Consider the following 44,073-nt stretch of genomic DNA (forward strand, 5'->3'; position numbering starts at 1 on the left):
TCGGCGAGGGGCACCCGGGCGGCCAGGGTGGCCGGGACGTCTTCCACCTGCCGGGCGGTGCCCCCGGTTATGCCGCCGGAGCCCCGGGCCAGCCGGGCGCCGCGGGCGGCGACGGCACCGGCCGGCGACTCGTCCCGGTCCTCGGTCCACACGTCGCCGAGCAGCGCGGCCCCGGCGTCCTCGGGTGCCCGGTCCCAGCTCAGGCCCACGGTGCTCGGGCCGGGCGCGTCCTCGGGCGGCACCCGAGGTGCGGGTCGGGCTGGCGGCGGCGGAGGCGGCACCGGTGGCTGGCCGATCCGGACGACCGGCCCGTCGTCGTCCTGGCGTGGTCCGACGTCGTCGGCCGGTCGCGGGACACCGGCGACGCCGGTCCGGCTGCGGGCACGCTCACGCCCCGGGCCGGGCGGCTCGGGGCGGTGCGGGTCGGGGGTCACCAGCGATCGTCCGGGTTCGACTCAGACGTCGAGGAGCTCGGTCTCCTTGTTCTTCATCGCCTCGTCGATGCTGGCGACGTGGGTGGCGGTGAGGTCGTCCAGCTCCTTCTCGGCGCGCCGCACCTCGTCCTCGCCGGCCTCGCCGTCCTTGGCGATGCGGTCCAGCTCCTCCTTGGCCCGCCGGCGCACGTTCCGGATCGCGACCTTGGCGTCCTCGCCCTTGGACCGGGCGACCTTGACCAGGTCGCGACGGCGCTCCTCGGTCAGCTGGGGGAACACGACGCGGATCAGCGACCCGTCGTTGGTCGGGTTCACGCCCAGGTCGGAGTTGCGGATCGACTTCTCGATCGCCTGCAGCTGGGTGGCGTCGTAGGGCTTGATGACCGCCATCCGCGCCTCGGGCACGGTGATCGAGGCCATCTGCGGCACGGGGGTGGGTGCGCCGTAGTAGTCGACGACGATCTTGTTGAACATGGACGGCGCGGCGCGGCCGGTGCGCACGGAACCGAGGTCCTCGCGGGCGACCGACAAGGCCTTGTCCATCCGCTCCTCGGCGTCGAGCAGGGTGTCGTCGATCACGGGTTCTCTCCTCCTGCGGCAGCTGCCGCCGTGCTGGCCGGGGTCTGGTGCGGGGGGACGGCGTCCGGCGTGCGCCGCCCGGGTCAGGAGCCGACCGGTCAGGCCCGCTCGCTGATCAGGGTGCCGATCCTCTCACCTGCCACTGCCCGCGCGATGTTGCCGTCACGCAGCAGGTTGAACACGACGATCGGCATCTGGTTGTCCATGCACAGGCTGATCGCCGTGGCGTCGGCGACCTTGAGCTGCTTGGCCAGCACCGTGCCGTAGTCCAGGTCGCGGTACATCGTGGCCGCCGGGTTGGTGCGCGGGTCGTCGTCGTAGACGCCGTCCACCCCGTTCTTGGCCATCAGGAGCACCTGGCACTCGATCTCCAGGGCCCGCTGGGCAGCGACGGTGTCGGTGGAGAAGTACGGCATGCCGGCGCCGGCGCCGAAGATGACCAGCCGGCCCTTCTCCATGTGCCGGATCGCCTTGCGCGGGATGTAGGGCTCGGCGACCTGCCCCATGGTGATCGCGGTCTGCACGCGGGTCTCGAGGCCGGCCTTCTCGCAGAAGTCCTGCAGCGCGAGGCAGTTCATCACCGTGCCGAGCATGCCCATGTAGTCGGCGTGGCTGCGGTCCATGCCGGCCTGGGAGAGCTCGGCGCCGCGGAAGAAGTTGCCACCGCCGACGACCACGGCGACCTGCGTGCCGGCGCCCACGACGGCGGCCAGCTGCTCGGCCATGCTGCGGATGATCTCCGGGTCGACACCGACCTTGCCGCCACCGAACGCCTCCCCGGAGAGCTTGAGGAGCACCCGGCGGTAGCCGGAGCCGTCGAGCGGGGCGAAGGCGGTGGGGGCGGACTTGAGCGCCCCCTGGGTGGCGGGCTGGGTGTCGGTCACGAGCGTCCCTCGGTTCGGTGTCGGGTGGATCGATCCTGCCCCATCCCGGCGCGGGTCTGCCGCGCTGCCGGGCCTGGACAGGCCACCGGCCCCGTCCTCCGGGTGGAGGGAGCGGGGCCGGTGGGTGTCACGGGCGATCAGGCCTGGTCAGGCCTGGCCGACCTCGAAGCGGGCGAACCGGTCGACGGTCAGGCCGGCGTCGGCGATGACCTGCTTGACGGTGCGCTTCGGCTCGGTGATCGAGGGCTGCTCGAGGAGGACGAAGTCCTTGAAGTAGGCGTTGACCCGACCCTCGACGATCTTGCTGATCGCCTGCTCGGGCTTGCCCTCCTCCTTCGCCGTCTGCTCGGCGACCCGGCGCTCGGTCTCGACCGCGTCGGCCGGGACGTCCTCGCGGGTCAGGTAGCGCGGCCGGGCGGCGGCGATGTGCATCGCCAGCGAGCGGGCCGCGTCCTCGTCGCCGCCGGAGTACTGCACCGCGACACCGATGGCCGGGGGCAGGTCGGTGGCGCGCTTGTGCAGGTAGACCGCGGTGGTGCCCTCGAAGGTGACGAACCGGGACAGCACGAGCTTCTCGCCGATGCGGGCCGACTCGGACTCGATCAGCTTCTCGACCGTCTGGCCCTCGACCTCGGTGGCCAGCAGGGCGGCGACGTCGGCCGGCTTCTCGGCCAGGACGACGTCGAGCAGGCGCTCGGCGAGCTTGACGAAGTCGGCGTTCTTGGCGACGAAGTCGGTCTCGCAGTCGAGCTCGAGCAGCGCGCCGTCGCGGCTGACCACGACGCCGTTGGTGGTGGAGCGCTCCAGGCGCTTGCCCACGTCCTTCGCGCCCTTGACGCGGAGGAACTCGATGGCCTTGTCGTAGTCGCCGTCGGCCTCGGTCAGGGCCTTCTTGGAGTCCATCATGCCAGCGCCGGTGGCGTCACGGAGACGCTTCACGTCGGCTGCGGTGAAAGCAGGCATGTCACTTCCTCTGATCTGGTGGTGGTGCGGGGCGCGGACCCCGCGAGGTGAGGTGCCGGCCGGAGCCGGGCATGCGGCGGCGCCGCCCTCCCCGCGGTCAGGCGGGGAGGAGCGGCGCCGACCGGTCAGCCGTTCTGCGCGCCCTGGGTGCCGGTGCTCTGGTCACCGGTGGCGGGGACGCCCTCGACCGGGGCGACCTCGTCGGCCGTGACGGCCGGCGGGGCGGCCGGGGTCTCGGGCAGCTCGGTGGCGGTGGCCGGGGCGGCGGCGTCGGCGGTGCCACCGGTCAGCAGCTCGCGCTCCCAGTCGGCCAGCGGCTCGGCGGCGGCCGGGGCCTCGGCGCCGTCCTCGCCGCGACCGGCGTTGGCCTGCGCGGCCGAGCGGGCCATCAGGCCCTCGGCGACGGCGTCGGCGATCACGCGGGTCAGCAGCGCGGTGCTGCGGATGGCGTCGTCGTTGCCCGGGATCTTGTAGTCGACCTCGTCGGGGTCGCAGTTGGTGTCGAGGATCGCGACGACGGGGATGCCCAGCTTCCGGGCCTCACCGACGGCGATGTGCTCCTTCTTGGTGTCCACGATCCAGACGGCGCTGGGCACCTTCTGCATGTCGCGGATGCCGCCGAGGGAGCGCTCGAGCTTGGCCTTCTCGCGGGAGAGGACCAGCTGCTCCTTCTTGGAGAGGCTGACCAGCGCACCGGTCTGCTCCAGGTCCTCGAGCTCCTTGAGCCGGGCGAGGCGCTTGTAGACGGTCTGGAAGTTGGTGAGCATGCCGCCCAGCCAGCGCTGGTTCACGTAGGGCATGCCGACGCGGGTCGCCTGCTCGGCGATGACCTCCTGCGCCTGGCGCTTCGTGCCGATGAACATGATCGAACCGCCGTGGGCCACGGTCTGCTTGACGAACTCGTAGGCCTGGTCGATGTAACCCAGCGTCTGCTGGATGTCGATGATGTAGATGCCGTTGCGCTCGGTGAAGATGAACCGCTTCATCTTCGGGTTCCAGCGACGGGTCTGGTGCCCGAAGTGGACCCCGCTGTCGAGCAGGTTCTTCATGCTGACGACTGCCACGTGGCGCCGCCTTCCTTCTCGTGCGCGGGCGGCCAGGGGCCGCTGCCGCGCTGCTCGGTTGTCGCGGGCGCACCGGGAGGTGCCCCGCCCTGGTGTCCGACCGCGCCACCGAACCCGCCCGGAGGGGCGGGACCGAGGTGGCGACTGCCCCGCTGGGCTCGCCAGGTGCGCGAGCAGCGGGAAGAGGACACGCGAAGTCGATCCGCCGGAGGCGGACCGCAGGACCAGCATACGCCCTGCCCAGCGGCGGCTCGACCAGGTCGTCCCCAGGTACGCCGGCCGTCCACAGCCGTGCTCCGTGGCGCCCACCGCCGGCATCCGGCCGGCATGGTCCAGCCGTGCTCCTCCCCCGGCCGCTCGTCGTGTGCCTGGTGGTCTGTGCCCTGGTCAGCGGGCAGCCCGCCCCAGCCGGTGCCGCCCCACCGACACCGGAGGCCGCGCCGGCCGCCAACGCCCTCTGGAACTGGCCGCTGGTCGCCGGACCGATGGTCACCCGCCCCTTCCAGGCGCCACCGAGCCCCTATGCCGCCGGGCACCGAGGCGTCGACCTCGCCGGTGCCGCCGGCCAGCCGGTGCTCGCCGCCGGGGCCGGCACGGTCGCCTTCGCCGGCATGGTCGCCGGGCGACCGGTGGTCAGCGTCGACCACCCGAACGGCCTGCGGACGACGTACGAGCCGGTGCGACCGGGGGTGGCCGCCGGCCAGCCGGTGTCCCGCGGCTCGCCGCTGGGGGTGCTCGACGGCGGCCACGGGGGCTGTCCGGTCGAGGCGTGCCTGCACTGGGGGCTGCGGCGGGGCGAGGTCTACCTGGACCCGTTGTCCCTGCTCCGGCCGCCACGGGTCCGGCTGCTGCCCTGGCCCTGATCGACCTGGCCCTGATCGGCCTGTGCCCTGATCGGCCTGTGCCCTGATCGACCTGTGCCCTGATCGACCTGTGCCCTGATCGACCTGTGCCCTGATCGACCTGTGCCCTGATCGACCTGTGCGGAGGCCGTACCGGCCAGGTGTCCCCGGCCAGGTGCCCGGCGTGCACGTGTGCCCGGCGCGACCGGCAGCCACATCGACGGCCGGCCGCCCTCAGCCCTGGTCGAGGCCCGATGGGCACGCCCCGGGCGTCCGCCGCGGAGCACCGCATCGGACGGGTGCGGTGCGGCCGCCGTTGACCGGGGCGCGCCGGCGCTACCGTCCTGCTGTGCGATTCCGACGCAAGCGTGCCCCCAAGCCGGGCGACACCGAGCAGACCGGCGGTGGTCCGGCCGGCGCGGAGCAGGGCACCGCCGGTCCGACCGGCGCGGCCCCGCCCGACACCCCGGCGGACGGCACGACACCAGCCGACGCCGACCCGGGCGGCACCGGTGGCCGGGGCGCCGAGGTGCAGGACGCCTCCCAGGTGCTGGCGGACTTGCGCCGGGTGGTCGACCGGTTCGGCTGGGCCGTGCTGCACGGTGGCGGCACCTCGCCCGCCGACCCGCGCTACTCGTACACGGTCGGGCTGTCGGCCTGGCAGCACCCCGAGGTGGTCGTCGTCGGGCTGCCCTTCCCGGCCGGCGAGAAGTACCTGAACCTGGTCGGCGAGGCCGTCCGCGCGGGCGCCCGGTTCGGTCCGGGTGTCTCCACCACCGCGCTGACCGACCCCGACTCCCCCGTGGTGTTCCTGACCGTCGAGGACACCACCCGCCTGTCGGTGGCCGAGCAGTTCTCCGGCTCGGTCGACGCGCTGCAGCTGATCTGGCCGGACTCCACCGGGCTGCTGCCCTGGCAGGAGGGCCACCGCAACCCCCCGGGCGCCCAGCCGCTGCTCGGCCCGCGCCCCGACGACGACTGACGGCGCCGGCACACCGACGAGCGCAGCTCAGACGACGAACGCGAGGACGGCGAGCGGGTACCAGATCCGCAGTCGGCGACCCGACAGCAGGAAGACCCCGCCGAGAGCGAGCGCGGTGAGCACCGCGAAGGCACCTCCGGCCGGCCCCTGGAGCAGCACGTGGACCGAGCCCCACGTCAGCGCCAGCACCACGCCGCCCCAGGGGACGCCGGGCCGGCCGGAGCGGGCGTCCCCGGCGCGCTGGCCGAAGACCACGATCAGGGCGAGGACCAGCACCTCGGCCAGGTAGTAGAGCAGCTGAGCGGCCATGGCCACCACGGCCGCTGACCCGAAGTCCTCGGTGAAGGCGCGGTGGTCGGCGACCACCTGCAGGCGTCCCGTGCCGGCCCACCGCAGCCCGATGCAGGCGACCACCAACGCGACCATCGCCAGCCAGTCCCGCACGCTCGGTACCGGGCGTGCGACCGGTTCGACCGGAGCGACCTCGGCCGGTACGTCGGCTCGCCGGCCCGGGTGCACGACGCCACGGGCGAGGAGGAGCGCTCCGACCGCCCAGCCCAGCGCGGTCAGCAGCCAGTGCAGCACCGAGGCGCCCAGCCCCCGGTCGCCGGACGGCCCGAGGACGACCGGCTCGACGGCCAGGAGCACCAGTTCCCAGCCGACCAGGGCGAAGGCGTAGAGCGCGCGGTTGAGCCAGCGGCCGGACGTCGTCCGCTCAGGGACCGCGTCGTCAGCAGTGGCCGGGACCTGCCGCACGGCTCAGGCGATGTCGGCGAGCTTGGTGCGCAGGTGCAGCACGGCCTTGGTGTGCAGCTGGCAGATCCGGCTCTCGGTGACGCCGAGGACCCGCCCGATGTCGGCCAGGGTCAGGCCCTCGAAGTAGTAGAGGCTGACGACGACCTTCTCCCGCTCCGGGAGCTGCTCCACCGCCCGGGCCAGCAGCTGCCGGGCCTCGCCGTGCTCGGCCATCGCCTGCGGGTCGAGGGCGGCGGTGTCCTTGAGGGTGTCGCCGAGGCGGGGCGCGGAGCCGTCGTCGTCGACCAGCAGCTCGTCGAGGGCGACCACGTTGACCAGGGAGAGCTGGCCGAGGAACTTGCGCACCTCCTCGACGTCCATCTCCATCTCGTCGGCGACCTCTTCGTCGGTCGGGCTGCGCTGGAGCCTGGCCTCCAACGCGGCGACCGTCCGCTCGTACTGCCGCGCCTTCATCCGCACCGAGCGCGGGATCCAGTCGGTGGAGCGCAGCTCGTCGATGATCGCGCCGCGGATGCGGGCCATCGCGTAGCTCTCGAACTTGATCTCCCGCGAGGGCTCGAAGCGGGTGATCGCGTCGATCAGCCCGAAGGTGCCGTAGGAGACCAGGTCGGCCTGCTCGACGTGCGCGGGCAGGCCGCTGCCCACCCGGCCGGCGACGTACTTGACCAGCGGGGCGTAGTGCAGGATCAGCCGGTCACGCAGGGCGGTGTCCCGGTCGGCCACGTACCGACCCCAGAGATCGGCGACGAAGGAGTCCGGGTCCTCGCTCGCACCGACCTGCTGGACCGTTGCCTCAGACACCCGCACTCCCCCGCTCGACCGTTGCCGTTCCGTTCATCGGCGCACCTCTCACGCTCGGGGATGGGCCTGGGCGTGGACCGCCCGCAGCCGTTCGACCGTCACGTGCGTGTAGACCTGCGTGGTGGCGAGGCTAGCGTGACCCAGCAGCTCCTGGACGCTGCGGAGGTCAGCCCCGCCCTCCAGCACGTGGGTGGCCGCCGAGTGCCGCAGGCCGTGCGGGCCGACGTCGGGGGTGCCCGGCGCCGCAGCCACTGCTGCGTGCACGATGCGGCGGGCCTCCCGGGCGTCCAGCCGGCCACCGCGCACGCCGAGCAACAGCGCCGGCCCACTGCTGGCCGTGGCCAGCACCGGACGACCCCGGGTCAGCCAGTCCTCGAGAGCGGCGGCGGCCGGCGCACCGAAGGGCACGCTGCGCTCCTTGCGGCCCTTGCCGAGCACCCGCAGCAGACGCCTGCCCCGGTCGACGTCGTCGACGTCCAGGCCGACCAGCTCACCGACCCGCACACCACTGGCGTACAGCAGCTCCACCACCAGGGCGTTGCGCAGCCGCAGCGCCGTGTCGGCCGGCTGCTCGTCCTCCACCGCCGGGCGGGCGGCCTCCTCCAGCACCGCCCGCGCCTGGTCGGCGCCCAGGACCCCGGGCAGGGTGCGGTGGGCCCGTGGGCTGGCCAGCCGCAGTCCCACGTCCTCGGCCACCTGGCCGCTGCGGCGCAGGTGGGCGGTGAACGAGCGCGCCGAGGCAGCGCGCCGCGCGGTGGTCGACCGGGCGTCACCGCGGGTGCGCCCCAGGGCCAGCCAGCTGCGCAGGGCGGCCAGGTCGAGGTCGGCCACGGTGCGGCCGCTGCGACGGACAAGGTGGTCCAGCAGCGAGACGACGTCACCGACGTAACCGCGGACGGTGTGCTCGGAGAGGTCCCGCTGCAGCCGCAGGTGCTCCTCCCAGGCCTCCAGCGACTCGGCCAGCGCAGGCGGCAGCCCCGCGCGCAGCTCTGCGGTCCCGGGAGGCATGGGCGCAGCGTCCGTCGGCGGACCCGGCCGGTCAACCCGCCGCGCCGGGCGATGGGTCGTCCACGATCTGCTGGCGCCACGCGGTGACGACGCAGGGCCCTCGTCCACGGCCGCCCGCGGGAGCCGCCGGCGGCCGCGGACGGCCGCTCACGACGCGGACGCCGTCGACGTGACCCGCCAGCCGGTGCCGGTCCACTCGACCAGCTCGGCCAGCTCCAGGGCCGGCAGCACCCGCAGCACGTCGACGACGGTGCAGCCGGCGACCGCGGCCAGCCGCTCCGGCGGCGCCCCGGCGCGCACCGGGCAGGCGTCGAGCACCCGGCGGGCGACGTCGGACAGCGAGTCACGTGCCCTCGCCGGCGGTTCCGCCGGCAGCTCCAGCCCCTCCCCGATCCGGCCGACCGCCGACACGACGTCGCCGGCCGAGGTCACCAGCGCCGCCGCCCGCTCGGTGTCGCGCAGCAGCTGGTGGCACCCGACGCTCATCGCCGAGGTGACCGGGCCCGGCACCGCCATCACCTGCTTGCCCAGGTCCCTGGCCCGCTTGGCGGTCGCCTGCGCGCCGGACCGGGCGGCTGCCTCGACCACCACGGTGCCGCGGGTGAGCGCGGCGATCAGGCGGTTGCGGACCAGGAACCGGTGGCGCAGCGGGGCACAGCCCGGCGGCCACTCGCTGACCAGCAGTCCCGAGTCCTGCACGCGGGCCAGCAGGGCGGAGTGCGCCGCCGGGTAGGCACGGTCGACACCGCAAGCGAGCACCGCGACCGTGGGGGCTCCCGCGGCCAGGGCACCCCGGTGCGCGGCGGCGTCGATGCCGTACGCCCCGCCGGAGACCGTCGTCCAGCCCCGCTCCCCCAGCCCGTGCGCCAGTTCGGCGGCGACGTGCTCGCCGTAGGCGGTCGACGCCCGGGCACCGACCAGCGCCACCGACCGGTCGACCACCTCCGCGAGTGAGCGCTCCCCGCGCACCCACAGGGCCAGCGGCGGCACGAGCGACAGGGTGCGGTTCACGGGTGCGTCCGACGTCTCGCCGGCGGACGCGACGGTGAGGCAGTGCAGGGCCTGCGCCGGCCACTCGCCGTCCTCCGGCACGACCAGCCGGGCGCCGCACCGCGCCGCACGGTCCAGGTCCCGGGTGCTGGCGTCCTCCTCCACCCGCGCACCGGCCAGCGCCTGGACAGCCGGCGGCGCCGCACCGGCGCGCAGCGCAGCGGCGGCCGCCACCGGCCCGGCCTGCTCGACGAACCGCCACAGCGCCACCGACCCCGGCTCCACCGCGCGGGACAGCCACGCCCGGGCCCGGCGCACCTCCGGGCCCGCCCCACCCACCGGCTGCCCGCTCACGCCGCCACCCGCTGCAGCCGCATGCCCAGCGCCTCCGCGACGTCGTCGGCGGTGGGCACCGGGTGACCGGCCAGGTCGGCCACGGTCCAGGCGACCCGCAGCACCCGGTCGAAGCCGCGTACCGACAGCGAACCCCGCTCCAGCGCCCGCTCGGCGAGTGACAGGGCCCTCCACGGCACCGGCCAGCGCTCCCGGAGCAGCCGGCCCGGCACGTCGCTGTTGAGCGCCAGTCCGCTGCCGGCCATCCGCTCGGCCGCGGCGGCCCGCGCCCGGTGCACCCGCTCGGCCACCGTGGCGGTCGGCTCCGGGCTGCCCAGCCCGTCCAGCCAGGCCGCCCGGGTCACCGGCGGCAGGGTGACCCGCAGGTCGATGCGGTCCAGCAGCGGCCCCGACAGCCGGGACTGGTAGCGGCGCCGCTCCAGCGGGCTGCAGGTGCAGGCGGTGTCGCCGGCCGCGCTGGCGCACGGGCAGGGGTTGGCCGCGAGCACCAGCTGCGCCCGGCAGGGGAAGGTGGCCGCACCGCTGGCCCGGTGGATCGTCACCGACCCGCGCTCCAGCGGCTGGCGCAGCGTGTCCAGCACGGTCCGCGGGAACTCGGGCGCCTCGTCCAGGAACAGCACGCCCCGGTGGGCCCGGCACAGTGCGCCCGGACGGATCTGACCGGAACCGCCGCCGACGAGGGCGGCCATCGTCGCCGAGTGGTGCGGCGCCTCGAACGTCGGCCGGGTGACCAGCGGCGCCCCCGGGGGCAGCGTGCCGGCGATGGAGGCGATCGCGGTCACCTCGAGCGCGGCCTGCTCGTCCAGCGCGGGCAGCAGCCCGGGCAGCCGCTCGGCGAGCATCGTCTTCCCGGCACCCGGCGGTCCGCTGAGGAACAGGTGGTGACCACCGGCCGCGGCGACCTCCACCGCGCGCCGTCCGGCCGCCTGGCCGACCACGTCGGCGAGGTCGGGACCGGGCGGCACCGGCGCGGCCGCTGCTCGTGCGTGCGGCGGCAGCGGCGCCTTGCCGGCCAGGTGGGCCACCACCTCGCGCAGGCTCCCGGCGGCGAACACCTCGACGCCCTCGACCAGCCCTGCCTCGTCGGCGTTCTCCTGCGGCACGACGACCTGCCGGTGGCCGGCCCGCGCCGCAGCCAGCACCGCGGGCAGGACCCCGCGGACCGCACGCAGCGAACCGTCCAGCCCGAGCTCCCCCAGCAGCACCAGGTCACCGACGGCGGCCGCCGGCAGCACCCGCGTCCCGGCCAGGACGGCCACGGCCAGGGCCAGGTCGAAGCCGCTGCCCTGCTTGGGCATCGCCGCCGGGGACAGCCCGATCGTCACCCGGCGCAGCGGGAACTCGTGACCGCTGTTGACCACCGCGGCCCGCACCCGGTCGACCGACTGGCGCACGACGGCGTCGGGCAACCCGACGAGCACCACGGTCGGCACGCCGGGCGCCAGGTCCACCTCCACCTCGACCATCGCGCCCTGCACCCCGGCCAGCCCCACCGACCAGGTCCGCGCGAGCGCCATCAGAACGCGTTCCGCAGGTGCGTGACCCGGACCGGGCCGGTGGGCGGCACGTGCACCCCGACGACGTCGAACCGCAGGTCGGGCGCGTGGTGGTCATGGGCGGCCAGCCATGCGCTGGCCAGCACCCGCAGCCGGCGCCGCTTGGCGGGGGTGACCGCCTCGGCCGGAGGCCCGAAGCCGGTGCCGCTGCGGGTCTTGACCTCGCAGAACACCAGCGCGTCGCCGTCGCGGGCGACGACGTCGAGCTCACCGCCGCGGCAGCGCCAGTTGCGGTCGAGGACGAGCAGCCCGGCGTCGGTCAGCGCCCGGACGGCCACCCGCTCGCCGTAGGCGCCGAGGGCGGCGCGGTGGCCGGCGGACTGGGTTCGGGGAGGACTGGACACCCGTCGACCGTGACGGCCGGCACCGGCGTCCCACCAGGGCTCGGACCTCGTTGTGGACGACGGCCCCGGCTGTGGACGGCGACCGGCCGGCCGCGGTCACCGGCGGGGAGGGTGACCGGGTGCGCAGCAGCCGGGTGCGGGGCCGATCAGGGCAGGCGGGGGTTGTCCGGCAGCTCGAGGTCGGGCTTGTCCAGCTCCTCCACGTTGACGTCCTTGAACGTCACCACCCGCACGTTCTTCACGAACCGGGCGGGGCGGTACATGTCCCAGACCCAGGCGTCGGAGAGCCGGAGCTCGAAGAACACCTCTCCCCCGGCGTCGCGGACCTGGAGGTCGACGCTGTTGGCCAGGTAGAAGCGCCGCTCGGTCTCCACCACGTAGGAGAACTGGCGGACGATGTCCTTGTACTCGCGATAGAGCTGCAGCTCCATCTCGGTCTCGTACTTCTCGAGGTCCTCGGTGCTCATCGCGCGTGCTCCATCGGTGCCGGGGACGTCAGTGCCGCGACCGGGGCCCCGGGCGGCACCGGACCATCATCGTGCATGCCGGTCGCAGTCGGCAGCGGCGGCGTCCGGACGGCGTGTGCGTTCCGGGCCCGGGCGACGTTGACGAAGCGCATCCGGTGCTCCGGGCAGGGCCCGTGACGGTCGAGCGCGGCGCTGTGCGCGTCGGTGATGTAGCCCTTGTGCTCGGCGAACCCGTACTGGGGGAACCGGCCGTCCAGCTCCAGCATCACCCGGTCCCGGGTGACCTTGGCCAGCACCGAGGCGGCCGCGACGCACGCGGCGACCCGGTCGCCCTTCCAGACCGCGAGCGAGGGCTGCACCAGGCCGCTGACCGGGAAGCCGTCGGTCAGCACGTACTCGGGCACCGGGTCCAGGGCGCGGACCGCGCGGCGCAGCGCCTCGATGTTGGTCACGTGCATGCCCCGGGCGTCGAGGTCACCGACCGGGATCGCCACCACCGACCAGACCAGCGCCCGGTCGACCACCTCGGCGTAGACGTCCTCGCGGGTGGCGGCGTTGAGCAGCTTGGAGTCGGCCAGGCCCGGCACCCTCCCCCGCCGTCCGGCCGGCAGCACGCACGCGGCGGCGACCAGGGGCCCGGCGCACGCGCCGCGGCCCGCCTCGTCCGCGCCGGCGATGGTGGCGAAGCCGCGCTGCCGCAGCGAGCGCTCCATCGCCCAGAGGTCGTCCGGGACGTCGTCACGGGTGGCCCGGCGCGCCGGCGGACGGGGCGCGGCGGGAGCAGGTCGAGCAGCCATCGCCTGCCGACCCTACGTCGGTGGCACCACCCCGCCCGTGCCGCGGGTCCGAGGACGCAGCGACGTGGGGGCAGGCCCACCGAGGGGCCGGCGCCGGCGCTCGGTCAGCCGGCGTCGGCCTCGCGGGCGGGCCGGGTCTGCGCCGGACGACGGACCCGCCGCCACCCCGTCCGGGGCGGTCGCCGCGACGGGCCGGTGAGCCGGGCGCCACGACGACGCCGCCAGGCGGTGAGCGGCGCGGCACCGGCCAGCCCGAGGGCGTACGGCGCGGCGAGGGCAGCGGTGTCCTGCACCGGGGTCGGCCCGCTGCCGGTCGGGGCGAGCCCCTCGGCCTGCCCCTGCTGGATGTCGGGGCTGTCGAGCACGCCGAACCGGTCCAGCGGCCAGACGATCAGCGCCGCCTTGCCGATCACGTCGTCCACCGCGATGGTGCCGGCGTACTCGTCGTCCATGTGGGCCTTGGAGTCGGCCGAGGCCGAGCGGTGGTCGCCCATCACCCACAGCCGGCCCTCCGGCACGTGCACCTGGCCGAACTCGCGGCCCGTGGAGGTGCCGGTGCCCAGCGGGGAGTCCTGGTAGATGTAGGGCTCGTCCAGCGGTTCGCCGTCGACCAGCACGCGGCCCTGCGGGTCGCAGCACTCCACCGTCTGGCCGCCCACGGCGATGACCCGCTTGACGTAGTCGTCCTCGCTCGGCGGCGCGACCCCGATGGCCCGCCCCAGGGTCAGCAGCGCGCCGGACAGCCAGTTGCCGGGCTCCTCGACGGCGATCTCGGGCGACCAGGTGTCCGGCCCGCGGAAGACGACGATGTCGCCGGGCTCGGGCTCGCCGAACCAGTAGGGCACCTTGTTGACCAGCACCCGGTCGCCGGTGCAGCCGGTGCAGCCGTGCAGCGTCTGCTCCATCGACCCGGAGGGGATGAAGAAGGCCTGCACCAGGAAGGTCTTCACCAGCAGCGCCAGCACGAAGGCGATCACCAGCAGCACGGGCAGCTCGCGCAGCAGCGAGCCCTTCTTGGCCCGCTCCTGCCCGGCCCGGCGGCGACCCGACCCGGTGGGGGCGCCGTCGCCGGTGTCGCGCGCGGTGGACCCGGCGGTCGGCTCGGTCGAAGCGGACTGCCCGGTGGGGCGGGCGTCTGCAGGCTCAGCGGGCCCGTGCGTGCTCATCGCGGCCCAGCGTACGGTCCGCCCGCCGGCCCGGCCGCCGACCCGCCCGCCGGACGCGGTCGCCGCGGACACGCCCCCACGAACGCGAACGGACCGGCTGCGGAGTGCAGCCGGTCCGTTCGAGGAGACGCTGGGGTCAGCGCGAGACGACCTCGCGCTTCTCCTTGATCTTGGCGGCCTTGCCGCGCAGCTCGCGGAGGTAGTACAGCTTGGCCCGGCGGACGTCACCGCGGGTCAGCACCTCGATCTTCTCCACCACCGGGGTGTGCACCGGGAAGGTGCGCTCCACGCCGACGCCGAAGCTGACCTTGCGGACGGTGAAGGTCTCGCGGATGCCGCCGCCCTGGCGCCGGATGATGACGCCCTGGAACACCTGGACGCGCGAGCGGTTGCCCTCGATGACCCGCACGTGCACCTTCACGGTGTCCCCGGGCCGGAAGTCGGGGATGTCGTCGCGCAGCGACGCGGCGTCGAGGGCGTCCAGGGTGTTCATCGCAGCAGTCCTCAGTCCTAGCGGGAAAGTCGTCGTGACTCGGGCAGCGGTTGCCCACTGCAGCCGTGCCGGGTGGCTGCGCTCCACCGCCCGGTGGGGGACGGAGCCACCGTCGGCGTGGAGCCGACGGCCTGCAGCAGCTCTCTACTGTGCCACATCTTCAGTCGACCACGCGTGGCGGCCCCACCCACGGGCCTCGGAGCACCTCCGGGAGCGCCGTCGCGAGGTCCCGCGGCGCGAACCGCTCGGCGCTGCCGGCGATCTCCGCCGGTGACCACCACCGGTGCGGTTCGTCCAGCTCCTGCTCCAGCTCGGTGCGCCCGCTCACGTCGACGTCGTGCAGCACGTCGCGCAGCACGAAGAAGGTCTCCCGGGCGTCGAGCAGGGTCTCGCCCCACCGACCCTGCCAGCGACGGAGCCAGACCGGGCCCTCCAGCTCGGCGGGCGCGACGACCAGCCCGGTCTCCTCGGCCAGCTCGCGCACCGCCGCCGTCCGCAGGTCCTCGCCGTCCTCGACGCCACCGCCGGGGGTGAACCAGTACTCGACGTGGCCCGGGTCGGTGCGCGGCTGCAGGCCGCGCCCGCCGAACAGCAGCACCCGCTGCTGGGGGTCGAGCACCAGCACCCGGGCCGAGGGACGCACCCAGACGCCGGCGTTCACGCCGAGGGGTCCGCGTCCAGCGCGGCGCGGTCGGCGGCGGTGAGCGCGCCGTCGGGCAGGGCCGCCAGCAGGTCGGGACGACGGTCGGCGGTGCGGCGCAGCGACTCGGCCCGCCGCCAGCGGGCGATGGCGGCGTGGTCACCGGAGAGCAGCACCGGCGGGACGTCGTGCCCGCGCCAGGCCGCCGGCCGGGTGTAGGAGGGGCCCTCGAGCAGCCCGTCGGCGTGCGAGTCGAACTCCACGGAGTCGGCGTTGCCGACCACGCCGGGGATCAGCCGGGTGACCGCCTCGACCATGACCAGCACCGCCGACTCACCACCGGCCAGCACGTAGTCACCGATCGAGACCTCCGACACCGGGCCGGCGCCGGCGGCCCAGTCGGCGACCCGCTGGTCGATGCCCTCGTAGCGGCCACACGCGAAGACGAGCCCGGGCTCGGTGGCCCACTGGGCCGCCACCGCCTGGGTGAACGGCCGGCCGGCCGGGGTGGGCACGACGAGTCGGGTGCCGGGCGGGCGGACCGCCTCCAGCGCACGGGCCCAGGGCTCCGGGCGCATGACCATGCCCGGCCCGCCGCCGTACGGGGAGTCGTCGACCGTGCGGTGGACGTCGTCGGTCCACTGCCGCAGGTCGTGCACCCCGACGGAGACCAGGCCCCGGGCGGCGGCCTTGCCCAGCAGCGACTGGCCCAGCGGGGCGAGGTACTCGGGGAAGATCGTGACGACGTCGACGCGGAACGTCACAGGTCGAGCAGCCCCTCGGGCGGGTCGACGACCAGCCGGCCGGCGGCGACGTCGACGGTGGGGACGATCGCGGTCACGAACGGCACCAGCACCTCACCGCCCTCGGGACGCCGCACGACGAGCAGCTCGGTGCCCTCGTGCCGGACGGCGGTGACCTGCCCGACCGGCGTGCCGTCGGGCAGCTCGGCGGCCAGCCCGACCAGCTGGTGGTCGTAGAAGGACTCCGGGTCATCCAGCGGGGGCAGCTCGGCGACCGGCACCAGCAACTGCGTGTTGCGCAGGGCGTCGGCCTCCTCGCGGTCGGCGAGCACCGTGCCGTCGGGGCGCGCCAGGGTGAGCAGCAACGTGCCGCTGTGCCAGCGGGCGGCCTCGACGGTGAGCGGGCCACGCGGGGCCGGCTCGGTGAGCAGCACCGACCCGGGGGCGAACCGCAGGTCGGGGTCGTCGGTGCGCACCTCGACGGTCACCTGACCACGAACACCGTGGGGTCGGCCGATGCGGCCGACCACCACGGTGTCGGTGGAGTGCGGGGTGGCGCCGGAGGCGCCGGGAGTGCTCAGCGCCCGTCGGTGTCGACGACGTCGACCCGCAGGCCACGCCCACCGACACCGGTCATGACCTGGCGCAGCGCCTTGGCGGTGCGCCCGCCGCGGCCGATGACCTTGCCGAGGTCGTCGGGGTGCACCCGGACCTCGAGGGTCTTGCCGCGGCGGCCGTTGACCAGGTCGACCACGACGTCGTCGGGGTTGTCGACGATGCCCTTGACCAGGTGCTCGAGCGCTTCTTCGAGCACGTCTTACTCGGCGGGCGTCTCGGCCGGGGCGCCGGAGGCGGCGGACCCGGAACCGGCGGCGCCGGCGGCCTCGGCCACTGCCTCGGCCGGAGCGGAGGCGGCGTCGGCCTTGGGAGCGGCCTTCTTCTTCGGGGTGGTGGCGTCGGCAGCCGGCTCGCCCATGGCGGCGCGGGCGGCCTCCTCGTAGACGGCCTTCTTGTCGGCCTTCGGCGCCGCGACCTTCATCGGGGCCGGAGCCGGCTCGCCCTTGAACTTCTGCCAGTCACCGGTGACCCGGAGGATGGCGGCGACGGCCTCGGTCGGCTGGGCGCCGACGCCGAGCCAGTACTGCGCGCGCTCGCTGTCGACCTCGATGAAGGACGGGTCCTCCTTCGGGTGGTACTTGCCGATCGTCTCGATCGAACGACCGTCCCGCTTGGTGCGGGCGTCGGCGACGACGATGCGGTAGTACGGCGCGCGCATCTTGCCCAGGCGCATGAGCTTGATCTTGGTGGCCACGGTGTGTGGTGTGCTCCTCGAACGTGTGTGGTTGCTCGCCGGACGGACGCGTGGGGGTACGCCGGGGCGGAGCGATGGACACGGGCGGGGAACGGTGAGAGGGCCGTCACCGCCGTGTTCGACAGACCATGATGCCAGACGTGGCGACTGCTCCTGAACCCCAGCCCGGCGTCCTGCACCACATCGAGCTGTGGGTGCCCGACCTGGGCCGGGCCACCCGGTCGTGGGGCTGGCTGCTGGGGTCGCTCGGCGCACGGCCGTTCCAGGCCTGGGAGCACGGCCGCTCCTGGCGGTGGGCCGACGGCAGCTACGTCGTCGTCGAGCGGTCACCGGCGCTGGCGGGCGACCGGCACGAGCGCCGCGCCCCGGGCATGAACCACGTGGCGTTCTGGGCCGGCTCTCCGGCGGAGCTCGATGCCCTGGTGGCCGAGGCACCGGCACACGGCTGGGCGCTGCTGTTCGGCGACCGGCACCCCTTCGCCGGCGGTCCGGACCACCGGGCGGCCTACCTCGCCGACGCCGACGGCTACGAGGTGGAGCTGGTCGCCCGCCCCTGAGGGCTCACGCCCCGGCGTCGTCCGGGGGCACCAGATCGTCCGGGGGCACCAGGAAGCCGCCCCAGCCGTCGTAGCGGCCACCGTGCCGGTCGACGATGCCGACGACCTCGCGGGTGAAGGCGGCCGCGGTGTCGTGGTCCACCGCGGTCATCGCGCTGAACTCCAACCAGACGGTGAGCAGTCGGCGGTACAGCCCGTCGACCCGGTAGCCGGCCGCGGTGAGCTCCGCACCGGCCGCCGTCGCCGCCGACCGGGTGCGGAACCCGGCCAGGTGGTCGATCGGGCGTGGGGCGTGCACCTGGTCACCGTGGCTCAGGTTGGCCTCCACCGTCTGCGCGGTCAGCCTCAGCTGCTGGTCCAGGTCTGCCGTCACGGCAGCAGTGCACCACGCGAGCTCCGGCCCGCCACGCAGGCGGGCCGGACCTCAGCCGCGGACGGCGGCGAGCACGGCCTCGCGGGCGTCGGCGACCGGCACCTCGGAGCGCTCCCCCGTGGCCCGGTCGCGGACCTCGATCACGCCCTCGGCCAGGCCGCGGCCCACGGTCACGATCGTCGGCATGCCGAGCAGCTCGGCGTCCTTGAACTTCACGCCCGGGGAGACCTTGGGGCGGTCGTCCAGCAGCACGGTCAGCCCGGCGGCGACCAGCTCGCCGGCGAGGGTCTCGGCGTAGGAGAAGACGGCGGCGTCCTTGCCGGTGGCGACCAGGTGGACGTCGGCCGGGGCGACCTCGCGCGGCCAGACCAGTCCGAGCTCGTCGTGCATCGACTCGGCGATCGCGGCGACCGCCCGGGAGACGCCGATGCCGTAGGAGCCCATGGTGACGGTGACGAGCTTGCCGTTCTCGTCGAGCACCTTGAGGTCCAGCGCCTCGGCGTACTTGCGGCCCAGCTGGAAGATGTGGCCCATCTCCACGCCGCGGGCGAGCTCCAGCGGGCCGGAGCCGTCGGGAGCGGGGTCACCGGCCAGCACCTCGGCGGCCTCGATCACCCCGTCCCAGGTGAAGTCGCGGCCGGCGACCAGGTCGAAGACGTGCCGGCCGGCCTCGTTGGCGCCGGTGACCCAACGGGTGCCGGGGACGACGCGGGGGTCGACCAGGTAGCGGATGCCGGCCTTGCCCTCGCTGCCGAGGACCTGCGGGCCGATGTACCCCTTGACCAGGTCGGGGTGGGCGGCGAAGTCGGTGAAGGGCTCGACCTCGGCCGGGGCGACCTGGGCCTCCAGCCGCTTCGTGTCGACCTCCCGGTCACCGGGCAGGCCGATCACCAGCGGCTCGCGGGTGCCGTCGGGGTGCACCAGGGTGACCACGACGTTCTTCAGCGTCTGGGCCGCGGTGTAGCCGGCGTCGGGGAACAGCTCGTTGGCCACCGCGACCAGCGTCTCGATGGTGGGGGTGTCGGGGGTGTCCTCGACGTGCGCCTCGGGCAGCCCGTCGAACGGGACGGACTCGGGGACGACGGTGGAGACCGCCTCCACGTTGGCGGCGTACCCGCCGGGCGAGCGGACGAAGGTGTCCTCCCCGATCGAGGTCGGGTGCAGGAACTCCTCGCTCTTGGAGCCGCCCATCGCCCCGGACATCGCCGAGACGATCACGTACTCCAGACCCAGCCGGTCGAAGATGCGGATGTAGGCCTCGCGGTGCGCGGCGTAGGAGCGGTCGAGCCCGGCGTCGTCCACGTCGAAGGAGTAGCTGTCCTTCATGGTGAACTCGCGGCCGCGGAAGAGCCCGGCCCGGGGCCGCGCCTCGTCCCGGTACTTGGTCTGGATCTGGTAGAGCGAGACCGGCAGGTCCTTGTAGGAGCCGTAGAGGTCCTTCACCAGGAGGGTGAACATCTCCTCGTGGGTGGGGCCCAGGAGGAAGTCGTTGCCCCGGCGGTCCTGGAGCCGGAAGAGGTTGTCGCCGTACTCGGTCCAGCGACCGGTCGCCTCGTAGGGCTCGCGCGGCAGCAGCGCCGGGAAGTGCACCTCCTGCGCGCCCATCGCGTCCATCTCCTCGCGGACGATGCGCTCGACGTTCCGGAACACCCGCCAGCCCAGCGGCAGCCAGGTGAACCCGCCCGGGGCGGCGCGGCGGATGTACCCACCGCGGGCCAGCAGCCGGTGGCTGGGGACCTCTGCGTCGGCGGGGTCGTCGCGCAGGGTGCGCAGGAACAGGGAGGACATCCGAAGGAGCACGTCAGGAGTGTCCCAGGCGTCCACCGGACGCCGTCCATCGGTTTGCTCAGCCGACCACGCGGCCGCGGAGCACGGTTCGCTGCGGTCGCTGTAGCGAGTCGAGGTCGGCCCGCGGGTCGGTGTCGTAGACGACGAGGTCGGCCGGCGCCCCCTCCTCGATGCCCGGCAGGCCCAGCCAGGTGCGGGCGGCCCAGGAGCCGGCGGCCAGGGCCGCCTCGGCGGGCAGCCCGGCAGCGTGCAGCGCGCGGATCTCGTCGGCGATCACCCCGTGGTCGATGCCGCCGCCGGCGTCGGTGCCGGCGAACACCGGCACGCCGGCCTCGAACGCCGCCCGCACCACCGCACCGGAGTTCGCGTACAGCCGCCGCATCGTGGAGGCGTACGCCGGGAACCGCTTCTCCCCCGCCGCCGCGAAGCCGGGGAAGTTCTCCACGTTCACCAGCGTGGGGACGACGGCGGTGCCCCGCCGGGCCATCTCCCCCACCAGCTCCTCGGTCAGCCCGGTGCCGTGCTCGATGCAGTCGATCCCGGCGGCGAGCAGTGCCGGCAGCGCATCGGTGCCGAAGGTGTGCGCGGTGACCCGGGCGCCCTCGGCGTGGGCGGCCTCGATCGCCGCGGTGAGCACCTCGGTCGGCCACTCGGGGGCCAGGTCGCCGATGCCGCGGTCGATCCAGTCACCCACCAGCTTGACCCAGCCGTCGCCGCGCCGGGCCTGCACCCGCACCTCGTCGACGAGGTCGGCCGGCTCCAGCTCGATGGCCAGGCCGGGGATGTAGCGGCGGGGCGCGGCCAGGTGGCGGCCGGCCCGGATCACCCGGGGCAGGTCGAGGTGCTCGTCGAGCACCCGGGTGTCCACCGGCGAGCCGCAGTCGCGCAGCGCGAGCACCCCGGCGTCCCGCTCGGTGAGCGCCTGGGCGCGCAGGTCCTCGACGCCGGGCAGGTGCTCACCACCCCGGCCGAGCCCGACGTGGCAGTGCGCGTCGACCAGGCCGGGCAGCAGCCAGCCACCGCGGCTGACCGTCTCCGCGCCCGGCACCGGCTCGAAGGTGATCCGCCCACCGGTGACCCACAGGTCGCGGTGCTCGCCCTCGGGGAGGACGACGCCGGACAGGTGCAGGTCGGGCGGGGCGGGGGTGGTCACCGGTTCAGCGGCCCTGCTGGTCCTTGAACTGGCTGAAGTCCAGCTTGCTCAGGTCGGGCATCGCCTGCCCGGGCGGCAGACCCGGCAGCCCGCCCGGCGCGCCGCCGGGCAGCTGACCGGGGAAGCCGCCGCCCATGGCACCCGGGGCGCCGATCGGCCGGCGGGCCGGGCCGCCCTTCTTGCCGCCCTTGCCCTTCTTGCCCTTGCCGCGGGCCTGCACCTGGTTCTGCCGGCCGCGCTGCTTCTTCGACATGGGGCCCATGCCCGGCATGCCCATGCTGCCGGCCATCTGGCCCATCATCTTCTGGGCCTGGGCGAACCGCTCCAGCAGCTGGTTGACGTCGGTGACGCTCATCCCGGATCCGTTGGCGATCCGGACCCGCCGCGAGGCGTTGATGATCTTCGGGGTGGCCCGCTCGGCCGGGGTCATCGACCGGATGATCGCCGCGGTGCGGTCGAGGTCGCGCTCGTCGACCTGCTTGAGCTGCTCCTTCATCTGCCCGGCGCCGGGCAGCATGCCGAGCAGGTTGGCGATCGGGCCCATCTTGCGGATGGCCATCATCTGCTCGAGGAAGTCCTCGAGGGTGAAGCCCTCCCGGCTGGCGAGCTTGCCGGCCATCCGCTCGGCCTGGTCGGCGTCGAAGGCCTGCTCGGCCTGCTCGATCAGGGTGAGCACGTCGCCCATGCCGAGGATGCGCGAGGCCATCCGCTCGGGGTGGAAGACGTCGAAGTCGGCGAGCTTCTCACCGGTCGAGGCGAACATGATCGGCTGACCGGTCACGTGCCGGACCGAGAGCGCGGCACCACCGCGGGCGTCGCCGTCGAGCTTGGTCAGCACGACGCCGGAGAAGCCGACGCCCTCCTGGAACGCGGTGGCCGTGGTGACGGCGTCCTGGCCGATCATCGCGTCGACGACGAACAGCGTCTCGTCGGGTGAGACGGCGTCCCGGATGCCGGCGGCCTGGGCCATCAGCTCGGCGTCGATGCCCAGCCGGCCGGCGGTGTCGACCACGACGACGTCGTGCATGGTGCGGCGCGCGTGGTCGATCGAGTCACGAGCGACGGCGATCGGGTCGCCCACGCCGTTGCCCGGCTCGGGGGCGTAGACGTCGACGCCGGCCTGCCCGGCCACCACCGACAGCTGCTGCACGGCGTTGGGCCGCTGGAGGTCGCAGGCGACCAGCAGCGGGGTGTGGCCCTGGGACTTCAGCCAGCGGCCCAGCTTGCCGGCCAGCGTCGTCTTGCCGGCACCCTGCAGGCCGGCGAGCATGATCACCGTCGGCGACTGCTTGGCGTACCGGATCCGGCGGGTCTCACCGCCGAGGATGTCGATCAGCTCGTCGTTGACGATCTTGATGATCTGCTGGGCGGGGTTCAGCGCCTGCGAGACCTCCGAGCCCCGGGCCCGCTCCTTGACCGCGGCGATGAACGCGCGGACGACGGGGAGGGCGACGTCGGCCTCGAGCAGGGCGATCCGGATCTCGCGCGCGGTGGCGTCGATGTCCTCGTCGGAGAGCCGGCCCTTGCCGCGCAGACCGGTGAAGACCTTGTCCAGGCGGTCGGAGAGGGTCTCGAACACAACACGTCCTCAGGCAGTCGGGCGTGCAGCCGGCGGCCGGCCCACGGTGCAGATCAGCGGACCGGACGGTGCGGCTCGGGCACCCGGGGCCACCCCGGGGCCGTCACGCCATCCGGTTCCAGCGTAATGGCCACCCGGCAGGGCGCCGCCGGGAAGCCCGCCGCCCCGTCGGGAGCCGCGAGCCGGCCCGGCCGGCGCACCCCTCAGGCGGCGCTGCGCCAGGCCACGGCCACCGGGCGGTGCGCGTCGCCGACGACCACGGCGGTGCCACAGTCGACGCAGGCCCACTCGGGGCAGTCGCCGCCGTCCTCGGTGTGCCCGTCGACGCAGGTGGGCTGCTCGAAGTCGGTGTCGTGCCCGCAGGTGGGGCAGGGCCACTGCTGGAGGTCGGTCACGGGTGCGTCCCCTCTCGTCTCGGCGCCGGGCGTCGGGAGCGGGCTCCCGTCCGGCCCACCGAACGTCTCACGGGGGTGCGACAGAACCCCGGAGGTCAGCCCGGTGGCGTGTCGCGCTTGACGCCGGGGCCGACGACCGTCGTCCCACTCGCGGCCCCGCCGGCTGCGGAGACCAGGGCGGTCTCGATGTCGCGCCGCCGGTCGGCGTCCATCACCGCGCCGGCCGGGTCGCTGACGTAGAAGGAGTCCAGCGCGTCGGCCCCCAGCGTCTCGATCCGCGCGGAGGTGACGTCCAGCCCCTGGTCGGCCAGCGCGGCGGTCAGCCGGTACAGCAGCCCGGCCCGGTCACCCGCCCGGACCTCGACGATGCTGGCGGCCGCACCGTCGACCTCGTGGTCGTACCAGGAGATCCGCGGCGGGGCCCCGCGGTCGCCGTGCTGGCGGTAGTCGATCTCCCGCTGCCGCAGCCGCTCGGCCAGCGGCAGGGTGCCCTCCAGCGCCGCGCGGACGCCGTCGGCCAGGATCTCCGGCACCGGTGCCCGCCCGAACCTCGGCCGGACGTCGAACACCGAGGTCGCCTGCCCGTCGGCCACCGAGGTCCTGGCGGCCCGGACGTCGAGCTGGTTGAGCGCGAGCACACCGGCGAACCGGCTGAACAGCCCCGGCCGGTCCGGCGCCACGAAGGTCACCTGCTGGCCGTCGGTCACGTCCTGCACGCCGACGGAGACCCGGCCGGCCTCCCCCGGGACACCCGGCACCGCCGCGCTCACCTGCGGGGCGGTCGGGGCGAGCACCGGGCCGGGGGCGGGCGCGGCGACCAGCCGGGCCTGCACCCGGGCCACCAGCGCGGCGACCAGGTGCGCCTTCCACGGCGACCAGGCCGAGCTGCTGGTCGCCGCGCCGTCGGCCTGGGCCAGCGCGTGCAGCAGCTCCAGCAGGGCGGCGTCCCCGCCGATCGTGGCGACCACCCGGTCGATGGTGGCCAGGTCGTCGATGTCGCGCCGGGTCGCGGTGGCCGGGAGCAGCAGGTGGTGGCGCACCATCGCGGCGAGCGTGGCGACGTCGGGCGGCGAGAAGCCCATCCGGGTCGCGACCTCGGCGGCGATGAGCTCGCCGACGACGCTGTGGTCACCCGGCCAGCCCTTGCCGATGTCGTGCAGCAACGCGCCGACCAGCAGCAGGTCGGGCCGGTCGACGTCCCGGGTCAGCTCGGCGGCGGCCGCGGCGGCCTCCACCAGGTGCCGGTCGACGGTGAACCGGTGCCACGGGTGGCGCTGGGGCAGCGACCGCACCCGGTCCCACTCCGGCAGCATGCGGGACAGCAGCCCCTCCTGGTCCAGCTGTTCCAGCACCGGCACCGCGCTGCGGCCGCTGGCCAGCAGCCGGAGGAACGACCAGCGGACCTCCGGTGGCCACGGCTCGGGCAGCGCCGGGGCGTGCGCCGCGAGCACCTTGAGCGTGTACGGGGACAGCAGCAGGTCCGCCCGCGCGGCGGCGGCGGCGCCACGCAGCACCAGGCCCGGATCGGCGGCGGGCCGGGCGTCGCGGGCCAGCACCACCTCGTCGCCCTGCCGCACCAGCCCCTCGGCCAGCGGCTCCCGGCGCACCCGGCGGTAGCGGGCACGGGGCCGGCGCACCAGCGCGGCGTCGACCCGCCGCCAGGTCTCGTCGGCCACGAACGCCAGCCGGCGCCCGGCCAGGCTCACCCGGCGGAGCAGCACGTCGTCGTCGGCCAGCCCCAGCGCCAGGGCGACCGGCCGCTGCTCCTGGCGCACCAGGGCGTCGGTGGGTCGTCCGGTGCTGGCGCGCAGCGCGTCGCGCACGTCCAGCAGGAAGGCGTAGGCCTCCCCCGCGTCGGCCGGTGGTTCGTCGGCCAGCTGGGCGGCGGCCAGCGCGCGCAGCACCTGCCCCTCCCGCAGCCCGCCGTAGGCCTCCTTGAGGTCGGGCTCGAGCAGGAACCCCAGCTCGCCGACCCGCCGGCTGCGGTCGCGGCGCAGGTCGCGCAGCTGCGGCAGCAGGCGGCCGGCGTGCTGCCGCCACGACCCCAGCGTCGCCGTCCGCAGCGCGGCGGTGACCTCGGGGTCGCCGGCGACGTGCCGGGCGTCGAGCAGCCCGAGCCCCGCCTTGACGTCGTCGCCGGCCACCGAGACCGCCTCGGCGACGGTGCGCACCGAGTGGTCCAGCCGCACCCCGGCGTCCCAGACCGGGTACCAGAGCGCGTCGGCGAGGGCGGCGACCTCGGGCCGGCCGTCGTGCACGAGCACCAGGTCGAGGTCACCCTGCGGCGGCAGTTCCCGGCGCCCGAGGCTGCCCACCGCGACCAGCGCGACCCCGGTCTGCGCCGGCTCGGCCGGCGAGCCGCCGCGCCGCCGGGCCGGGCGCGGGGTGCCGGCGAGGGCATCGGCCAGCAGGCCGGCCAGCCAGTCGTCGAACGCCTGCACACGCTCGGCGCGGGGCAGGGCCATCACAGCGGCCAGGTCGAGCACGGGCACCTCTCGGTCGGGTCCTCGGCGGGGGAACGGCGTCGGCCGGGGCGGCGGGTCTCCCCACCGCCCCGGCCGACGTCAGCTCGGCCTCGTCCCGAGCCCCACCCGCGCGTGCGCGGGACGGGGAGGACGGGCTCCTTCTCTCAGAGCGCGTCGGCTCCGCGCTCGCCGGTGCGGACCCGGACGACCTCGTCGATCGTGGTCACCCAGACCTTGCCGTCACCGATCTGCCCGGTGGAGGCGGCCTCGACGATCGCGTCGACCACCCGGGCCGCCTCGATCTCGCCGACGACGACCTCGATGCGGACCTTGGGCACGAAGTCCACCTGGTACTCCGCGCCGCGGTAGACCTCGGTGTGGCCGCGCTGGCGGCCGAACCCCTGCACCTCGCTGACGGTGAGCCCGGCGATGCCGATCAGCTCGAGGGCGTTCTTGACGTCGTCGAGCTTGAACGGCTTGACGATGGCGGTGACGAGCTTCATGCCCGGCTCCCTTCGGTGTTGCGCGCCTCGGCGCGTGCCTGGCCGCCCAGGGGCGCGGTGCTGCCACCGCCGCCCAGGGAGGCGAAGTCGTACCCGGACTCAGCGTGCACCACCGTGTCGATGCCGGTCACCTCGTCCTCCTCCGTGAGCCGGAAGCCGATCGTCTTCTGGATCAGCGTGCCGATGACCCAGCTGAGCACGAAGGAGAACGCCAGGACGGCGAGGGCACCGACGACCTGACGCCACAGCTGGTCGACGCTGCCGCCGAAGAGGAGGCTCTCCACGCCGGCCGGGGCGTCGGGGTCGGCCACGAAGCCGACCAGGATGGTGCCGACCAGGCCACCGACCAGGTGGACGCCGACCACGTCGAGCGAGTCGTCGTAGCCGAAGCGGAACTTCAGCCCGACGGCCAGGGCGCAGAGCGCACCGGCGACGGCGCCGACGATGATCGCGCCGACCGGCGAGACCGCGGAGCAGGCCGGGGTGATGGCGACCAGACCGGCCACGACGCCGGAGGCGCCGCCCAGGGAGGTGGAGTGGCCGTCGCGGATCTTCTCCACCAGCAGCCAGGCCAGCGTCGCGGCACCGGTGGCGACCAGGGTGTTGACCCAGGCGACGGCGGCGGTGTTGTTGGCGGCCAGCGCCGAGCCGGCGTTGAAGCCGAACCAGCCGAACCACAGCAGCCCGGCGCCGATCATCACCAGCGGCAGGTTGTGCGGGCGCATCGCGTCCCGGCCGAAGCCGCGCCGCTTGCCCAGCACCAGGGCCAGGGCCAGGCCGGCCGCACCGGCGTTGATGTGCACCGCGGTGCCGCCGGCGAAGTCGATCGCGGCCAGCTCGTTGGCGATCCAGCCACCGGTGTGGGTGACGGTGCCGTCGTCGTCGGTGAGGGTGAAGTCGAAGACCCAGTGCGCGACCGGGAAGTAGACGACGGTCGCCCAGATGCCGGCGAAGACCATCCAGGAGCCGAACTTGGCCCGGTCGGCGATGGCACCGGAGATCAGCGCGACGGTGATGATGGCGAAGACGGCCTGGAAGCCGACGAAGGCCATGGTGGGCAGCCCGCCCGCCTCGCTGGTGGTGTCCTCCATCAGGCCGGCGAGGCCGAAGAACTCGGCCGGGTCGCCCAGCAGCCCGGCGCCCACGTCGTCGCCGAAGGCCACCGAGTAGCCGTAGAGCACCCAGAGCACGCTGATCAGTGCCAGCGCGCCGAAGCTCATCATCATCATGTTGAGGACGCTCTTCGCGCGGACCATGCCGCCGTAGAAGAGCGCGAGACCTGGGGTCATCAGCAGCACGAGGGCGGCGCTGGTGAGGATCCAGGCGGTGTCGCCGGTGTTGACCACGGCAACCTCCTGAGGGTGTCGTCGGCCGTCGGCCGCAAGCGGGGGCCCCGAGGAGCCTGGGGCGAGCACACCGCCGGGGCCGGCGGTGTGCAGGAGACGGTGCCGACACCGTGTTTCCGGGGACGGCCTGGACGTGTTTCGCCACCGTGAACTCACGCACGCGTGTCGCCGTCCCGTGTTCCAGCGGTGTTGCACGGGCCCCGCCCGCCACTCCCGGTCACCGGTCGCTGCCGGCACCGGTCGTTCACCGGAGCTTCTTGCGAAGCATGTGCAGGTGCCAACGAACTGCAATAGGGTCGCCCCGAGCGCCGACCGGCCCGGGCACCGGGTGCGCCGGCACACCACCGACAGGCCCGGAGGTCCGCGTGCACGTCCCCGATGGCTACCTGGACGCGGCCACCACCGCCGGCACCGCGGCCGTCGCCGCGGCCGGGGTCGCCCTGGCCCTGCGCGGCGCCCGCCGCGAGCTCGACGAGCGCACCGCACCGATGGCCGGGCTCACCGCGGCCTTCGTCTTCGCCGTGCAGATGATGAACTTCCCGGTCGCCTACGGCACCAGTGGCCACCTGATCGGCGGCGCGCTCACCGCCGTCCTGGTCGGCCCCTGGACGGCGGTGCTGTGCATGACCGTCGTGCTGCTGGTCCAGGCCCTGGTGTTCGCCGACGGCGGGCTGACCGCGCTGGGCACCAACGTGACGCTGATGGGGCTGGTCGCGGTCGGCGTCGGCTACGGGGCGTTCCGGCTGCTGCGCGCGGTGCTGCCGGCCGGCCGCACGGGCGTGCTCGCCGCGGCGGGGGTCGGCGCCTTCCTCTCCGTGCCGGTGGCCGCACTGGTCTTCGTCGGCCTCTTCGGCCTGGGCGGCGTCGCCGACGTGTCGCTGGCCTCGGTCGCCGCGGCGATGGGCGGGGTGCACCTGCTGATCGGGCTGGGCGAGGCGGTCATCACCGTCGCCGTGCTGGGCGCGGTGCTGGCCGTGCGGCCGGACCTGGTCCGCGGGGCCCGGCACCTGCAGCGCTCCACGGTGCTCGCGCCGCGGTCCGCGGCCGCCGGCCGCCCGGCCGCCCCCGCTCCTGCCGCGGTGGACGCCCGATGACCCGCACCCGCACCTTCGTGCTCGTCGGCGTGGTCGTCGCCCTGCTGATCGCCGGGGTGGGCAGCTGGTACGCCAGCTCCTCCCCCGACGGGCTGGAGGCCACCGCCGCCGAGCAGGGCTTCGGCGACACCGCGGAGGACAGCGCCGCCGCCGACTCGCCGCTGGCCGACTACGGCCTCGCCGGGGTGGACGACGCCCGGCTGTCCGGCGGGCTGGCCGGCGTGGTCGGCGTCCTGCTGGTGCTGCTCCTCGCCGGCGGCCTGACCCTCGTGCTGCGGCGCCGGTCGGCCGGCACCCAGGACGGCACCGGCGCCCACGACACGACCACCGCCCCCGGCACCAGCGACGAGGTCGACGACCCGGCCGGACGGCGCTGACGTGGGCGCCGGGCACGGTCACGGTGCCGGTCTGGCGGCCATGTACGTCCCCGGCGCCAGCCCGGTGCACCGCCTGGAACCGCACACCAAGCTGGTCGCCGTCCTGGCCTTCGCGCTGGTCGTGGTGCTGACCCCGGTGCAGGCCGGGTGGGCGCCGTGGGCCTACGCCGGGTTCCTGGCGCTGCTGCTCGGGGTGGCCGCGGTGGCCGGCATCCGGCCGGGCCGCCTGCTGCGCGGGCTGGTGGTGGAGGTGCCCTTCGTCTTCTTCGCCCTCCTGCTGCCGTTCGTCTCCCGCGGGCCGCGCACCGAGGTGCTCGGCCTGTCGCTGTCGGAGAGCGGGCTGGCCGCCGGCGGCAGCATCCTGGCCAAGGCGACGCTGTCGGTGCTCGCGGCGACGCTGCTGGCCGCGACCACCGACCCCCGGGCGCTGCTGCGCGGCCTGGACCGGCTGCGGCTGCCCGCGGTGCTGGTGCAGATCCTCACCTTCATGATCCGGTACGCCGACGTCGTCGGCGGCGAGCTGCGCCGGATGAAGGTCGCCCGGGAGTCCCGCGGCTTCCGGGCCCGCCGGGTCGGTGCGCTGAAGGTGCTCGGGCCGGCCGCAGGGTCGCTGTTCATCCGCTCCTACGAGCGGGGCGAGCGGGTGCACCTGGCGATGCTGTCCCGGGGCTACACGGGCCGGCTGCCCACCGGGCCGGTCGCCGTGGTCGGCCCGCGGTCCTGGGCCGCGGCGCTCAGCCTCCCCCTGGCGGCCGCCGCGGTGCTGGGAGCGGGTTCACTGCTGGGGTGAGCACTCCCCCGCCGTCCCTGCTGGTGGACGACCTCGCCTTCGCCTACCCCGACGGGCACCAGGCGCTGTTCGGCGTCGACCTGCGGCTGGACCAGGGCGAGCGGGTGGCCCTGCTGGGGCCGAACGGGGCGGGCAAGACGACCCTGGTGATGCACCTCAACGGCATCCTGCGCGGCGGGCGCGGCCGGGTCGAGGTCGCCGGCCTGCCGGTGGCGGAGCAGCACCTGCAGGAGGTCCGCCGCCGGGTCGGCATCGTGTTCCAGGACCCCGACGACCAGCTGTTCATGCCGACCGTCGCCGACGACGTCGCCTTCGGGCCGCGGAACCTCGGGCTCCCCGAGGCCGAGGTCGCCCGGCGGGTGGCCGACGCGCTCGCCGCGGTGGACATGGCCGACGCGGCCGACCGGCCGCCGCACCACCTCTCCTTCGGCCAGCGCCGCCGGGTGGCGGTGGCCACGGTGCTGTCCATGCAGCCGGAGGTGCTCGTGCTGGACGAGCCGAGCAGCAACCTCGACCCGGCCGGACGGCGGGAGCTGGCCGAGGTGCTGGAGGCGCTGCCGGTCACCCTGCTGATGGTCACCCACGACCTGCCCTACGCCCTCCAGCTGTGCCCGCGGTCGGTGGTGCTCGACGCCGGCGTGGTGGTCGCCGACGGCGCGACGCGGGAGCTGCTGGCCGACCGCGAGCTGCTGGCCGCGCACCGGCTGGAGCTGCCGTTCGGGTTCGACCCGCGCTCGGTGGGATGACCTGGCAGGTGTCGGTCGCCACGTTGCTCGGCCGACCGGCGCGGGGTGTCCACGACGGGCGTCCGACAGGCGGGTGCGGTGCGGACGTCCGGACGGGGAGGCATCGGGTGACGGGAGAGCCGGGCCGCGTCCCGATCGAGGACCTGCCGGTGCCCGACTTCGCCCGGGTCTTCGACGTGGCACCGACACCGTTCCTCCTGCTCACGCCCGACCTGGTGATCGTGCACGCCAACCGGGCCCGGCTGGCCGCGACCGAGACCACGCTCGAGCAGAACGTCGGCCACCACCTGTTCGACCTGTTCCCGATGAACCCCGACGACCCGGGAGCCGACGGGCTGGTGAACCTCGCCCGGACCCTGGCCGAGGCCCGGGACACCCGTCGCCCCGTGGTCATGCCCATCCAGGAGTACGACATCCGGCTGCCCGACGGCAGCTACGAGGAGCGGTTCTGGAGCCCGCACCACGTCCCCGTGCTCGACGATGCCGGGGAGGTGGTGCTGCTGCTCCACCGGTCCGACGACATCACCGACTACATCCGCGACCGGGACGACGCCCGGCTGGCGGCCGAGCGGGGCCAGCACCGGGTCGCGGAGGTCGAGGGCGACCTGTTCCACCGGGCCCGGGAGCTCGCCCGGCTCAACGCCCAGCTGCGCGCCGCCAACGACCGGGAACGGCGCACCGCCCGCTCGCTGGCCGGCCTGGCGACCACCGTCTCCGCGCTCGCCGCCGCCGAGACCACCGGGCAGCTGCTGGACCACCTGTTCGAGCAGGGCCGGGTGGCCTTGGGCACCGACGCCGCCGCGGTGGCCCTGCTGTCGCCGGAGGGCCACCGGCTCACCCTCACCGAGAGCCACGGCGGCCGGCTGCTGTCCGCTCCCCTGCCGGTCGACTCGCCGCTGCCGATGGCCGTGGCCGCCACCGGCCGGACGGTGCTCGTGGGCGACGCCGAGCGGTCCGCGGACCTGCCGGCCGGGGACCGCCACCTGTCCGAGGGGCTGGGGGTGCGGTCCTGGGCGGCGCTGCCGCTGCGCGCCGGCGGCCGGCTGCTGGGCTCCTGGACCGTCGGCTGGGCCGGCCCGCGGTCGTTCGAGGACGACGACGTCCGGGTGCTGGAGGCCTACGCCGCGCAGTGCGCCCAGGCGGTCGACCGGGTGGCCCGGCTGGAGGACGAACGCCGCCGGGCCCGCGCCACCCGCAGCCTGGCCGAGGCGCTGCAGCGGTCACTGCTGACCGAGCCGCCACAGCCGGACCACCTGCGCATCGGGGTGCGCTACCGCCCGGCCGCCGAGGAGGCGACCATCGGCGGCGACTGGTACGACGCCTTCCTCACCCCGGACGGTACGACGACGCTGGTGGTCGGCGACGTCACCGGGCACGACCGGGAGGCGGCCGCGGTCATGGGCCAGTTGCGCAACCTGCTCCGTGGCGCGGCCCACGCCCTGGCGGCCCCGCCGGCCCAGGTGCTCGACGCGCTGGACCGGGCCCTGGACGGGCTCGGGGTGGCCACCCTGGCCACCGCGGTGCTGGCGCAGGTCGAGCAGAGCCCGGCGCAGGCGGTGACCGGGGAGCGGACGCTGCGGTGGTCCAACGCCGGGCACCCGCCGCCGTTGCTGGTCCGGGCGGACGGGACGGCCGAGCTGCTCGAGCGGCCGGCGTCCCTGCTGCTGGGCGTCCTGCCCGACGTGCCGCGGACCGACCACACCGTCGCCCTGCACCCGGGCGACACGGTGGTGCTGTACACCGACGGGCTGGTGGAGCGCCGGGACGCCACCCTGGACGACGGCCTGGACCGGCTCGTCGGGGTCGCCTCGGAGCTGGCCGCGCTGCCGGTGGAGGAGCTGTGCGACGCACTGCTCGCCCGGCTGACCCCCGACTGGGCGGACGACGTCGCCCTCGTCAGCCTCCGCGTGCTGCCCGGATGACCGCACCGGGTGCGTGGGAGCGCCTGCGCCCCTCCGACCTGCCGACGACGGCTGGCCGCGGGTCGGCGCGGCGGTGGCGCCCCGGCCGCTGACCGGGGGTCTGCCAGGGACCGGAGGCGGCAGCGCCCCCGTGCCGCTGCCGCCTCCGGTCCTGCTGGCCCCGTCGACCCCGGCGCCGGCCGGACCGGCCCGGGGTCAGGGGGCCGGGAACACCTCCAGACCTACCGGGTGCAGCCGTCCGGATCGCGTGGTCCGCGTCGGCCTGCGCTACCTTGCGCCGCGGTGCACGCGCGACCGGACGGAGGCGCGCACGGATCGCGGGGGCACGATGACGAGCACGCCAGGACCGGACGCCGCGGCGCAGGACCCGTTCGTCCGGCAGGTGACCTGGCTGGTGGACGAGGCCGGTGGCCGCGCCGAGCTGTCCCGGGCGTCGGGTGGGCGGGTCAGCCCCCGGACGCTGGACTACTGGTGCCGCGGCCGCTACCCGCGCAACGCGGTGACCGGGGCGGTGCGCGAGCTCGACGCCTGGGCCCTGGCGTCGGTGCCGGGTTACCCGGGCGCCGCCGGTGCCCCACGGTTGGTGGAGACCTGCGGCCCGGCCAGCTCCGCCCCGGTCACGGCATCGCAGGCCGCCACGTCACCACCGGCCGCCACGTCACCACGGGCCTCGACGTCACCGCAGCCCTCGACGACCTCGCCGGTCGACGCGGCACACCCCGGCCCCACCGCCCCCGGGGTCGAGCCGGCACCGGCCGGCAGACGCCCCCGGGACCGTCGCACCCGGCTGCTGACCGCCGCGGCCACGGTGGTGCTGGCCGGCGCCGTGGCCGCGGCCATCGTCGCGTTCACGACCGAGGACGGCGTGGACACACTCCCGCCGCTGCCCAGCACCGGGGACGGCACCCTGCTGCCGGAGACCACGGGCAGCATCGGCGCCAACACCTTCGCCGACCCGCGGACGCTGGTCGACAACTCGCTGCCGATCCCGCCGGACACCACCGTGCAGGTGCGCTGCCGGTACTACGCCCCCAGCATCCCCAGCGTCGTCCCGGACGGGTTCTGGTACCTCATCGACTCCGGCGAGTGGGCGGGGCGGTGGTCGCCGGCGAACTCGTTCATGAACGGCGACGTGCCGGGTGAGCGGACGCTGCACAACACCGACTTCGCCGTCCCGGTGTGCCGGTAGCCGGCCTCAGCCGACGATCGCCTCGGCGAAGGCCTCCGGCTCGAACGGCGCGAGGTCGTCGGGGCCCTCGCCCAGGCCGATCAGCTTCACCGGGATGCCGAGCTCCCGCTGCACCGAGACGACGATCCCGCCCTTGGCGGTGCCGTCGAGCTTGGTGAGCACCACGCCGGTGACGTGCACGGCCTCGGTGAACACCCGGGCCTGCACCACCCCGTTCTGACCGGTGGTGGCATCGAGGACGAGCAGCACCTCGTCGACCGGGCCGTGCTTCTCCACCACCCGCTTGACCTTGCCCAGCTCGTCCATCAGGCCGGACTTGGTGTGCAGCCGGCCCGCGGTGTCGACCAGCACGGTGTCGACCTCGGCCTCGATGCCGGTGCGCACCGCCTCGAACGCGACCGAGGCCGGGTCACCGCCCTCACGGCCGCGCACGGTGAGCACCCCGACCCGCTCGCCCCAGGTCTCCAGCTGATCGGCGGCCGCGGCCCGGAAGGTGTCAGCGGCGCCGAGCACCACGCTCTTGCCGTCGCCCACGAGCACGCGGGCGATCTTGCCGACGGTCGTCGTCTTGCCCGCGCCGTTGACCCCCACCACCAGGACGACGGCGGGCCGGCCGTCGTGCCGGTCGGTGCGCAGCGTGCGGTCGAGGTCCGGGCCGAGGACGGCGGTGAGCTCACGCACGAGCAGGCTCTGCAGGTCGGTGCCGGACGCGGTGGCCAGCACCAGGCTCTGGGTGCGCAGCCGCTGCACGATCTGGGTCGTGGCGGCGACGCCGATGTCGGCGGCGAGCAGGGTCTCCTCGACCTCCTCCCAGTCGTCCTCGGTCAGCTTCTCCCGGGACAGCACGGTCAGCAGGCCGCGGCCCAGCGAGGACTGGGAACGGGCCAGCCGCGAGCGGAGCCGGACCAGCCGGCCGGCCGAGGGCGGCGGGGTCTCGAAGACCAGCCCGGGCTCCGGCTCGGCGGGCGGCAGCTCGACCGGCGGCTGGGCCAGCGTCTCCGGGTCGACGGCGGTCGACCCGGTGTGGGCCGGCGGTGGGGGCGCGGTCGTCGGCCGCGGGCGGGTCAGCGTGGTGCCGGCCGCGGCGTCGGAGTCCAGCCGGGTGGTGCGCCGGCCGCGCCCGACGAGCAGGCCGATCCCGGCGATCAGGGCGACGACGAGGATCGCGATCGCGATCAGCACGAACTCCATGCCCCGAGTCTCCCAGCCCGCGCTGCGCCGTGACCGGCCCGGTTGACGCCGGTCATGGGGCAGGCTGTGCCCCATGCCCCAGACCGCCGGCACCCGCCCACTCCTGCTGCTGGGCCCGCTGCTCCGCCACGTCGACCCGGTGTCGGCCACGATCTGGGTCGAGACCGACCGGCCCTGCGTGGTCGAGGTGCTGGGCCGCCGCGCCCAGACGTTCTGCGTGAACGGCCACCACTACGCGCTGGTCGTCGTCGAGGACCTGGAGCCGGGCAGCGTGACGCCCTACGAGGTGCACCTGGACGGCGAGCAGGTGTGGCCCCCGGCGCAGTCGGAGTTCCCACCGAGCCGGATCCGCACCATCGGCCGCGACCGCCCGTTCCGGCTGGCCTTCGGCTCCTGCCGGTACGCCACCCCGACCAGCGTCGACGTCGGCGACGGCATCCCGCCGGACGCGCTGGACGGCTACGCGCGCCGGCTGGTCGCCATGCCGCAGGACGAGTGGCCCGACGCGCTGGTGCTGCTGGGTGACCAGGTGTACGCCGACGAGGTCACCCCGGCGACGCGGCAGTGGATGGCCGCCCGGCGCGACCTGTCGCAGCCGCCGGGCGCCCAGGCCGCGGACTTCGAGGAGTACACCCGGCTCTACGCGGAGTCCTGGAGCGACTCGGAGGTGCGCTGGCTGCTCTCCACGGTGCCGTCCTCGATGGTGTTCGACGACCACGAGATGATCGACGACTGGAACACCTCGGCCGCCTGGCGCGCGGAGGTGACGCCGACCGACTGGTGGCACCGGCGGATCTGCGGCGGGCTGGTCAGCTACTGGGTGTACCAGCACCTGGGCAACCTCTCCCCGGCCGAGCTGTCGGACAACAAGACCTGGCGGGCGATCCAGGACCTGCCCCCGGGCAGCGACGACGCCGGCCCGATGCTCGACGAGATGGCCCGGGCCGCCGACGTCGAGCCGGAGACGGTGCGCTGGAGCTACGTGCGCCACTGGGGGCCGGCCCGGCTGATCATGGTCGACACCCGCGCCGGGCGGGCGCTCGAGGAGCACGACCGCAAGATCGTCGACGACTTCGAGTTCGACTGGGTGGACGCCGCGGTGCGCCGCTCGGTCGAGGACGGCGTCGAGCACCTGCTGATCGGCACCTCGCTGCCCTGGCTGCTGCCGCACTCGGTGCACGACATCGAGCAGTGGAACGAGGCGATGGCGGTCCGCCACCACGGCAAGCCGCTGGGCCGGCTGATGGAGAAGCTCCGCCAGGCGGCCGACCTGGAGCACTGGGCGGCGTTCCGGCAGTCCTTCGAGCGGCTGGGCCGCACGATGGTGTCGGTGGGGCGCGGGGAGCTCGGCCGCCCGCCGGCGACCGCACTGGTGCTCTCCGGCGACGTGCACCACGCCTACGCCGCGGAGCTGGTCGACCCCGGCGGCCTGCAGACCCGGGTGCACCAGCTCACCGTCTCGCCGCTGCACAACGCCGCCCCGCACGCCATCGAGATCGGCTTCCGGCTCGGCTGGAGCCGGTGGGCGCGGGCGCTGACCGGAGGGCTGCGCCGGCTGGGGCGGGTCGAGCGCAGTTCGCTGCAGTGGCAGAAGCAGGCCGGCCCGTTCTTCGGCAACGAGCTGGGCGAGCTGGTGCTGGACGGGCGGGACGCCCGGTTCCTGCTCTGGGCCACCAGCCGGGACGACGACGGCACCGAGCACTTCACCCAGGTGCTGGACACCCGGCTGTCGTGACCACCACCGCACCCGATCCCAGCCGCTCCTCGCTGCCGGTACGCCTGGTCAGCTTCAACGTGCACCACGGCGTGGGCGACGACGGCCGGCACGACCTGCCGCGGCTGGCCCGGCTGCTCGCCGACGCCGACCCGGACGTGATCTGCCTGCAGGAGGTCGACCGGCACTTCGGCGACCGCAGCGAACACGTCGACCAGGCGGAGCTGCTGGCCCGGGCGCTGGACCGGGAGCTCGCCTGGAGCGCCTCGATCGACGAGCCGGGCCGGGGTGGGCGCCGCGAGCGCCGCCAGTACGGCAACGCGGTGCTGTCCCGGCTGCCGGTGCTGGACAGCCAGACGCACCGGTTGCCCGGCGGGGGTGAACCGCGCAGCGCGCTGCGGGTGCTGGTCCGGCTGGACGGCGCGACCCTCCGGGTGACCACCACCCACCTGTCCAGCGCATCGGCCGCCGACCGCGCCGCCCAGGCCGCCGCGGTCGCCGCCCTGCACGCCGATCCGGCCGAGCCCGGGGTGCTGGTCGGCGACCTCAACGCCACCCCGGACGCCCCGGAGCTGAGGGCGCTGCGCGAGCGGTTCAGCGACGCCTGGGAGCTGGCCGGTGAGCGCAGCGACCAGGCGGGCCGGTTCTCGCTGCACGCCGGCCAGGGGCTGACCCACCCGGCCCGCCGCCCGCGGGTGCGGATCGACCAGGTGTGGGCCTCCGCCGGAGTCGCGGTGCGCGACGCCCGGGTGCTCGACGGCTCCGGGGTCTCCGACCACCACCCGCTGCTGGTCGACCTGCTCGTCCCGCCCGACGGCCGCTAGCCGGCCCGGTCCGGGTCGAGCTCGAGCTGCAGTTCCACCACCCACTCGGCCTGGTCGTCGCCCGCGGCGTGCAGGAACACCGTGCGCTGGGCGGCGTCGACGATCGCCGTCCCGCTCCGGCCCTGCGCCTCGGCCCAGCGGGCGAGGGTCTGCCAGCCCAGCCGGACGGCGTCCATCGGGCCGCGGTGCACCACCGACGCCACCCGTGCGGCCGGCAGCTCCACCACCTCCAGGCCGGGGACGGCACCGCCGGCCACGGCCCCGCCGGGCAGGTCACCACTCGTCAGGTCGCCACTGGGCTGGCCGCCATCGACCGGGGCTCCACCGGCCAGGACGTACCCGGTGGTCACCCACGTGCCGCCCGCGCCGCCCGGCGGCCGCGGCGCGTACCGGCTGACCGGTGCCAGCCGAGAGGCCCCGGCGGCGTCCAGCAGCTGCCCGACGCGGTCGAACTGGTCTGCCACCTGCGCGCCGAGGTCGCCGGCGTCCACCTCGACGGCCGAGCTCAGCCCGACCACCCGGACCGCGGCCACGTCCTTGACCCGCACGTCGTCGAGCACCTGGTCTCCTCCGTCGATCAGCCGGAGCCTCGCCTCCACGTGGGCGAGCCGGTGCGCGGTGTCGCGCAGCAGCACCGCCATCGCCGTGTGCCGCTGCTCCAGGAGCGCCCGCACCCGCCGCTCGTCGACCGGCTCCCGCAGCAGCTCGGCGACCTCCGCGAGGCCGAAGCCGAGGTCCTTGAGGACGACCAACCGGTTGAGCCGCTCCAGCTGGGCGAGGTCGTAGCTGCGCCGGCCGGTGCGGCTGTCGACCCGGGCGGGGACGAGCAGCCCGATCGCGTCGTAGTGCCGCAGCATCCGCACCGACACGCCCCCGAGCCGGGCGAGGTCCCCGATCGTCACCATGGGGTCGACCCTGCCTCCTGACACGGTGGAAGGAGCAAGCCCGCCACGGTCAGGCCGGCTGGGCCTCGCGCAGGCGCTGGCTGATCACGCCGGTGATGCCGTCACCGCGCATGCTCACCCCGTAGAGGGCGTCGGCGATCTCCATCGTCCGCTTCTGGTGGGTGATCACGATCAGCTGCGAGGTGTCGCGGAGCTGCTCGATCAGGGTGAGCAGCCGGCCCAGGTTGACGTCGTCGAGGGCGGCCTCCACCTCGTCGAGCACGTAGAACGGCGAGGGCCGGGCCCGGAAGATCGCCACCAGCAGGGCCACCGCGGTCAGTGAGCGCTCCCCGCCGGACAGCAGCGACAGCCGCTTGACCTTCTTGCCCGGCGGCCGGGCCTCCACCTCGACGCCGGTGGTCAGCAGGTCGTCGGGGTCGGTGAGGAAGATGCGCCCCTCCCCGCCGGGGAAGAGGGTGGCGAACACCTGGGCGAACTCGCGCTGCGTGTCGGCGAAGGCGGAGGCGAAGACCTCGTGGATGCGCGCGTCGACCTCCCGGACGACGGTGAGCAGGTCGCGCCGGGTGGCCTTGAGGTCCTCCAGCTGGGTGGCCAGGAAGGTGTGCCGCTCCTCCAGCGCCGCGAACTCCTCCAGCGCCAGCGGGTTCACCTTGCCCAGCGCGCCGAGGTCGCGCTCAGCGCGGGCGGCCCGGCGTTCCTGGGCGGCCCGGTCGTAGGGCACCGGCTCGGGCTCGGGCTCCCCCGCCGCCTCGGCCGCGGCCACCTGGGCCTGGGTCGGTGGCACCAGCGCCACCGGCCCGTACTCGGCGAGCAGGGTGGGCAGGTCGACGCCGTACTCCTCGGCGGCCCGGGCCTCCAGCGCCTCGATCCGCAACCGCTGCTCGGCCCGGGCGACCTCGTCGCGGTGCACCTCGTCGGTGAGCCGGTCCAGCTCCGCGGTGTGCTCGCGCACCCGGGCGCGGACGACGAGCAGCTCGGCCTCCCGGGCCGTCCGTGCCTCGGCCAGGGCGTCGCGCTCGGCCGCGGCCCGGGCCAGCGACGCCGCCAGGTGGGTGAGCGCCTCCTCGGCGCCGCTGCGGACGCCGGCGGCCACCCGGGCGCCGCGCTCGCGGGCCAGCCGGGCCGCCGCCGCGCGCTCGCGGGCCGCCCGCTCCTGCCGTGCCTGCCGGCGCAGCGACTCGGCGCGCCCGGCCAGCGACCGGGCGCGCTCCTCGGCGGTGCGCACCGCCAGCCGCGCCTCGGTCTCGGCCTGCCGGGCCGCGGCGGCCTCGGCCCGCAGCCTGTCCCGCGCCTCGGTCGAGGGCTCCTCCTCGACCGGCGCGGCCTCGGCGGCGGCCAGCCGCTCCTCCAGCTCGACCAGCCCGGCGACCGCGGCGTCCCGGGCCTGCTCGGCCCGCACCCGGGCCGCGTCCAGCCGCTCGGCCTCGGCCACCGCCGAACGCGCGGCAGCGCCCAGCTCGGCCAGTTCGGCGGCGGCGGCCGACCGCGCCCGGTCACCGGCCTGCCGGGCGGTGAGCGCGGTGTCGACGTCGGCGGAGCGGGCGGTGGCGACCTCCCGTGCCCGCGCCAGCTCGTCGGCCAGCCGCGCCGCCGTCGCAGCGGCGCGGTCGAGCTCGGCACCGGCCTCGTCGACCCGCGCCCGCACCTCCAGCCCGGAGGGGGCGTTCGCCTGGCCACCGACCGACCAGTCGGCACCGAGCAGGTCACCGGCCCCGGTGACCGCCCGCACCCGCGGATGGGTGCGCACCAGCTCGACCGCGGCCGGCAGGTCGGCGACGACCGCGACCCGTTCCAGCGCCCGGGCCAGCGCCGGCCCCAGCTCGGCGGGGGCGTCGAGCAGGTCGAGCGCCCAGCGGGCGCCCGGTGGCAACTCCGGCCAGCCGTCGCGGGGCACCGGCGGCAGCCCGCCGGTCACCAGCAGCCCGGCCCGGCCGCCCTGGCTCTCGGCCAGGTGGGCCAGCACCCCGGCCGCCTCCGCGACCCCGGCGACGACGAGCCCATCGGCCATCCCGCCCAGCGCCGCGGCCAGCGCGACCTCGGCGCCGGGGTGCACGGTGATCCGGTCGGTCACCGGGCCGAGGACTCCGGGGAGGGCCGCCGACAGCACGGCCGCCGCACCGTCGGCCGGGGCGAGCCCGAGGGCGAGCGCGTCGCGGCGGGCCTGCCAGCCGGCCCGGTCCCGCTCGGCCGCGCGCTCGGCGGCGGTCAGCTCGGTGACCGCCCGGACCGCCTCGGCGTGCGCCGCGACGGCCGCGGCGTGCGCCGCCGCCAGGTCGGAGTCGTCGCCGGCGTCCTCGCTCAGCTCGTCGCGGCGGGCGGCCAGCCGCTCACCGGCCACGTCGGCGCGCTCCGCGGCCTCTGCGGCGGCCGTGGCCAGCCGCTCGATCTCCGCCTCGCCGGCCGCCGCACGCGAGCGCCCCGCGGCGACCTGGCCGGAGAGCCGGGCCAGCTGCTCACGGCGGTCGGCCAGCGCCCGGGCCGCGGCGACCAGCTCCCGCTCCGCCGCGGCGAGCGCGTCCTCCACCTCCGTGCGGACGCCGACGGCGCTGCCCAGCCGGGCTCGCTCGGCCTCCAGCGCGACGGCGATCTCCCGCTCGGTGGCGTCCACCCGGTCGGCCTCGGCGTCCAGCTGGTCGGGGTCACGGCCAGCCGGCCCGGCGGGCGGGGCCGCGGCCAGGTGCCGGTGCCGTTCGGCGGCCAGCTGCCCGACGCTGCGGAACCGCTCGGCCAGGGTCGACAGCCGGAACCAGCTGTCCTGGGCCGCCGCGAGCACCGGCGCGTCGGCGGCCAGCTGCCGCTCCAGTGCCGACTCCTGGCGGGACGCCTCACCGAGCGCCGCCTCCACCGTGGTGCGCCGGGCACGGGCGGCGGTCTCGTCGGCGACGTCCTTCTCGAGCGCGTCGCGCAGCTGCACCAGGTCGTCGGCGAGCAGCCGCAGCCGGGCGTCACGCAGGTCGGCCTGGACGCCGGCGGCCCGGCGGGCCACCTCGGCCTGCTTGCCCAGCGGCTTCAGCTGGCGGCGCAGCTCGGCGGTGAGGTCGGCCAGCCGGTCGAGGTTGGCCTGCATGGCGTCGAGCTTGCGGAGCGCCTTCTCCTTGCGCTTGCGGTGCTTGAGCACACCGGCGGCCTCCTCGACGAAGGCCCGCCGGTCCTCCGGGCGGCCGGACAGCACGGCGTCCAGCTGGCCCTGGCCGACGATGACGTGCATCTCCCGGCCGATCCCGGAGTCGCTGAGCAGCTCCTGGACGTCGAGCAGGCGCACCTTGTCGCCGTTGATCTCGTACTCGCTCTCACCGGACCGGTACATCCGGCGGGTGATCGAGACCTCGGTGTAGTCGATCGGGAGGGCACCGTCGGCGTTGTCGATCGTGAGCGTCACCTCGGCCCGGCCCAGCGCAGCACGACCGGCGGTGCCGGCGAAGATGACGTCCTCCATCTTGCCGCCGCGCAGGCTCTTGGCCCCCTGCTCGCCGAGCACCCAGGCGATCGCGTCGACGACGTTCGACTTGCCCGAGCCGTTGGGCCCGACGACGGCGGTGATGCCCGGCTCCAGCCGCAGCGTCGTCGGCGACGCGAAGGACTTGAAGCCCTTGAGCGTCAAGCTGGACAGGTGCACGCAGAGACCCTAGCGATGCGGGGCGACAGGACGGCCCCCTCGCAGGGGCCCGCGCCGAGCCTGCGAGGTGTGGGGGGCGAGGGGGTCCTTCGACCTTCTTCAGGCGAGGACGGGCGACGACGACTCGTGGGCCATCGTCAGCAGCTCACGGGCGATCGTGGCGTCGCGCTCCTCGCGGAGGGCGGCGAGCTCCGCCTCGAGACGGCGGACCCGGGCGCGCAGGGCGGCGTTCTCCTCGGCCACTCGCAGCTCGTGCGGAGCGACGACGGAACCGAACAGGGCCTTGGCCATGACTCAGCGGCCTTTCGACAGCAGGTGGATGTCCCGTCGCACCGCCGGAGGCGGTCTGCGCGGGCTGGTGACCTCAGGGTGACACCGGCGGCCAGCACGGTCAACGGCACCACGGAGGCCTCACCGTGTCGGGTGCATGTCGCCTTCGTCACCCCACGGTGAAGCCGCGCACCCCCTGCACCTCGTCCTCGCGGGGCTCCACCGCGCGCACCGTGCCCGGCGCACCGGGGCCGGAGAGCTCGGCGAGCACCGCACGGACGTCGTCCGCCGGCCCCTCCAGCACCACCTCGACCCGGCCGTCGGCCAGGTTGGTCGCCGCGCCCGTCAGCCCACGCTCCGTCGCCGCCTGCCGGACGAACCACCGGTAGCCCACCCCCTGGACCGTGCCGTCGACCAGGGCGACGACCCGCAGCGGGGCGCTCACCGGCTCGACCGCGCGCGGGGCCGGGGCTGGCAGTGCGGGCAGCTGTAGCTGGAGCGGTTCATGAACTGCTCGCGCACGATCGCCGTCCCGCACCGCGGGCAGGGCCGGTCCTCCTGGCCGTAGACGGCGAGGTGGCGGGAGAAGTACCCGCTCTGCCCGTTGACGTCGACGTACAGCGAGTCGAAGGAGGTGCCGCCCTGCTCCAGGCTCTCGGTGAGCACGTCGCGCACGCCCTCCAGCAGGTCGGCGACCTGGGCCCGGGTGAGCTTGTCGGTCGGCCGCGCGCCGTGCAGCCGGGCCCGCCACAGCGACTCGTCGGCGTAGATGTTGCCCACGCCGCCGATCAGCGTCTGGTCGAGCAGCGCCCGCTTCACCTCGGTGCGCCGGCGGCGGAGCGCGGCGCTGAAGGTGTCGAGGTCGAAGTCGTCGTCCAGCGGGTCGGTGGCGATGTGCTCGAGCCGGGTGGGCAGCCCCTCGTCGGGGGCGTCCTCGACGGCGAGCCCGCCGAACGTGCGCTGGTCGACGAAACGCAGCTCGCGACCGCGGTCGGTGAACCGGAAGCGGGCCCGCAGGTGCACCTCGTCGGGTTCCTCGGGCTTCTCCACCAGCAGCTGACCGCTCATGCCCAGGTGCGCGACCAGCGCCCGCCCCGACGGGGTGCCGTCCGGTTCGGCCATCGGCAGCCACAGGTACTTGCCGCGCCGGTGGGCGGCGGTGAGGGTGCGACCGGTCAGCGCCGTGACGAAGTGGTCGGCGCCCTCGAGGTGCCGGCGGACCGCCCGCGGGTGGTGCACCTCGACCTCGCGGATCGTGCGGCCGGTGACCCACCGGTCCAGGCCGCGGCGGACCACCTCGACCTCGGGCAGCTCCGGCACGGGTCAGCTCCCCGCGGGTCCGCCGTCGGCTGCGGAGAGCGCCCGCCAGGCCGCCTCGGCCGCCTCCTGCTCGGCGGCCTTCTTGGTGCGACCCGATCCCGAGCCGCGGACCACACCGGCCAGCAGCACGGCGGCGGTGAACGTCTTGGCGTGGTCGGGGCCGTCGTCCTCGACGACGTAGACGGGTGCGCCCAGGCCCTGCGCGGCGCCGAGCTCCTGGAGGCTGGTCTTCCAGTCCAGGCCGGCACCGCGGGTGGCCGACTCGGCCAGCAGCGGGTCGAACAGCCGGTGCACGATCGCCGCGGCGGTGTCCAGGCCGCGCCCCAGGTGGATGGCGCCGATCAGCGCCTCCAGCGCGTCGGCCAGGATCGAGTCCTTCTCCCGCCCACCGGTGGAGCGTTCACCCCGGCCCAGCAGCAGGTGCGGGCCGATGCCGCCGTCCCCCAGGGAACGGGACACCCGGGCCAGCGAGGTCATGTTGACCACCGAGGCGCGCAGCTTGGCCAGCTGCCCCTCGGGCAGAGCGGGGTGGCTGCGGTAGAGCTCGTCGGTCACCACGAGGCCGAGCACCGAGTCGCCGAGGAACTCCAGGCGCTCGTTGGTGGGCAGCCCACCGTTCTCGTAGGCGTAGGACCGGTGGGTCAGTGCCAGCCGGAGCAGGTCGGCCGGCAGCTCCACGCCCAGGGCGTCGACCAGCCAGCGGGCGGCCTGCTCGAGGTGCTCGTCCCCGGACGAACGACCGCCGGCGTCCTCGGTCACGGGCTCCCCGAGGAGGGAGCCC

Annotated in this window: 46 protein-coding genes; 11 read left to right on the forward strand and 35 right to left on the reverse strand. The window is 75.2% G+C overall.

Going from position 1 to position 44,073, the window contains the following annotated elements:
- The 5 genes from ACJTNH_RS17455 to rpsB all read right to left on the reverse strand — a co-directional run.
- Positions 1-242 (reverse strand): hypothetical protein (locus ACJTNH_RS17455; protein WP_458177928.1); only part of this gene is annotated, 242 nt, incomplete at its 3' end.
- A gap of 213 nt (positions 243-455) precedes the next feature.
- Positions 456-1,013, reverse strand: a complete 558-nt coding sequence (gene frr, locus ACJTNH_RS17460; RefSeq protein WP_458177930.1) for a ribosome recycling factor — start codon at positions 1,011-1,013, stop codon at positions 456-458.
- Between the two features lie 98 nt (positions 1,014-1,111).
- Entirely contained in the window at positions 1,112-1,897 is a 786-nt protein-coding gene (gene pyrH / locus ACJTNH_RS17465; protein WP_458177932.1) for a UMP kinase, read from the reverse strand.
- Positions 1,898-2,044: 147 nt separating this feature from the next.
- Positions 2,045-2,860 (reverse strand): translation elongation factor Ts, encoded by an 816-nt coding sequence (gene tsf, locus ACJTNH_RS17470; RefSeq protein WP_458177934.1) that lies wholly within the window; start codon positions 2,858-2,860, stop codon positions 2,045-2,047.
- A 125-nt stretch (positions 2,861-2,985) separates the two neighbouring features.
- Positions 2,986-3,924 carry a 30S ribosomal protein S2 gene (gene rpsB / locus ACJTNH_RS17475; RefSeq protein WP_458177936.1) on the reverse strand — a complete coding sequence of 313 codons (939 nt, stop codon included), beginning with the start codon at positions 3,922-3,924 and terminating at the stop codon, positions 2,986-2,988.
- A gap of 338 nt (positions 3,925-4,262) precedes the next feature.
- On the opposite strand from rpsB, the gene ACJTNH_RS17480 reads away from it, so the two are divergent.
- Both ACJTNH_RS17480 and ACJTNH_RS17485 read left to right on the forward strand, forming a co-directional pair.
- Positions 4,263-4,787: a M23 family metallopeptidase gene (locus ACJTNH_RS17480; protein WP_458177938.1), complete on the forward strand. Its 525-nt coding sequence runs from the start codon at positions 4,263-4,265 to the stop codon at positions 4,785-4,787.
- A gap of 328 nt (positions 4,788-5,115) precedes the next feature.
- Complete coding sequence (locus tag ACJTNH_RS17485; protein ID WP_458177940.1) at positions 5,116-5,748, forward strand: DUF4262 domain-containing protein; 633 nt, start codon at positions 5,116-5,118, stop codon at positions 5,746-5,748.
- Positions 5,749-5,775: 27 nt separating this feature from the next.
- Here the strand turns inward: ACJTNH_RS17485 and ACJTNH_RS17490 are convergent, their stop codons facing one another.
- From ACJTNH_RS17490 to rpsP, 15 genes are all read right to left on the reverse strand, one after another.
- A complete protein-coding gene (locus ACJTNH_RS17490) occupies positions 5,776-6,504 on the reverse strand; it encodes a hypothetical protein (protein ID WP_458177942.1) in 729 nt (242 codons plus the stop codon).
- A 3-nt stretch (positions 6,505-6,507) separates the two neighbouring features.
- Entirely contained in the window at positions 6,508-7,305 is a 798-nt protein-coding gene (gene whiG / locus ACJTNH_RS17495) for an RNA polymerase sigma factor WhiG (protein ID WP_458177943.1), read from the reverse strand.
- Positions 7,306-7,353: 48 nt separating this feature from the next.
- Positions 7,354-8,313, reverse strand: a complete 960-nt coding sequence (locus tag ACJTNH_RS17500) for a tyrosine recombinase XerC (protein ID WP_458177945.1) — start codon at positions 8,311-8,313, stop codon at positions 7,354-7,356.
- 147 nt (positions 8,314-8,460) lie between these two features.
- Positions 8,461-9,657: a DNA-processing protein DprA gene (dprA, locus tag ACJTNH_RS17505; RefSeq protein WP_458177947.1), complete on the reverse strand. Its 1,197-nt coding sequence runs from the start codon at positions 9,655-9,657 to the stop codon at positions 8,461-8,463.
- Positions 9,654-11,174 (reverse strand): YifB family Mg chelatase-like AAA ATPase, encoded by a 1,521-nt coding sequence (locus ACJTNH_RS17510; RefSeq protein WP_458177949.1) that lies wholly within the window; start codon positions 11,172-11,174, stop codon positions 9,654-9,656. Before ACJTNH_RS17510 ends, dprA begins: the two co-directional genes overlap by 4 nt.
- Positions 11,174-11,557, reverse strand: coding sequence for a YraN family protein (locus ACJTNH_RS17515; RefSeq protein ID WP_458177951.1), 384 nt, complete (start codon positions 11,555-11,557; stop codon positions 11,174-11,176). The genes ACJTNH_RS17510 and ACJTNH_RS17515 overlap by 1 nt, the downstream gene beginning before the upstream one ends.
- A gap of 146 nt (positions 11,558-11,703) precedes the next feature.
- Complete coding sequence (locus ACJTNH_RS17520) at positions 11,704-12,024, reverse strand: DUF2469 domain-containing protein (protein WP_222193846.1); 321 nt, start codon at positions 12,022-12,024, stop codon at positions 11,704-11,706.
- Positions 12,021-12,821, reverse strand: a complete 801-nt coding sequence (locus tag ACJTNH_RS17525) for a ribonuclease HII (protein WP_458177954.1) — start codon at positions 12,819-12,821, stop codon at positions 12,021-12,023. The genes ACJTNH_RS17520 and ACJTNH_RS17525 overlap by 4 nt, the downstream gene beginning before the upstream one ends.
- A 104-nt stretch (positions 12,822-12,925) precedes the next feature.
- The gene (gene lepB / locus ACJTNH_RS17530) at positions 12,926-13,987 is read right to left on the reverse strand and encodes a signal peptidase I (protein WP_458177956.1); all 1,062 of its coding nucleotides are present in this window, start codon (positions 13,985-13,987) and stop codon (positions 12,926-12,928) included.
- A 136-nt stretch (positions 13,988-14,123) separates the two neighbouring features.
- The gene (gene rplS, locus ACJTNH_RS17535) at positions 14,124-14,480 is read right to left on the reverse strand and encodes a 50S ribosomal protein L19 (protein WP_458177958.1); all 357 of its coding nucleotides are present in this window, start codon (positions 14,478-14,480) and stop codon (positions 14,124-14,126) included.
- A 160-nt stretch (positions 14,481-14,640) separates the two neighbouring features.
- Positions 14,641-15,141 (reverse strand): NUDIX hydrolase, encoded by a 501-nt coding sequence (locus ACJTNH_RS17540; RefSeq protein WP_458177960.1) that lies wholly within the window; start codon positions 15,139-15,141, stop codon positions 14,641-14,643.
- The gene (gene trmD / locus ACJTNH_RS17545; RefSeq protein ID WP_458177962.1) at positions 15,138-15,884 is read right to left on the reverse strand and encodes a tRNA (guanosine(37)-N1)-methyltransferase TrmD; all 747 of its coding nucleotides are present in this window, start codon (positions 15,882-15,884) and stop codon (positions 15,138-15,140) included. The genes ACJTNH_RS17540 and trmD overlap by 4 nt, the downstream gene beginning before the upstream one ends.
- Positions 15,881-16,396, reverse strand: a complete 516-nt coding sequence (gene rimM, locus ACJTNH_RS17550) for a ribosome maturation factor RimM (RefSeq protein ID WP_458177964.1) — start codon at positions 16,394-16,396, stop codon at positions 15,881-15,883. The genes trmD and rimM overlap by 4 nt, the downstream gene beginning before the upstream one ends.
- A gap of 44 nt (positions 16,397-16,440) precedes the next feature.
- Positions 16,441-16,677 carry an RNA-binding protein gene (locus tag ACJTNH_RS17555; RefSeq protein WP_014742367.1) on the reverse strand — a complete coding sequence of 79 codons (237 nt, stop codon included), beginning with the start codon at positions 16,675-16,677 and terminating at the stop codon, positions 16,441-16,443.
- 3 nt (positions 16,678-16,680) lie between these two features.
- Positions 16,681-17,175, reverse strand: coding sequence for a 30S ribosomal protein S16 (gene rpsP, locus ACJTNH_RS17560; protein WP_458177966.1), 495 nt, complete (start codon positions 17,173-17,175; stop codon positions 16,681-16,683).
- A 140-nt stretch (positions 17,176-17,315) separates the two neighbouring features.
- Here rpsP and ACJTNH_RS17565 point away from each other — a divergent pair, with 140 nt between their 5' ends.
- A complete protein-coding gene (locus ACJTNH_RS17565; RefSeq protein ID WP_458177968.1) occupies positions 17,316-17,732 on the forward strand; it encodes a VOC family protein in 417 nt (138 codons plus the stop codon).
- 4 nt (positions 17,733-17,736) lie between these two features.
- On the opposite strand, the gene ACJTNH_RS17570 is transcribed toward ACJTNH_RS17565, so the two are convergent.
- From ACJTNH_RS17570 to ACJTNH_RS17605, 8 genes are all read right to left on the reverse strand, one after another.
- Positions 17,737-18,105 (reverse strand): ribonuclease E inhibitor RraB, encoded by a 369-nt coding sequence (locus tag ACJTNH_RS17570; RefSeq protein WP_458177971.1) that lies wholly within the window; start codon positions 18,103-18,105, stop codon positions 17,737-17,739.
- Between the two features lie 51 nt (positions 18,106-18,156).
- Complete coding sequence (locus tag ACJTNH_RS17575; protein ID WP_458177973.1) at positions 18,157-19,893, reverse strand: proline--tRNA ligase; 1,737 nt, start codon at positions 19,891-19,893, stop codon at positions 18,157-18,159.
- A 58-nt stretch (positions 19,894-19,951) separates the two neighbouring features.
- On the reverse strand, positions 19,952-21,046 hold the full coding sequence (locus ACJTNH_RS17580) for an amidohydrolase family protein (RefSeq protein WP_458177975.1): 1,095 nt from the start codon (positions 21,044-21,046) through the stop codon (positions 19,952-19,954).
- A gap of 4 nt (positions 21,047-21,050) precedes the next feature.
- Positions 21,051-22,625, reverse strand: coding sequence for a signal recognition particle protein (ffh, locus tag ACJTNH_RS17585; RefSeq protein WP_458177977.1), 1,575 nt, complete (start codon positions 22,623-22,625; stop codon positions 21,051-21,053).
- Positions 22,626-22,828: 203 nt separating this feature from the next.
- Entirely contained in the window at positions 22,829-23,020 is a 192-nt protein-coding gene (locus ACJTNH_RS17590) for a hypothetical protein (RefSeq protein ID WP_458177979.1), read from the reverse strand.
- 95 nt (positions 23,021-23,115) lie between these two features.
- Positions 23,116-25,512: a [protein-PII] uridylyltransferase gene (locus tag ACJTNH_RS17595; RefSeq protein ID WP_458177981.1), complete on the reverse strand. Its 2,397-nt coding sequence runs from the start codon at positions 25,510-25,512 to the stop codon at positions 23,116-23,118.
- 137 nt (positions 25,513-25,649) lie between these two features.
- Complete coding sequence (locus tag ACJTNH_RS17600; RefSeq protein ID WP_153362027.1) at positions 25,650-25,988, reverse strand: P-II family nitrogen regulator; 339 nt, start codon at positions 25,986-25,988, stop codon at positions 25,650-25,652.
- Positions 25,985-27,334, reverse strand: a complete 1,350-nt coding sequence (locus ACJTNH_RS17605; RefSeq protein WP_458177983.1) for an ammonium transporter — start codon at positions 27,332-27,334, stop codon at positions 25,985-25,987. Before ACJTNH_RS17605 ends, ACJTNH_RS17600 begins: the two co-directional genes overlap by 4 nt.
- A 365-nt stretch (positions 27,335-27,699) precedes the next feature.
- Between ACJTNH_RS17605 and ACJTNH_RS17610 the strand changes: the two genes are divergently transcribed.
- The 6 genes from ACJTNH_RS17610 to ACJTNH_RS17635 all read left to right on the forward strand — a co-directional run bounded on the left by ACJTNH_RS17610 (position 27,700) and on the right by ACJTNH_RS17635 (position 33,452).
- The gene (locus tag ACJTNH_RS17610) at positions 27,700-28,428 is read left to right on the forward strand and encodes an energy-coupling factor ABC transporter permease (RefSeq protein WP_458177985.1); all 729 of its coding nucleotides are present in this window, start codon (positions 27,700-27,702) and stop codon (positions 28,426-28,428) included.
- Positions 28,425-28,805 carry a PDGLE domain-containing protein gene (locus ACJTNH_RS17615; protein WP_458177987.1) on the forward strand — a complete coding sequence of 127 codons (381 nt, stop codon included), beginning with the start codon at positions 28,425-28,427 and terminating at the stop codon, positions 28,803-28,805. Before ACJTNH_RS17610 ends, ACJTNH_RS17615 begins: the two co-directional genes overlap by 4 nt.
- 40 nt (positions 28,806-28,845) lie before the next feature.
- Entirely contained in the window at positions 28,846-29,595 is a 750-nt protein-coding gene (cbiQ, locus tag ACJTNH_RS17620; protein ID WP_458177989.1) for a cobalt ECF transporter T component CbiQ, read from the forward strand.
- Positions 29,592-30,341, forward strand: a complete 750-nt coding sequence (locus ACJTNH_RS17625) for an energy-coupling factor ABC transporter ATP-binding protein (protein WP_458177991.1) — start codon at positions 29,592-29,594, stop codon at positions 30,339-30,341. The genes cbiQ and ACJTNH_RS17625 overlap by 4 nt, the downstream gene beginning before the upstream one ends.
- A 107-nt stretch (positions 30,342-30,448) precedes the next feature.
- Positions 30,449-32,263, forward strand: coding sequence for a SpoIIE family protein phosphatase (locus ACJTNH_RS17630; protein WP_458177993.1), 1,815 nt, complete (start codon positions 30,449-30,451; stop codon positions 32,261-32,263).
- Between the two features lie 328 nt (positions 32,264-32,591).
- Complete coding sequence (locus tag ACJTNH_RS17635; protein WP_458177995.1) at positions 32,592-33,452, forward strand: hypothetical protein; 861 nt, start codon at positions 32,592-32,594, stop codon at positions 33,450-33,452.
- 6 nt (positions 33,453-33,458) lie between these two features.
- On the opposite strand, the gene ftsY is transcribed toward ACJTNH_RS17635, so the two are convergent.
- Positions 33,459-34,643 (reverse strand): signal recognition particle-docking protein FtsY, encoded by a 1,185-nt coding sequence (gene ftsY / locus ACJTNH_RS17640; RefSeq protein WP_458177997.1) that lies wholly within the window; start codon positions 34,641-34,643, stop codon positions 33,459-33,461.
- Positions 34,644-34,716: 73 nt separating this feature from the next.
- On the opposite strand from ftsY, the gene ACJTNH_RS17645 reads away from it, so the two are divergent.
- Together ACJTNH_RS17645 and ACJTNH_RS17650 are read left to right on the forward strand one after the other, a co-directional pair.
- Positions 34,717-36,378 (forward strand): alkaline phosphatase D family protein, encoded by a 1,662-nt coding sequence (locus tag ACJTNH_RS17645; protein ID WP_458177999.1) that lies wholly within the window; start codon positions 34,717-34,719, stop codon positions 36,376-36,378.
- On the forward strand, positions 36,375-37,181 hold the full coding sequence (locus ACJTNH_RS17650) for an endonuclease/exonuclease/phosphatase family protein (RefSeq protein ID WP_458178001.1): 807 nt from the start codon (positions 36,375-36,377) through the stop codon (positions 37,179-37,181). Before ACJTNH_RS17645 ends, ACJTNH_RS17650 begins: the two co-directional genes overlap by 4 nt.
- On the opposite strand, the gene ACJTNH_RS17655 is transcribed toward ACJTNH_RS17650, so the two are convergent.
- From ACJTNH_RS17655 to rnc, 6 genes are all read right to left on the reverse strand, one after another.
- Positions 37,178-38,086 carry a MerR family transcriptional regulator gene (locus ACJTNH_RS17655; protein ID WP_458178003.1) on the reverse strand — a complete coding sequence of 303 codons (909 nt, stop codon included), beginning with the start codon at positions 38,084-38,086 and terminating at the stop codon, positions 37,178-37,180. The two genes, ACJTNH_RS17650 and ACJTNH_RS17655, sit on opposite strands and share 4 nt — an antisense overlap.
- Before the next feature lie 49 nt (positions 38,087-38,135).
- Positions 38,136-41,702 carry a chromosome segregation protein SMC gene (smc, locus tag ACJTNH_RS17660; protein ID WP_458178005.1) on the reverse strand — a complete coding sequence of 1,189 codons (3,567 nt, stop codon included), beginning with the start codon at positions 41,700-41,702 and terminating at the stop codon, positions 38,136-38,138.
- A gap of 99 nt (positions 41,703-41,801) precedes the next feature.
- Entirely contained in the window at positions 41,802-41,993 is a 192-nt protein-coding gene (locus tag ACJTNH_RS17665) for a hypothetical protein (RefSeq protein WP_458178007.1), read from the reverse strand.
- Between the two features lie 148 nt (positions 41,994-42,141).
- Positions 42,142-42,417, reverse strand: a complete 276-nt coding sequence (locus ACJTNH_RS17670) for an acylphosphatase (protein ID WP_458178009.1) — start codon at positions 42,415-42,417, stop codon at positions 42,142-42,144.
- Positions 42,414-43,292 carry a bifunctional DNA-formamidopyrimidine glycosylase/DNA-(apurinic or apyrimidinic site) lyase gene (gene mutM, locus ACJTNH_RS17675; protein ID WP_458178011.1) on the reverse strand — a complete coding sequence of 293 codons (879 nt, stop codon included), beginning with the start codon at positions 43,290-43,292 and terminating at the stop codon, positions 42,414-42,416. Before mutM ends, ACJTNH_RS17670 begins: the two co-directional genes overlap by 4 nt.
- Before the next feature lie 3 nt (positions 43,293-43,295).
- Positions 43,296-44,051, reverse strand: a complete 756-nt coding sequence (gene rnc, locus ACJTNH_RS17680; RefSeq protein ID WP_458178013.1) for a ribonuclease III — start codon at positions 44,049-44,051, stop codon at positions 43,296-43,298.
- Positions 44,052-44,073 lie beyond the last annotated feature (22 nt).

The organism is Modestobacter lacusdianchii (genome assembly GCF_054177765.1).

Excerpts from the sequence above, each read along its gene's own strand:
- tsf (WP_458177934.1), bottom strand. The coding sequence starts at position 2,860 with ATGCCTGCTTTCACCGCAGCCGACGTGAAGCGTCTCCGTGACGCCACC.
- ACJTNH_RS17500 (WP_458177945.1), bottom strand. The coding sequence starts at position 8,313 with ATGCCTCCCGGGACCGCAGAGCTGCGCGCGGGGCTGCCGCCTGCGCTG.
- ACJTNH_RS17510 (WP_458177949.1), bottom strand. The coding sequence starts at position 11,174 with ATGGCGCTCGCGCGGACCTGGTCGGTGGGGCTGGCCGGGGTGCAGGGC.
- ACJTNH_RS17520 (WP_222193846.1), bottom strand. The coding sequence starts at position 12,024 with ATGAGCACCGAGGACCTCGAGAAGTACGAGACCGAGATGGAGCTGCAG.
- ACJTNH_RS17525 (WP_458177954.1), bottom strand. The coding sequence starts at position 12,821 with ATGGCTGCTCGACCTGCTCCCGCCGCGCCCCGTCCGCCGGCGCGCCGG.
- lepB (WP_458177956.1), bottom strand. The coding sequence starts at position 13,987 with ATGAGCACGCACGGGCCCGCTGAGCCTGCAGACGCCCGCCCCACCGGG.
- rplS (WP_458177958.1), bottom strand. The coding sequence starts at position 14,480 with ATGAACACCCTGGACGCCCTCGACGCCGCGTCGCTGCGCGACGACATC.
- ACJTNH_RS17575 (WP_458177973.1), bottom strand. The coding sequence starts at position 19,893 with ATGTCCTCCCTGTTCCTGCGCACCCTGCGCGACGACCCCGCCGACGCA.
- ACJTNH_RS17600 (WP_153362027.1), bottom strand. The coding sequence starts at position 25,988 with ATGAAGCTCGTCACCGCCATCGTCAAGCCGTTCAAGCTCGACGACGTC.
- ACJTNH_RS17615 (WP_458177987.1), top strand. The coding sequence starts at position 28,425 with ATGACCCGCACCCGCACCTTCGTGCTCGTCGGCGTGGTCGTCGCCCTG.
- cbiQ (WP_458177989.1), top strand. The coding sequence starts at position 28,846 with ATGTACGTCCCCGGCGCCAGCCCGGTGCACCGCCTGGAACCGCACACC.
- ACJTNH_RS17635 (WP_458177995.1), top strand. The coding sequence starts at position 32,592 with ATGACGAGCACGCCAGGACCGGACGCCGCGGCGCAGGACCCGTTCGTC.
- ftsY (WP_458177997.1), bottom strand. The coding sequence starts at position 34,643 with ATGGAGTTCGTGCTGATCGCGATCGCGATCCTCGTCGTCGCCCTGATC.
- ACJTNH_RS17645 (WP_458177999.1), top strand. The coding sequence starts at position 34,717 with ATGCCCCAGACCGCCGGCACCCGCCCACTCCTGCTGCTGGGCCCGCTG.
- ACJTNH_RS17655 (WP_458178003.1), bottom strand. The coding sequence starts at position 38,086 with ATGGTGACGATCGGGGACCTCGCCCGGCTCGGGGGCGTGTCGGTGCGG.
- ACJTNH_RS17665 (WP_458178007.1), bottom strand. The coding sequence starts at position 41,993 with ATGGCCAAGGCCCTGTTCGGTTCCGTCGTCGCTCCGCACGAGCTGCGA.